Raw genomic sequence first — 57,671 nt, 5'->3', positions numbered from 1 at the left:
TGCACCTCGTCGAACGCGAAGCGGGCGCTGGAGTGGGCGTACGAGCAGGGGTCGAAGGTCTTCTTCTTCCCCGACCAGCACCTGGGTCGCAACACGGCGGTGCTGGAGATGGGCTTCTCGCTGGACGACTGTGTCCTCTACGACCCGCACAAGCCCAACGGCGGGCTCACCCCGCAGCAGCTGCGTGACGCGCGGATGATCCTGTGGCGCGGGCACTGCTCGGTGCACGGCCGCTTCACGCTGGACAGCGTCGACGACGTGCGGGAGCGGGTGCCGGGGGTGAACGTGCTGGTCCACCCGGAGTGCCGGCACGAGGTGGTCACCGCCGCCGACTTCGTCGGTTCGACGGAATACATCATCAAGGCCATCGAGGCGGCCCCGGCCGGCTCGGCCTGGGCGGTCGGCACCGAGCTGAACCTGGTCCGCCGGCTCGCGCTGGCCCACCCGGACAAGCAGGTCATGTTCCTGGACAAGGCCGTCTGCTACTGCTCGACCATGAACCGGATCGACCTGCCCCACCTGGTCTGGGCGCTGGAGGAGCTGGTGGCCGGCCGGCTGGTCAACCAGATCACCGTCGACCCGGACACCGCGCACCACGCCCGGGTGGCGCTGGAGAAGATGCTGGCCCTGCCCGCGGCCGACACCCCGCCGCCCGCAGCGGGCTGATCACCCTCCGTAGCCGTATTGGCACGGAAAAGGGTCCGATCACCGATAAGTACCCTCAGGGACGATGTGACCGGGTCCATGATCGTCACCGAGGGCTATGCTGCCGGTGCGACGACTCACGCGGGCCGTTTCGACATGGCCGCATTCCGGGTAGCGATGACAATCGTGTGCCCCACCATCAACACGGCAGCACCGACGCGCTGGAGGTTGCGTTGACCGACGACGTCCTGGTCGTACACGGAGGTACCCCGCTCGAAGGGCGGATCCGCGTGCGCGGCGCGAAGAACCTGGTCTCGAAGGCAATGGTCGCCGCCCTGCTGGGTGACAGCCCGAGCCGGCTGTACGACGTACCGAAGATCCGCGACGTCGAGGTGGTCCGGGGCCTGCTCGGCCTGCACGGGGTCAAGGTCACCGACGGCGGGGAGGACGGCGAGCTCGTCTTCGACCCGGCGAACGTGGAGAGCGCCAGCACGGACCAGATCAACGTGCACGCGGGCTCCAGCCGGATCCCGATCCTCTTCTGCGGGCCGCTGCTGCACCGCCTCGGCCACGCCTTCATCCCCGACCTGGGGGGCTGCCACATCGGGCCGCGCCCGATCGACTTCCACCTTCAGGCGCTGCGGGAGTTCGGTGCGACGGTCGAGAAGACCCCCGAGGGGCTGCACCTGTCGGCGCCGAACGGGCTGCACGGCACCAAGTTCGCCCTGCCGTACCCGAGCGTCGGTGCGACCGAGCAGGTGCTGCTGACGGCCGTGATGGCCGAGGGCGTCACCGAGCTGCGCAACGCCGCGGTGGAGCCGGAGATCATCGACCTGATCTGCATCCTGCAGAAGATGGGCGCGATCATCAAGGTGCACACCGACCGGGTCATCGAGATCCAGGGTGTGCCGAAGCTGCACGGCTACACGCACCGGCCGATCCCGGACCGGATCGAGGCGGCGAGCTGGGCGGCAGCGGCGCTGGCCACCCGCGGCCACGTCGAGGTGCTCGGCGCGCAGCAGGCCGACATGATGACCTTCCTGAACATCTTCCGCTCCGTCGGCGGCGAGTACGAGGTCACCGACGCCCGGCCGCCGAAGCTGGGCGACCCGGGCCAGGAGGGCGGGATCCGGTTCTGGCACCCTGGCGGCGAGCTGCACGCCGTGGCGCTGGAGACCGACGTGCACCCGGGCTTCATGACCGACTGGCAGCAGCCGCTGGTGGTGGCGCTCACCCAGGCCCGGGGCCTGTCCATCGTCCACGAGACGGTCTACGAGCAGCGGCTGGGCTACACCGAGGCGCTCAACTCGATGGGCGCCAACATCCAGGTCTACCGGGACTGCCTGGGCGGCACGCCGTGCCGCTTCGGCCGGCGCAACTTCAAGCACTCGGCGGTGATCGCGGGGCCGAGCAAGCTGCACGCCGCCGACCTGGTCATCCCCGACCTGCGGGCCGGTTTCAGCCACCTGATCGCCGCGCTGGCCGCCGAGGGCACCTCCCGGGTCTACGGCGTGGACCTGATCAACCGGGGCTACGAGGACTTCGAGGCGAAGCTGGCCGACCTGGGCGCGCACGTCGAGCGCCCGTAACGTCGACCACTCCCGTACGCGCCCGGTGCACCGCGATGTGCACCGGGCGCCGTCGTTTGGCTACCCTTTCCGCGTGCCCTCGCTGTTTCGCCGCAAGTCCTCCGACCTCGTCGACGAGGCCGTCACCCCGGTGACCCCCGACGAGGAGTCCACGCTTGCCCAGCCCCGGGGCTACACCCCGAGCAAGAAGGAGCTGGGCAAGGCCACCCCGAAGCGGCCCACCGCCGGCCGTCGGCCGGCCGCGGCCACCAAGCCGTTGACCAAGGAGGAGCAGCGGGAGCGCAAGCGCCAGCTGCGCGCCGAGGCGGCGGAGGAGTTCCGTCGTGAGGGCGGTCCCCGCGACCGCGGCCCGGAGCGGCTGCTGGCCCGCAACGTGGTCGACTCCCGGCGTACGGTCGGCACCTGGTTCTTCGGTGGGGCGCTGATCGTGCTGATCGGCTCGAACGCCGCGATGCCGCCGGTCGTCCGCCTGGTCTCCAACATCCTCTGGGGCGCGCTCGCCCTGGGTGTGGTGGTCGACTCGCTCCTGATCTCGCGCAAGATCCGCAAGCTGGTCGGGGAGCGTTTCCCGAACACCGGGCAGCGGATGGGCTCGCTCTACCTCTACGCCATCATGCGGTCGATCACGTTCCGCCGGATGCGCGCCCCCGCGCCCCGGGTAAACATCGGCGACCCGGTCTGAGCCTGCCGCACCGACGGCCCCTACCGCAGCGCGGTACGGGGCCGTCGCCGTCACTGGCCCTGCGGGGGCGTCAGCGGCTCCGGTAGAGCCTGGCCACCACGTCCTCGATGTCCGGCTCGACGATCGAGACGTCCCGCAGCGCGCCCAGCCCGGCCAGGGCCGCCACCACCTCGGCCACCCCCGCCGACTCCAACGCGAAGACCAGCCGGTGCCCGTCGGCCTCCTGCCGTTGCAGCGGCGCGCCGGGCAGCACCGGCGGCTCGGCCAGCGGTGCGTCCAGGTCGGCGACGAGCAGCCGGCGCGACCCGTACCGCTCGTGCAGCGCGGCGATCGACCCGTCGTGCACCACCCGCCCGTGGTCGACCACCACCAGGCGCCGGCAGAGCCGCTCGATGTCGGCCAGGTCGTGCGTGGTGAGCACCAGCGTCGTGTCCCCGGTGCGGCCCAGCTCGCCGAGGAAGCCGCGGACCGCCTGCTTGCTGACCACGTCGAGGCCGATGGTGGGCTCGTCGAGGAAGAGCACCTCCGGGCCGTGCAGCAGCGCGGCGGTCAGCTCGCCGCGCATGCGCTGCCCGAGGGAGAGCTGCCTTACCGGGGTGTCCAGGAACGGATCCAGGTCGAGCAGGCTCCGGCAGCGGCGCAGCCGGGCGGCGTGCGCGGCGGCCGGCACCCGGTAGACGTGCCGCAGCAGCGCGAACGAGTCGCCCAGCGGCAGGTCCCACCAGAGCTGCGAGCGCTGGCCGAAGACCACGCCGACGCGCAGCGCGAGCCGGGTCCGCTCGGCCACCGGGCGCAGGCCGCACACGCGTACCTCGCCGGCGGAAGGCGTCAGCACGCCCGTGAACATCTTGAGCGTCGTCGACTTGCCGGCGCCGTTGGGCCCGATGTAGCCGAGCATCTCGCCCCGGGCCACCCGCAGGTCGATCCCGTCCACGGCGGTGACCCGCCGCTTCTCCCGCCGCAGCCGGCCGGTGCGCACCCGGACGGTGAACTCCTTGCGCAGCCCGTCGACCACGATCACGTCGTCGCTCACGACCCCGTACTCCGGTAGTGGCGGACCCCGGTGCGCCAGGCCGCCGCCGCCCCGGCGGCCGCGACCAGCGCGACGGCCGGCGCGGTGAAGCCCACCCACGCCGGCAGGCCGAGCGGGTCGGCGCGGCCGAGCAGCGCCAGCGCCGGGTGGTAGCTGACGAAGGCGAAGCCCAGGCCGTACGCGAACACCGCGCGGAACCAGCCCTCGAAGACGGTGACCGGGTACGAGGCGAAGTCCCGCCCGCCGTAGGTGACCGAGTTGGCCAGCTCACCCGAGTCGACCCACCAGAACGAGACGGTGGCGGTGGCCACGAAGACCGACCCGAAGAAGACCACCCCGGCCAGCGGGGCGAGGACCACCAGCAGCGCCCGCGCCGGGGTCCACTCGACGCCGGCGGAGCCGACCGCGACGACCAGCACGGCGATCCCGAAGACCGCCCGGGACACCTTGCGCAGCGGCAGGTCCATCAGCAGCAGCTGGGGCAGGGCGCCGAGCGGGCGGACCAGCACGGCGTCGAAGAGCCCGGTGCGCACGTACCGGGGCAGCCGCTCGATGTTGCCCACCAGCAGGTCGGCGACGGCGAACGCGCACGTCGAGAGGCCGACGACCACCAGCGTCTCGCGCAGCGTGAAGCCGCCCAGCTCCCGGGTGACCCCGAAGATCACCAGCACGGTCAGCACGTCGAAGACGGTGGACCCGACGTTGCCGACCACGTCGATGACGAACGAGGTCCGGTACGCCGTCTGCGCGCGTGCCTGCGCGCCGAGCAGCGCCCGGTACGCGGCCAGCGCCCCGCCCGACGCCTCAGCCACCCTGCACCACCAGGCGGCGTTCCGCGCGCCGCTGCACCAGCCGGCAGGCGGCCAGGATCAGCACCGCCCAGGCGAGCTGGAGGCCGACCAGCCCGACCTGCGTGCCGGTCGGATCCCGCTCGACCAGCACGTCGAGTGGGGTCTGGAGCAGGCTCGGGAAGGGGGTGCCCAGCCACAGCACGAGCTGGAGCCACTCCGGCAGGAAGCGCAGCGGGAAGTAGAGCCCGGCGAGCACGCCCGACGCGAGGGTCCAGAGGATCACCGGCCCCCGGACGTCCTGCAACCAGTACGCGGTCGCGTTGACCAGGAACCGGCAGCCGAAGCAGAGGACCACGGCGACGACGGCGGAGAACGCGAAGATCGGCAGGGTGGCCCAGCGGCGGGGCACGTGGACCTCGAAGAAGAGCGGCCCGACCAGCACCGGCGGCAGGAACCGGACCAGGGCGGCGTGGCCGGCGCGGCCCAGGTCGGCGGCGAGATGGCTGGTCACGGGGTGCACCGGCCGCAGCAGGTCGCTGGCGACGTCGCCGGTGCGGATCCGGTCGGCCAGCTCGGTCCAGCCCCAGAGCAGGACGACCGCCAGCAGGCCCTGGCCCACCCAGACGAAGGTGGCGAGCTGCCTCCGGTCGTACCCGGCCACCGTGCCGGCCGCGCCGACCGCCGCGAGCAGGACGTAGCACCGCAGGAAGCCGAAGACCGTGTTGGTCACGACGCCCGCCACCGATGCCTGCCGGTACGTGGCGTAACGTCGGAAGCCTGATCCGGTTATAGCCTTAAATGTCCGGAACCATAGGATAACGTTTGGGGTGGTGGGCGGTGCCACAGTGGCGGTGAGCGAGCCCACGCCGCTACCCTCCTTCCGCAGCCACGCCGTACCGGAGGGGCGACTCTACCGGCACGTGGAGCGCCCAGCGCGACAATTTCCAACGAGGTGACATCGCCGTGAGCGAGCGGACGCGGGCCGGCCACCGGGGCGCCGCCGTGAGCGGACGGACGCCAGCCGGGCACCCGGGCGCGCCCGCTCCCCGGCGGCTGGCACCGGGCGTTCCGCCTACCCTCCGTGGCGACAGGGCAACCGGATGAGCCGCTACTACGACCACTGGCACGACTCCGCCGAACCGGCCTGGATGATCGAGCCCACCACCGAGTGGCATCCGCAGTTCCCCGGCCAGCGCTACGCGGGCGACATCGGCGTCGAACACGCGCCGGCCGCGCCTCGGGGCCGCTCCGCCGTGGGCCGGGCCGAGGTGCCCCCGCTCGCACCCACCCGGCCGGACGGGACCTACATCGGCCGGTCGTGGGACGACCTGCCCGACGGGCGGCCCGGTCGGCAGGACGCGTGGCACGGCCAGCCGGACGGCCCCGACGCGCGTCGGTACGGCGACGAGTCGTACCGCCGCCCGCCCGCCGAGCCGCGCCGGCCGGACGACCGGCAGTGGCCGCCCCGACAGGAGCCGCCACACCGCAACGACCGGGGTCAGTTCGACGCCCCCGGCCGGCCCGTCGACTCCCCCCGGCAGCGCGACCACGCCGGTCCCGACCGCTACGACAGCCGCACCCCCCGGTACGAGCCGGCCGGGCGGGACCGTCCCGTCTCCCCCGCCGGCCGGCCCGATCCGGGCTGGCTCCCGGAGCCCGACGAGGACGCGCCGCCCCGCCGCCCCGCGGCGTACGAGCGCCCGGACGCCAGCTACGACCGCCGGCCGGACCCCGGCCACGACCACCGCCCCGGGCGCGTTCACGACCGTCCCGCCGCGTCCGGCCACGACCGCCGAGCGGAGACCGTCCACGACCGCCAGGCGGACGCTGACGGGCGCCGCTACCAGTGGGCGGCCCCGGCCCCGGAGCCCCGCCCCTCCGACGGCCAGCGGGAGCGTCCGGTCGACGGCCAGCGGGAGCGTCCGGTCGACGGCCAGCGGGAGCGTCCTTCCGACGGCCAGCATGACCGTCTTTCCGACGGCCAGCGTGAGCGTCCTTTCGATGGGCAGCGGGAGCGTCCTTCCGATGGGCAGCGGGAGCGTCCTTCCGATGGGCAGCGGGAGCGTCCTTTCGATGGGCAATGGGGGCGTTCGGCTGCCCCGCAGCCGGAGCGCTCGGCCGACTCGCAGTGGGACCGCGGCCCCGGCGGGCGGGGCCGCGAGGCCGGCGTACCCGCCGACGGGTGGCCACGCCCCGACCGGGCTCCCGCCGGCCAGCAGGCGCCTCCGGACAGCCAGCGGCGGCAGCAGGAGCCGGACGAGCGATGGCGGGCGCACGAGGCGGCGCGCGCCGAGACGTACCCGGAGCGGGGGCCGCGCGGGGTCGCCCGGCCCGACGCCCCTCGGGAGGCCGAGGCGTACCGGGGACACCCGCGGCAGGACGGCGGCCTGCCCTGGCCACCACCCGGCCCCCTGCGGCCCGGCTCCGACCGGGACGCGGCGCGGCGCGCCGAACCCCGCCCCGAGCACCGGCGACCGGCCGACCGCCCCCAGGACGCCGCGACCCCGCCGCTCCCGCCCGGGTACGACCAACGGCCGCAATCCCCCACCTACGGTGCCCCGACGACGTCCGGGGCGCCGGCCCCCGGGCCGGCGGCCTTCCGGGCCCCGGCCGGGGACGTTCCGCCGCCGGGCCGCCCCGTCTCCCCCGCGCCGGCCCGCGACCTGCCACGCTCCGACCGGCCCGACCCGACCGCACCGGTCCACGGTCGGCCGGTGTCGCCCGCCGGCCCCCTGTCCGGGCCTGTCTCGCCTGCCGGCCCGGTCTCACCCGCCGGGCCCCTGTCCGGCCGGACGTCGCCAGCGGGTCCCGCCCCGGCCCCGGTCTCGCCGGCGGATCCCGCCTCGGCCCCGGTCTCGCCGGCAGGCCCGAGCGTCAACCGCCCGGTATCGCCGGCGGGCCCGGATGTCCGCCACCCGGTGTCGCCGGCAGGCCCGGACGTCCGCCAACCGGTATCGCCGGCAGGCCCGGACGTCCGCCACCCGGTATCGCCGGCAGGCCCGGACGTCCGCCAACCGGTATCGCCGGCGGGCCCAACCGTCGGCCGCCCGGTATCGCCGGCGGGCCCGGTGGACCAGGTGGTCGGGCGGCCGGTGCCGCCAGCGGGTCCGGCCACCGGCCACACGCCCCGCCCGGCCCCGGAGGACGACGCCACGCCGATCTCGGCGCCTCCCGCCGCCCGACTGCGCCTGGAGTTCCTGCCGGCACCGGAGGCGACCGCCAGCAGGGTGTCCGGTCCGGCCCCGGAGACGACCGCCGACGCGACCCGGCAGGCGACAGCCAGCGCGGTGCCCGGTCCGACCCCGGAGACGACCGCCGACGCGGCCGGTCCGGCCCGCCAGTCGACCGCCAGCACGGTCCCCGGTCCGGCCCCGGCACACCCAGGACCGGCCCGGCCGGACGCACCGACGCCGCACCCGGGCACCGGGCACGGCGAAGCCCGGTCCGTGGCCCAGCCCCCGGCCCCCACGCCGTCGGGGCAGCCGTCCGCCACCCGTCCGAGCGCACCGCACCGCTCGCCGGAAGCCCCGGCAGCCGCAGGCACGGCCAGGCAGGACGTCCCGGCACCGCAGGCGCCCATCGCGCCCGACAGGCCCAGGCGGTACGTCCCGCCACCGCCGAGCGACCCGCCCACACCGGCCGCCCCGCCGCCTCCCCAGGCGCCCACCTCGAGCGGACCGGACGCCTGGTTCCGACCGTCCCGGCCCGCGGCACCTGCCCCGGTCACGCCGGACGGGTCTCGGCCCGCCGGCCAGGCTGTCTCTCCCCCGACCACCACGCCTCCCCCGACCACCACGCCGCCCCTGGGCGGCACGGCGACTACGAGTGGCACGCCGGCGCAGAGCGGCACGGCGACTACGAGTGGCACGGCGGCGCAGAGCGGCGCGGCCGCATCGAGTGGCGCGGCGGCACCCAGCCAGGCGCCGGACCCGAGTGGTACGACGGCTGCAAACGGCACGGCGGCCCCGAGGGATACGGCGGCTGCAAACGGCACGGCGGCTGCAAGCGGCGTGTCGACTCCCCACCGCACGCCGGGCGTAGACGCCGTGCCGAACCGTGGCCTCGACGGGTCGGTACCGAATCCGCCCGACGGCGGTGCCGCCTCGCCCGAACCTGCCACCTCGTCGTCGGCGAGATCCACGTCACCGTCTCACGACCACCCCGAACCGCCGACCGAGGTCGCCCCGGCGGAATCGGCCCCGGTCCCGCCGGCCATCCCAACGGTGTCCGGCCCACGGGTCGTACCGGCCACAGCGCCGGCACCGCCCGCGTCCTCCCTTTCCGAGCAGGCGTCTGGTCCGCCCGCTGGGCTGGCACCGCCCGCGCCCACCCTTGCCGAGCCGGTACACGTTTCGCCCGCTGTGCCGGCGCCTTCCGCACCCGACCCGGTGTCCGCTCCGCCCGCCGCCCCGGCCCCAACGCCTGCCCCGACGTCCCCTGCGCCTGCCGTCCCGGCGCCGCCGACCGTCCAGGAACCGACGCTGGCGGACCTGCCGCCGGTCGCCGTCCCGCCGGAGCAGCCAGTCACCGCAGCGCCCGCGCCGCCCGCGCCCGCACCGCCCATCCCCGCACCGTCCGCACCGCCCATCCCCGCACCGCCCGCGCCCGCACCACCCGTGCCTGCACCGTCCACGTCGCCCGTCACCGCACCGTCCACGCCGCTGGCGCAGAGCAACTCCGCAGCGCCCGTCTCCGCGCCTCCCGGGCAGGCCAACTCCGCGTCGCCCACGCCACGCCCGGTCTTCGCAACTCCTACCCGGCCCGTGTCGGCACCACCGTCCGGCCCGCAGGTTGCGGCGCCGGTCGTACGGCCGATGCCGGAAGCACCGACGGCGGCAGCAGCCCAGGCACAGCCGGCCGGGCCCGATGCCGTCACGGCGAATGGCACCGCCCCGAAGACAGCGGCACAGTACGAAGCAGCGTCGCCGCCCTACCCGAACGCGGCGGACACAGCGGCCCCGCGCATGGACCGGCACGCCACCACTCCCACGCTCGAACCGGTCGAGCGGGTGCCGAACGAACCGGCTGCGCCCACCGGTGGAACACCATGGTTGTCACCGAAGGCTTTTGACACCCGTGGTGTTCCACCCACCGCGGCCGATCCGCGTCCCGTGTCCGCTCCGCCCGTCGGCGCTGCGACATCGGTGTCCACACTGCCGGTCTCCCCCGTCGCCGGCCCTCCGGCCGAGCCGGCGGAGGTGTCCCGGGCCGGTTCTGTCGTCGGGCCGACGGCCGAGACGAACGAGTCGGTCCCGGCCGCACCGGCCCCGCGCCCTGTCTCCGCGCCACCGGCCCAGCAGGTTTCCGCGCCACCGGCCCAGCCCATCGACGCGCCAGCGGCCCAGCAGGTCTTCCCGTCGCCGGCCCGGCTCATCGACTCGCCAGCGGCCGAGCAGGTCTCCGCGCCACCGGCCCCGCGTCCTGTCTCCGCTCCGCCGGCCCAGCCCATCGCCGCGCCGCCGGTACCGCCTGTTTCCGGGCCGCCCGTCGCGTCGGATGCGTACGTGCCTGCGCGGGACGCGTCCGCCACTGCCGCGCCACACGCCGACGCGGTGTCGGCCCCGCCGGGCGAGCCTGTCTCCGCTCCGCCCGCCGCGTCGGCGCCGCCCCCGCCCATCGTCCCTGGCGCGTTGTCGCAGGCACCGCAACCTGTCTCCGCACCCGCCGCAGACCTCGTGCCGGCCCGGCCCGTTTCCGCGCCGCCGACGGCCTCGGCACCGCCCACGGACGCCTCGCCGGTACCGCCCCCCTCCGAGCCGTCGGCGCAGCCGGTGTCCGCGCCGCCTGCCGCCACGCCGCCCGCCGCCACGCCCCCCATCGCCACCCCGCCCGCCGCCACGCCGCCCGGCGGGCAGGTGCCATCGACGAGCGCGGAACGGACCTCCGCGTCCCGCACCGCCGAGCCAGCCATCGCCGCAACGAACACCACCGAACCCCACGCCGTCGGAGCCAGCGCCGCCGAACCACGGACCACCGAACCGGGCACCACCGAACCACGGACCACCCAACCGAGCGCCACCGAACCACGGACCACCCAACCGAGCGCCACCGAACCACGGACCACCCAACCGAGCGCCACCGAGCCACAGACCACCGGACCAAACACGGCCGGACCACGGGCCGACGGACCACGGGACGCCGGAGTGGGCAGCAGCGGACCGCGGGCCGCCGGGATGCCCGTCGGGTCGCGGGACGCCGGGCACCAGAGCGCGGCGCAGGGCGATCCGGAGCAGGTGCTGGCGAGCTACCGGTGGCGGCTCGATCCGGCCACCCTGCGGGAGGTCGTGGAGGAGCCGGACGAGTTCCGGACGATCCGGCGGCGGCTGACCGAGAAGCTGGGCGCGGCCGTGGACAACAAGTCGCGCGCCCGGCTGCTCAGTCTGCGGGCGGTGGTGTCCCGGATTCTCGGCGAACTGGACGATGCCCTGGCGGACGGTCGGCTCGCGCTCACCTACGCCGAGGCCACCGGGGAGTTGCGGCGTACGGCGGTGGCTCAGGCTCGGCTGGCGCACGTGTTGCGCTGGCGCGGCGAGTTCGTCGAGGCCGACCGGCTCTTCGCCGAGGCGAACTCCACGGAGTTGCCACAGCGGCTGCGCGCGGTGCTGCACGAGCACGCCGGGCGGTCCTGCTACGACCAGGGTCGGCTGATGGAGGCCTGTCACCACTTCGAGCGGGCCCTGGACCTGCGTGGCACCGAGGACCCCGAGTTGCAGGCCCGGATCCGGCTGAGCCTGGACGCGGTGGCGGAGCGGGTCGCGGAGACGGGCTTCGGGCCGTACCCGCGCAGCCGCGAGGAGGTGTTGGAGCGTGACCGGCCCCCGATGCCGGCCCGCGACGGCGACCTGTGGGGTTTCTCCGACCCGGACGGCGACCTGGTCATCGCGGCCGGGTACGCGGAGGCGCAGCCGTTCCGCGACGGGCTGGCCTGGGTGCGGCGCCCCGAGACCGAGCGGTGGTCGCTCATCGACCGTACCGGCGCCACGGTGCTCGAACCGTCGTACCCGGTGGTCCGCTCGTTCTCCGACGGGCTGGCCTGGGTGTCCGACGGCGGCGACGCCGGCTGGGTGGCGATCGACGCCACCGGCGAGGTGGTCGTGCCGCACGGCTTCGCGGACGTACGCCCGTTCCAACGCGGCGTGGCCGTGGTCCGCCGCGACGGCTGGGGCGCGGTCGACCGCAACGGCCGGATCGTGGTGCCCACCCGGCACCACGGGTTCGCCACCGTCCTGGCCGACGGCCGGTACGTCGACGGCTTCACCGAGGAGGGGCTGGCCGTGGTGGAGGTGGCCGGCCGGCGCGGCGTGGTGAACCGGGCCGGGAAGGTGCTGGTGGCGCCCAGCTATCCGGCGCTGGTCGTCCACCCGGTCGCGTTCCTGGTCGGCGACGGCACGGGCCGCTGGGGCGCGCTCGACCGGCGGGGCGAGCTGCTCATCGAGCCGGTGCACCGCGACCGCGACGAGGTCGTCGCCGAGATCGAGCGGCTGCTCGTCGACACCAGCCCCGTGCTCTGAGCGACAGGGAGGCCCGCCACGAGGGGTGGGCATGATCGGAACGGGCTAGGGTCGACTCATGGAATTCCGTCACCTGGGCCGTTCCGGCCTGATGGTCAGCGAGATCTCGTACGGCAACTGGATCACCCACGGCTCGCAGGTCGAGGAGGACGCGGCGTTCGCCTGCGTCCGGGCCGCCCTGGACGCCGGCATCACCACCTTCGACACGGCCGACGTGTACGCGGGCACCCGCGCCGAGGACGTGCTGGGCCGCGCGCTGGAGGGCGAGCGGCGCGAGGGGCTGGAGATCTTCACCAAGGTGTACTGGCCCACGGGGCCGGGCCGCAACGACCGGGGCCTGTCCCGCAAGCACATCATGGAGTCGATCAACGGCTCGCTGCGCCGGCTGCGCACCGACTACGTGGACCTCTACCAGGCCCACCGGTACGACCACAGCACGCCGCTGGAGGAGACGATGGAGGCGTTCGCCGACGTCGTGCACTCCGGCAAGGCGCTCTACATCGGCGTCTCCGAGTGGAAGGCGTCGGAGATCCGCGCGGCCCACCAGCTCGCCCGTGAGCTGCACATCCCGCTGGTCTCCAACCAGCCGCAGTACTCGATGCTCTGGCGGGTCATCGAGTCCGAGGTCGTTCCCACCAGCGAGGAGCTGGGCATCGGGCAGATCGTCTGGTCGCCGATCGCGCAGGGCGTGCTCTCGGGCAAGTACCTGCCGGGCCAGCCGCCGCCGGCCGGCTCCCGGGCCACCGACGAGAAGTCGGGCGCGGGCTTCATCTCCCGGTTCATGACCGACGAGGTCCTGAACCGGGTGCAGCGACTCAAGCCGCTGGCCGAGCAGGCCGGACTGAGCATGGCGCAGCTCGCCGTCGCCTGGGTGTTGCAGAACCCGAACGTCTCCTCGGCGATCGTCGGCGCCTCCCGCCCGGAGCAGGTGCACGACAACGTCAAGGCGGCCGGCGTGAAGCTCGACGCCGAGCTGCTCAAGGCGATCGACGAGATCGTCGACCCGATCGTCGAGCGCGACCCGGCCCGCACGGAGTCTCCCGCCGAGCGCCCGTGACGCGTCCCGGCCCGGGCCGGCCCGCACCACGGGCCGCCCGGGCCGGACCGTGCCGGCGGGGGCGCGGGTCAGCCCTGCCAGAAGCGGATCAGGTCCAGGCCGAGGGCGTAGAGCCACGGGGGCAGGCCGAGGAAGTCGCCGACGGCGAAGACCGCGTCGAAGAACCAGCCGCCGATCCGCGGGTTCCACAGCAGCGCGAACAGCAGGATGAAGCCGAACGGGGCGAACAGGTCGTACATCCTGCGCCACTGCGGGTTCAGCCACGGCTGGATCATGTTGCCGCCGTCCAGGCCGGGCACCGGGAGCAGGTTGAGCACGCTCGCGGTGAGCTGGAGGAACGCCAGCAGCGCCACGGCCGCCCAGAACTCGACCGGCCCGCCGCCGGCCGCCCCGAGGCGTACGGCGAGCACCAGCAACAGCGTGAACAGCACGTTGGTGGCCGGGCCCGCCAGGCTGACCAGGGTGTGCCGCAGCCGTCCCGGGATGGCGTGCCGGTCCACCCACACCGCCCCGCCGGGCAGGCCGATGCCGCCGAGCAGCACGACCACCACGGGCAGCCCGATCGACAGCAGCGGGTGGCTGTACTTCAGCGGGTTGAGCGTCAGGTAGCCCCGGTGGGCGACGCTGCGGTCGCCGGCCCGGTAGGCGACGACAGCGTGGGCGTACTCGTGCAGGCAGAGCGAGACCAGCCAGCCGGACACGACGAAGAGGAACACGTCGAGCCGGACGTTGCCGAACCCGTTCCAGGTGAGCACCCCGCTGGTCACGAAGAGCGCGACCAGGGCGAGGAAGACGGGGCTGGGCCGGAACGCCGCCCGGGGCACGCCGAGCACCAACGGCTCGCCCCCCGGGCGGTCGCCGGCCATCACTCCGCCGGAGGCAGCAGGCTCATGCGGTAGTCCACCCGGTCGTCCTCCACGAGCGTGACCGAGGTGACGCCGGACGCCGCGAGCTCCCGCCAGGCCTGACCGATCCAGGACTCGGCGTCCGCCTGGCTGCTGAACGACTCCGCCGGCCCCTCGACCGACTCACCGTTCGCGCCCTCGTACCGCCAACTCCACGCCATGCCGCGTCTCCCCTCGCCGCTGATGTCCCGTGGGACGAACCCCCGCCAGCGTAGTCGGCCGGGCGCGGGGCGGCCCGACATCCGTACGCCGGGCGGGCGGCGCAGGGTTCCCCGGCCCCTGTCCGGGTATGGGCCTCCTGACGCGCGACGGGGCGGTCGCCGACCGCCGACGGGCCTGGAGGAGGCGACGATGGACGAACCGCTGCACGACAAGGACACCGAGGCGCTGCGGGCGATGGCGGTGCGCGGCGGCATCGTGGGGGCCGCGCACATGGAACGGGAGGACCTGCTGGACGCCCTCGTCGCCCGCCCCGGGGAGGGCGCCTGGCAGGAGGACCCGAAGCCGGCAGCGGTCAACCCCAACGACTTCCAGTACCAGACACCCCGGTAGTCCGTCGCCGCCCCGCCGGGCGGCCAGCCCCGCTCCGCCGCCCCGCCGGGCGGCCAGCCCCGCTCCGCCGGGCCGGTACGGTGTCGCGGTGCTTACTCGGGGAGTGGTGCTCAGCGACCGGTACCGGCTGGACGACCGAGTGGCGATCGGCGGCATGGGCGCGGTCTGGCGCTGCACCGACCTCATGCTGGAACGTACGGTGGCGGTGAAGGCGCTGCTGCCGGCGTTGAGCGCGGATCCCGAGTTCACGGCCCGGTTCCGGGCGGAGGCGCGGATGCTGGCGGCGCTGCGCCACCCGGGCGTGGTCGCCGTGCACGACGTCGGCCGGTCCGTCCTCGACGACGGCAGCCAGGTCGACTACCTGGTGATGGAGTACGTCGACGGCCAGCCGCTGAGTTCCTGGCTGCGGCGCGGGGGGCGGCTCGACCCGGCGTCGACCATGTCGGTGGTGGCGCAGGCCGCCGAGGCGCTGCACACCGCCCACCTCGCCGGCATCGTGCACCGGGACGTCAAGCCGGGCAACCTGCTGGTGAAGGGCGACGGCCGGGTGGTGCTGGTCGACTTCGGCATCGCCCGCTCCGGCTCCATGGCGGGCATCACCGCCGCCAACGTGATGCTCGGTACCGCCTCGTACATGTCGCCCGAGCAGGCCGCGAACCAGCCGGTCTCCCCGGCGACGGACGTCTACGCGCTCGGCGCGGTGGCGTACTTCTGCCTGACCGGCCAGCCGCCGTTCGACGGGGACAACCCGCTCCAGGTGGCGTTGCGGCACCTCCAGGAGGAGCCGCCGCCGCTGCCGCCCGACATCCCGGCGGCGGTGGCCGCGCTGGTGCAGCGGGCGATGGCGAAGCGCCCCGGCGACCGGTTCGGCGACGCGGCGGCGATGGCCGACGCCGCGGCCGAGGCCCGCGACGCGACCCTGGCCGTGGTGCCGACGTCCGCCCGCCCGCCGTGGGCCGTCGCCGGCCCGACCTCGGCGGTGCCCGCCGCCGCGCAACCGGACCAGGGCGGTACCCCGGCGGCCGGTGACGCCGTTGCGCCGGCCCCCGCCGGGCCGGTCGCCCCGCCGGATCCGTGGGCGCCGCTGCCGCCCGTCGCCGCCCGGCCGCACCCGGGACCGGCGACGGGAAGCGACGCCTTGGGACCGGTCCCGCCCACCCGGGAGGACCCGGTCGTGCCGCAGCCGGCACGGCGGCGTCGGGCCGCGCTGCTCGGCGCGGCGGCCACCGGGCTCGTGGTGCTGGTCGGGGTGGCCGCGCTCGCCCTGGCCCCCGACGACGGCCCGGCCGGCGGAGACGTCCCGGCGGCGCTGACCGGCGAGTCCGCGGCGGCGGGCCCGTCCGGCGCGGCGGCCGACGACGGTACGGGCCGGTTGCGCGTCGAGCCCACGCCGGGTGCCACCCGCGCGACGGCGTCGTCCCGCAGTCCGTCGGCGTCGCCGCCCGGGCGCTCCCCGGTCCCGACGGCGGGCAGCGGCGAGCCGACCGCGACCGCTCCCGGCGGACCCGGCCCCGGACCGACGGCCGGACAGCCGGCGAAGCCGAACCCGTACACGCCGGTCGAGGCGTGCGGCAGCGGGTACAGGGTGATCGACTCGGCCCCGCTGACCGCCTCGGGCAGCCGGAAGGGCAGGGTCTACCTGCTCTACCACGCCGGCAGCGGCAACAACTGCGTGGTCACGATGAAGGCGACCGCGGTGGGCACGGCCACGGCCGCCTCGGCGTGGCTGGAGGTGCGGGGCCGGGCCCGCAGCACCGACAGCGGGTCGTTCTCGTACTACGCGGGGCCGGTGCGGGCCAGGGCCGCCGGGGTGTGCGTGAAGTGGGGCGGGTCCACCGGCGGGGCCAGCTACGCCAGCGGTTTCGAGCACTGCGACTGAGCGCCGCCCGGGGGTGCCCCTGCCCGCGGCGGCGACCGGCCGCCTCCCTGCGGGGCCGGGCCGGCCGTACCCCGCACCTCCGGGGGGCCGCACCCGGGCGCTGGCTCTAAAGTACGGGCATGTCCGTTGACGGGTGGAACACGGTCCTGGTGCTCGGCGGTATCCGGTCCGGAAAGTCCGAGTTCGCCGAGGCCCTGGTCGCCGACGCGCCGACGGTCCGCTACGTGGCCACGGCCGCCGACGCGCCGGCCGACGACGCGGAGTGGGCGGCCCGGCTGGCGGCGCACCGCGAGCGCCGACCGGAGACCTGGACCACCGAGGAGACCGCGGCCGACCCGCGCCGCCTCGCGGACGTGCTGGCCTCCGCCGGGCCCAACGAGACGCTGCTCGTCGACGACCTCGGCGGCTGGGTGACCGTGCTGCTCGACCCGGCGCACCAGCCGGCGGACGACACCGCCACCATCGCCGAGCTGGCGGCGGCGGTGCGCTCCTGCGCGGCCCGGCTGGTGCTGGTCAGCCCCGAGGTCGGGCTCTCCCTGGTGCCCACCACCCCGCTCGGGCGGGCCTTCACCGACGCGCTGGGCGCGGCCAACCGGGCGGTCGCCGACGCCTGCGACGCGGTCGTCCTCGTGGTCGCCGGCCAGGCCGCCTGGCTCAAGCCCGGCGCCCCGCACCCGGCCACCGTGCCCACACAGGCCGGCCCCGCACAGGCCGGCGCCCCGGGCGTTCCCGGCGGCGCTGGCGGGTCGGTGGCCGCGTCGGAGCCCTCCCCGGACGTGTTCACCCCCACGCCGCCGACCGCACCGGACGCGGTGCCCGGCGCCGAGCCGACCGGCACCGCCTGGGCCGCCCCGACCATGGCGCTGCCGATGGTCGCCACGGGCCTGGTCATCCAGCCCGGCATGGAACTGCCCATGCCCGACGAGTACGCCGGCCCGCAGGCGATCGAGCGGCTCGCCACCCTGGACGTGCCCGGGTCGGGGCTGGGCGTGCTGGAGCGGGCCGTCGGGTTCGCCGCCGCCACCCAGGGCACCGTCACCCCGGCCCCGTGGGGCCGGGTGCGGGTGCTGCTGCTGCACGGCGACCACCTCGGCGACGCCGCCGCCGGCACCGTGGAGGGCGAGTCGACGCGCCGCGCCCGGCAGGCCCGCGCCGGGCAGGGGGCGCTGGCCCGGCTGGCCGCCGAGAGTGGCGCCGAGCTCCAGGTGGTGGAGGTCCCGGCGTCCGCGCCGATGGAGACCGAACCCACGCTGACCGGCGAGCAGGTCGAGGTCGCCCTGCGCTACGGCTGGCGGCTTGCCGAGGAGGCCGCCGACGCGGGCGTACGACTGCTGGTGCTCGGGGCGTGCGGCGCCGGCACCGAGGCCGCCGCGGCGGCGGTGCTGGTGGCGACGGCGGGCGCCGAGGCGCCGGCGGTGCTCCGGCGGGTCGTCACCGACTCGGGCGAGATCGACGACGCGGCCTGGATGCGGCGGTGCGCGGCGGTACGGGACGCGCTGCACCGCACCCGGAACTCGCCGCGCAGCGCCAAGGACGTGCTGGCCGAACTGGGCGGCGGGGACGTCGCCGTGGCCACCGGCGTGCTGCTCGGCGCCACCGCCCGCCGGCTGCCGGTGATGCTCGACGGTCCGGTCGGGGTGGCCGCCGCCATGGTCACCCGCGACCTGGCCGGGCAGGCCCGGCACTGGTGCCTGCTGGCCGACCACGGCGGGCACCCCGCCGTCCAGCTCGGCGCCGACGTGCTCGGCCTGACCCCGCTGCTCGACCTGCGGCTCGACCTGGGCGAGGGCGCGAACGCGCTGGCCGCGCTGCCGCTGCTGCGCTCGGTGCTGGCGCTGGCCGCCGCGCTGCCGGCCCACCCGTCGCTCGGCGGCGGCGAGGACGACGAGCCGGAGACCGCGCCGGACACCGACGAGCCCGACTTCCGCGAGCCGGAGCCCGCCGGCCCCGGACCGACCAGCACCGAACCCGACTTCCGCGAGCCGGAGCCCGCCGGCCCCGGGCCGACCAGCACCGAGGCCGACCTCCGCGAGCCCGGCAGCGCCGGGCCGGACACGGAAGCGGTGGACCCGTCCGGCCGGCGTGCCGGCTGAGTCGCGGTTCGCCGACGGGGCGCGGCTGGCGCTGACCACCTTCACCACCCTGCCGGTACCCGCCGGCCGCATCGACCGGTCGGTGGCGGGCACGGCGATGGCGCTCGCCCCGGCGGTCGGCGCGCTGCTCGGCGTCGTCCTCGCCGGCGTCCTGCTGCTTCCCGGTGCGCTCGCGCCCCCGCTGGTCGCGGCGGCGGTGACCGTCGGCGTCGGGGCGCTGCTCACCCGGGGGCTGCACCTCGACGGGCTGGCCGACACCGTGGACGCGCTGGGGTCGTACCGGCGGGGGGACGCCGCGCTGGAGATCATGAAGAAGCCGGACGTGGGCCCGTTCGGGGTGGTCGCGCTGGTGGTCGTACTCCTGGTGCAGGCGGCGGCCCTCGCGGAGCTGGCGGGACGGTCGTGGCCGGCGGCGCTCGCGGCGGTGGTCACGGCGACCGCCGCCGGCCGGCTCGGGGTGGCGGTGGCCTGCCGGCGCGGGGTGCCGGCCGCCCGCCCGGAGGGGCTCGGCGCGCTGGTCGCGGGCACCGTCGGGCCGGTCGCCCTGGCCGCCGGGGCGGTCGCCGTCGCGCTGCCGGCGCTCGCGGCCGTGCCGGGCCGCCCGTGGCAGGGGCCACTCGCCGTCACCGTGGCACTCGCCGTCGCGGTGGGGCTGCTGCGACACGTGGTACGCCGGCTCGGCGGCGTCACCGGCGACGTGCTCGGCGCGACCGTGGAGGTGGTCACCACGCTGGTCTACCTGGGAGTGGTGCTGTCCGGCTGAACGGGGCGCACCGCGCCGGGTAGCGTTCTCCCACGACAGCACCGGCGCGGCCAACCGGGGGACGACATGCTCATCACGGACGACTTCCTGCCCGTACCGGTTCCGGAGTCGCTGAGCGCGACCTACCTGGTGCCCATGACGGGGCTGCCGAAGGTGAGCGCGAAGACGGCGGTGGCGCGGCTCACCGGCCGGCTGGCGGAGCCGGTGCACGGGCTCGCGCGGCACATGCTCGACAGCCCGCTGATGAGCGTCGACACCCGGCCGATCGGCGAGTTCCCCGAGCTGCCGCCGGACCTGCTCACCGCGTTCGGCGCCACCGAGGCGCAGCTGGCCCGGCTGGCCGCCGCGAGCCACCTGGTCGTGGTGCAGGCCGAGTACCGGCCCGGCTGGCCGCCGGCCCACGAGTGGGCGGCCCGGGCGGTGGCCGCCGCCGTCGCCGAGTCCGTCGACGGCGACGTGGTGGACGTGTTCGGCCTCCAGTTCCTCGACCCGGCGACGGCGCTGCGCTCGCTCCCCGACGACCAGGGGCGGATCCGGCTGGTCGACTGGGTGCTGGTGCCCTACTCCTCCGACGCCGAGGGGCTCTGGTTCACCACGAAGGGGCTGCGCCGCTTCGGGCTGCTGGAGTTGCAGACCCAGGGCGTGCCGGACCACCTGACCCGGGCCTGGGGCGCGGTGATGACCGGGGCCGCCCGGCGGCTGCTGCGGGACTGGACCGACGGGCTCTCCGGGGAGGAGGTGCCGGCGTTCGTGCAGCTGCCGGTGCTGGCCACGGTGACCGGGCACGACATCGCGGTGGCGTACGGCAATCCGGAACAGCACGGCGCGACGGCGCCGGTGCTGCTGCGCCTGGAGCTGGACCCGGCCACCGACCCCGACGCCGACTCGTTCCTCAGCCTGCGCCCGCCCGCCGGGCATCCGGGGCCGGACGGCCGCTACTACGCCGCCGCCTGCGCCACCCTCTTCGCCGGCATCCAGCCGGACGTGCGCTACGCCCGGGCGGGCGACGCGATGAGCAGGGCGGTCGCCACCGCCCGGGCCGGGCTGGGCGACATCCGGGCCCGGTTCCTCGCCGGCCAGCTCCCGCCGGAGACGCAGCTCGTGGTCAAGTACGGCCTGCCCGGCGACGACGGCCCGGAGCTGGTCTGGGCCGGGGTGACCTCGTGGGACACCCCGGAGCGGATCGTGGCCGCCAGCGCCAGCGACGCCAACACCGACCCGACCGTGCGCATCGGCTCACCGGTCATCGTGGAGGCCACCGACGTCGTCGACTGGGCCGTCCTCGACGGCACCGGCGTCATCGAGGGCGGCTGGACCCAGGCCGTCCTGGACGCCGGCGAACGCCCCCACCCCCCACTCTGACCCCCGCTCTCCCCCCCACCCTCCCACTCCCACTCCCCCGTTGATCATGAAGTTGTTGCCGGGACACGCCGGTCCGGGTGACAACAACTTCATGATCAACGGGGGGAAGGGGGCCGGGGCCGGGGGTGAGAGGGGTCAGCGCACCGAGGGGGTTACGAACGGGGGGCGGGTGACGCGCATCTGGGCGCGGCGGCCGCGGATGTCCACCTCTACCAGGTCGCCGTCGATCAGCTTCGCGGCGGTGTCGAGGAGGGCGAGGGCGACGCCCTGCTTCTTCGTCGGCGAGAACGTGCCGCTGGTGATCGTGCCGACCTCCGCGTCGCCGACGTGCACCGTCATGCCGGGGCGCGGGATCGCCCGGTCGACCGCCTCCAGGCCGCGCAGCGTACGCCTCGGGCCGGCGGCCTTCTCCGCGAGCAGCGCGTCGCGGCCCCAGAAGGCCGGCTTGTCCCAGCCGACCGCCCAGCCGGAGCGGCCCTGCACCGGGGTGATCTCCGGCGACAGGTCCTGACCGTGCAGCGGGTAGCCCATCTCGGTGCGCAGGGTGTCCCGGGCGGCCAGCCCGCAGGCGCGCAGGTCGGCGTCCGCCGCGAAGAGCGCGTCCCAGACCGCGACCGCGTCGGCCGCCGGCACCACCAGCTCGTAGCCCAGCTCCCCGGTGTAGCCGGTGCGGCACACGGTCAGCTCGACCCCGTCGAGCGTCGCCGTGGAGAAGCTCATGTAGTCGTGCCCGGTCGGCAGGCCCAGCGCGCCGAGCAGCTCCGCCGAGCGCGGGCCCTGCACGGCGAGGACGGCGTACGCCTCGTGCTCGTCGGTGACCGTGACCGACGCCGGGGCGGCGGCGCGCAGCCGGCGCACCACCTCGACGGTGTTCGCGGCGTTCGGGATGAGGAAGACGTGGTCGTCGGCGTGCAGGTAGGCGATGATGTCGTCCACCACGCCGCCGGTGGCGTCGTCGCAGCAGAGGGTGTACTGCGCCCGGCCCGGCCCGATCCGGCCCAGGTCGTTGCTGAGGCAGGCGTTGACGAACTCCGCCGCGCCCGGCCCGGTCACCCGCGCCTTGCCCAGGTGGGAGACGTCGAACACGCCCACCCCGGTCCGCACCGAGGTGTGTTCCTTCAGCACCCCGCCCCCGGCGTACTCCAGCGGCATCTCCCAGCCACCGAACGGGGCGAACTTGGCGCCGCGAGCGGTGTGCCGCTCGTGCAGCGGGGAACGGCGCAGCCGGGTCGCGGCGGCGTCGGAGGTCACGTCGGTCATGGGTGGGAACTTACCGGGAGCTGGGCGGCTGGTTAGCATCGGCGGGACCCGTCGGAGCCGTCGACGGGACAGCCCCGACCTCCGACGGGTACGTTCCGCCGGAGACCTCCATCGCCGGTACGCGACGACGCGACCGGCCCGGCCCGCCCGGAGTAGCTTCAGTGACATCGCCCAGCACCACCCTGAGCCTGGTCGACACCGACCCCGCCGAGCTCGCCGTCGACGCGATCGTGATCGGCCTGCACAGCCAGACCGGCGAGCAGGACGCCACCACCGGCCTGGCCGGAACCCTGCTGCTGGCCAGCGGCGCGGAGAGCATCGCCGCCGCCTTCGACGGCAAGCTGACCGAGACGCTGGCCCTGCTCGGCGCGACCGGCGCCCCCGGCGAGGTGATCAAGCTGGCCACGCTGGGCACCGTGACCGCCCCGGTGGTCGCCGCCGTCGGGCTCGGCCCGGAGCCGACCGGCGCCGCCCCTGCCCCGGAGACCCTGCGCCGGGCCGCCGGCGGGGCCGTACGGGCGCTCGCGGGCGCGCCGCGGGTGGCGCTCGCGCTGCCGCTGCCGGACGACGCCGACGCGCCTGCGGCGCTGCGCGCGGTGGCGGAGGGCGCGCTGCTCGGCGGCTACCGCTTCGCCGGCTACAAGACCCGGCCGCAGCCGTCCCGGCGGGAGCCGGTGGCCGAGGTGCTGGTCGCCGTGCCGGACGCCGGTGACGCCGGCGCCCAGGCCGAGATCGCCCGCGCCCAAGTGGTGTGCGGCGCGGTCCGGCGCAGCCGGGACTGGGTCAACACCGCCCCGAATGAGCTGCGCCCGCCGTCCTTCGCCGACTCGGTGGCGGACTCCGCCCGGGAGGCCGGCCTGACGGTCGAGGTGCTCGACGAGGCGGCCCTGGCCGCCGGCGGGTACGGCGGCATCATCGCCGTCGGGCAGGGCTCGGAGGCCCCGCCGCGGCTGGTGAAGCTGACCTACACCCCGGCCGGCGGTGGCAACGGCAAGCGGGTGGCGCTCGTCGGCAAGGGCATCACCTTCGACACCGGCGGCATCTCGATCAAGCCGGCGCAGGGCATGTGGGAGATGAAGTCCGACATGGGAGGCGCCGCGGCGGTGGCCGCGACCATGCTGGCGGTCGCCGCGCTCAAGCCGTCGGTGGCCGTGACGGCGTACCTGCCGATGGCGGAGAACATGCCGTCCGGGCGGTCGTACCGGCCGGGTGACGTGATCAGCATGTACAACGGCAAGAAGGTGGAGGTGCTCAACACCGACGCCGAGGGCCGGATGATCCTGGCCGACGCGATGGCGCGGGCCTGCGAGGACGGCTGCGACTACCTCTTCGAGACCTCCACCCTCACGGGCGGGCAGGTGGTCGCGCTGGGCAAGCGGATCGCCGGCGTGATGGGCAGCCCCGAGCTGTGCGAGCGGGTCCGCACCGCCGGCGACGCGGTCGGCGAGCCGGCCTGGCCGATGCCGCTGCCGGACGACGTACGCAAGGGCATGGACTCCGACGTCGCCGACATCTCCCAGGTCAACGCCGGCATGGACCGGGCGGGGCACATGCTCCAGGGCGGGGTGTTCCTGCGGGAGTTCGTCAGCGCCGACGTCGACTGGGCGCACATCGACATCGCGGGCCCGAGCTACCACTCGGGCGAGGCGACCGGCTACTGGACCAAGGGCGGCACGGGCGTGCCGGTCCGCACGCTCGTCCAGCTGGTGGAGGACGTCGCCGCCAACGGCTGACGTACGCGAAGGAGGGCCCCTCGTCGAACGAGGGGCCCTCCTTGCGTTCTCACCCGGCCGGGCGCCGGCTCAATACAGCTCGGGGCGGCGCTTGCGGCGCTCGTTGTAGTCGCGCATCCGCTGCGGGTAGCCCATCAGCCGCACGTCGTAGACCGGGATGCCCATCCGGTACGCGAAGCGGCGGGCGCCGTCGGGGCCGTCGATGCGGCGGCGGGTCCACTCCCCGTCGTCGGCGATCAGCATGACCGTGGTCTCGGTGACGGTGGTCCGCGGCTCGATGTAGGCCTCGACCCCGCGCCGGCTGCGGACGAAGCCCTCCAGGTGCTCCAGATCGGCGCGGTCGGCGGCCCGGTCGAGGCTGACCGCCCGCGTCTTCTTGCGTCGCCGGAACAGTCCCACCGAGCGTCTCCCCATCAGTCCGTCATCGAAGCCAGGGCCAAGCGTACGTGTCACGGACGTGTCGTTGGGCACCTCACTACGCGGGCGGCGGGCGGTGGTGACAAGATGACCGAGGTGGGGTGTGCCCGTTGTTGCCCCGCCGTGACCCCCGAAGCAGTGACGCGACCTGGGAGTTGAACGTGAGCGAGCCGAACGACGCAACCTTCGACATCGTCATCCTCGGAGGTGGCAGCGGCGGCTACGCGACCGCCCTGCGCGCCGTCCAGCTGGGCCTGAAGGTCGCGCTGGTCGAGAAGGGCAAGCTCGGCGGCACCTGCCTGCACAACGGTTGCATCCCGACCAAGGCGCTGCTGCACGCGGCCGAGATCGCCGACCAGACCCGCGAGTCGGAGCAGTTCGGCGTGAAGGCCGAGCTGGTCGGCATCGACATGGCGGGGGTCAACGCCTACAAGGACGGCGTGATCTCCCGGCTCTACAAGGGCCTGCAGGGCATGCTCAAGGGCAACAAGTCGATCACCATCGTCGAGGGCCACGGCAAGCTGGTCGGCAAGAACGTCGTCGAGGTCGACGGCAAGCGCTACACCGGCCGCAACATCGTGCTGGCCTCCGGTTCGTACGCCAAGAGCCTGCCCGGCCTGGAGGTCGACGGCGAGCGGGTCATCACCAGCGACCACGCGCTCACCCTCGACCGGGTCCCGGCCTCGGCGATCGTGCTCGGTGGTGGCGTGATCGGCGTCGAGTTCGCCAGCGTGTGGAAGTCCTTCGGGGTGGACGTCACGATCGTCGAGGCGCTCCCCCGGCTGGTCGCGGCCGAGGACGAGGAGTCCTCGAAGGCGCTGGAGCGGGCGTTCCGCAAGCGGAAGATCAACTTCAAGGTCGGCAAGCCGTTCGAGAAGGTCGAGAAGACCGACAAGGGCGTCAAGGTCAGCATCGCCGGCGGTGACACCGTCGAGGCGGAGCTGCTGCTGGTCGCCGTCGGCCGCGGCCCGAACACCGCCGACCTCGGCTACGAGGAGCAGGGCGTCAAGATGGACCGCGGCTACGTGCTGACCGACGAGCGGCTGCGCACCAGCGTGCCGAACGTCTACGCCGTCGGCGACATCGTGCCCGGCCTTCAGCTCGCCCACCGGGGCTTCCAGCAGGGCATCTTCGTCGCCGAGGAGATCGCCGGGCAGAACCCGGCCGTCATCGACGAGGTCGGCATCCCCCGCGTCACCTACTCCGACCCGGAGCTGGCGTCGGTCGGCCTGACCGAGGCGAAGGCCAAGGAGCAGTACGGCGCCGACAAGGTCAAGACCTACAACTACAACCTGGGCGGCAACGGCAAGAGCCAGATCCTCAAGACGGCCGGCTTCGTCAAGCTCGTCCGGGTGGAGGACGGCCCCGTCGTCGGCGTGCACATGGTCGGCGCCCGGGTCGGCGAGATGGTCGGCGAGGCGCAGCTCATCTACAACTGGGAGGCGTACCCGGCCGAGGTGGCGCAGCTCGTGCACGCCCACCCGACGCAGAACGAGGCCCTGGGCGAGGCGCACCTGGCGCTCGCCGGCAAGCCGCTGCACGCACACGCCTGATCACGACAACCGCGGCGTCCGGCGACGGGCGATGATCCCACCAGGGGAATGAAGGAGTCTTTGAAGATGCCGGTATCGGTCACCATGCCCCGGCTCGGTGAGAGCGTCACCGAGGGCACCGTCACGCGCTGGCTCAAGCAGGAGGGCGACACCGTCGAGGTCGACGAGCCCCTGCTCGAGGTGTCGACCGACAAGGTCGACACCGAGATCCCGTCCCCGGCGGCGGGCGTGCTGAGCCGGATCGTGGTCGGCGAGGACGAGACCGCCGAGGTCGGCAGCGAGCTGGCCGTGATCGCGGGCGAGGGCGAGTCCACCGGCGGCGGCGAGACCGCCCCGCAGCAGGAGGAGCCGGCCGAGGAGGCCGCCGAGGCCGCCGAGGAGCCGCAGGCCGAGGCGGAGCAGCCGGCCGTCGAGGAGCCGGAGACCCAGGCGCAGGCCGCGCCGGCGCCGTCGGGCGAGGGCACCCCGGTCAAGATGCCGGCCCTGGGCGAGAGCGTCACCGAGGGCACTGTCACCCGCTGGCTCAAGCAGGTCGGCGACACCGTCGAGGTGGACGAGCCCCTGCTGGAGGTCTCCACCGACAAGGTCGACACCGAGATCCCGTCGCCGGTGGCCGGCACGGTCCTGGAGATCAAGGTTCCCGAGGACGAGACCGCCGCGGTCGGCGCCGACCTGGCCGTGATCGGCGCCGCCGGCGCCGCCCCGGCCGAGGCGAAGCCGGAGCCGAAGCCCGAGCCCAAGGCGGAGGCCAAGCCCGAGCCGAAGCCCGAGCCGAAGGCCGAGGCCAAGCCGGAGCCCAAGGCTGAGGAGCCGACCCCGGGCATGTCGTACAACGAGCCGTCGGCGGAGGCCGAGACCTCGGCGCAGCCCGCGCAGGCCGAGCAGAAGGCCGTGCCGTCGGCCCCGGCCCAGCAGCGCCCGTCGGCGCCCGCCCAGGGCGGCGAGGAGGCCGCCGGCTACGTGACCCCGCTGGTGCGCAAGCTGGCCAGCGAGCACGGCGTCGACCTCTCCTCGGTCAACGGCACCGGCGTCGGTGGCCGGATCCGCAAGCAGGACGTGCTGGAGGCGGCGGAGAAGGCGAAGGCCGCCAAGGCCGCGCCGGCCCCGGCGCAGCAGCCCGCCGCGGCTGCCCCGGCCAAGCCGGCCGCCAAGCCGCAGCCGAGCGCCAAGCGCGGCAGCACCGAGAAGCTCCCCCGGATCCGCGCGACGATCGCCAAGCGGATGCAGCAGTCGCTGCACGAGATGGCGCAGTTGACCACCGTGGTCGAGGTGGACGTCACCAAGGTCGCCAAGCTGCGGGCGCAGGCCAAGGAGTCGTTCCAGCAGCGGCACGGCGTCAAGCTGTCGTTCCTGCCGTTCTTCGCCCTCGCGGCGGTCGAGGCGCTGCAGGCGTACCCGATCGTCAACGCCAGCATGGACCTCGACGCCGGCACGATCACCTACCCGGACTCGGAGAACCTCGGCATCGCCGTGGACACCGAGCGGGGCCTGATGGTGCCGGTGATCCACGGCGCGGGCGACCTGAACCTGGGTGGCATCGCCAAGCGGATCGCCGACCTGGCCGAGCGCACCCGGACCAACAAGATCAGCCCGGACGAGATCGCCGGGGCGACCTTCACGCTGACCAACACCGGCAGCCGGGGCGCCCTCTTCGACACCCCGATCGTGCCGTCGCCGCAGTCGGCGATGCTCGGCACGGGTGCCGTGGTCAAGCGTCCGGTCGTCGTCAACGACCCGGAGCTGGGCGAGGTCATCGCCGTCCGGTCGATGGTCTACCTGGCCCTGTCGTACGACCACCGGCTGATCGACGGCGCGGACGCCGCCCGCTTCCTGGTCGCGGTCAAGGAGCGGCTGGAGTCGGGCAACTTCGAGGCCGAGCTCGGCCTGTAGTTCCCGCCCGACGGCACGAAGGGCGCCCCGGTCACCGACCGGGGCGCCCTTTCGCCGTCCGGCCGCCCGGCCTGCGCGCCGTCTGGTTCCCCGCCGCCCGACCGGCCCGCCGTCCGGCCGCCCGTCGCCTGGTTCGCCCGCCGCCCGGCCCGCGCGCCGCCGGGCTGGCGCGATTCCGGCCCGGCCGGGACAGGGCGCTGCCAGAGTGGTTGGGTGGGTGTCATCCGGTGGCGCGAGCGGCTGGGACCGGCCGTCTCGATCGCCCCCGGCGCCCGGGTCGACCGGTTCGAGGTCTTCTTCGACCTGGTCTTCGTCTTCTCGTTCTTCATCATCACCCGGACCACCGCCGCCAACATCTCCGGTTGGTCGCTCGTGCACGCCATGCTCGTGCTGGCCGTGCTCTGGTGGTGCTGGGTGGTGCACTGCGTGGTCGCCACCCGGGTCCGGCTCGGTGAGGGCTTCGTCCCCGTGCTGATGGTCATCGGCATGGCCGCGCTGTTCTGCTTCGCGCTCTCCCTCCCCCAGGCGTTCAGCGACGCGACCGACGTGGCCGCCGGGCCGATGGTCGTAGCGCTCAGCTACGTGGTGATCAGGGGTGTGCACCTGGCGCTGTACTGGCACGTCGCGCAGGAGAGACCCGGGGAGCGGCGGCTGCTGCTGAAGTACTCCCCGGAGGTCACGATCAGCACCATGCTGCTCACGGCCGCCGCGCTGATCCCGCCCCAGATCGAGGACCCGGACCGGGCGGCGATGCTGCGCGACGGCCTGTGGGTCAGCGTCGTCCTGCTCCAGTACGGCATGGGCCTGGTCGCCGGCGCCTGGGGCTGGATGGTGACCTCCGCCGAGCACTGGACGGAGCGGTACGACCTCATCCTGATCATCGCCCTGGGCGAGTCGGTCATCTCCGTCGGCGTCGGCAGCAACCTGCTCGGCCAGCCGCCCACGTGGCCGGCGGTCGCCGCGGCGGTGCTCGGCATCTTCTTCACGGCCGCGCTCTGGTGGGCGCACTACGACGTGATCGCACCGGCCGCCCGGATAGCCCTGCACGCGGCCGAGGGCCGGCCCCGGGTCTCGATGGCCCGCGACGCGTACGCCTACATGTACCTGCCGATGATCGCCGGAATCATCCTGTTCGCCCTCGGCGCCGAGGAGATCGTGCACCAGGTCGCCGATCCGGACACGCCCGTCGGGGACCCCACGATCGGCCCCGGTGTCCTGCTGCTGTTCGGCGGGGTCGCCTGCTACCTGTGCGCGAACATGCTGTTCCAGTGGCGCACCCTGCGTACCGTCTCGTGGACCAGGGTCGGTGCCGTGCTCCTCCTGGCCGCCACCGTTCCCGTCGGCCAACGGCTGCCGGGGCTGGCCGCCCTCGCCCTGCTCACCACGATCTGCGTCGGGCTGGTGGCCGTCGAGGCGGTGGTCATGGCGGACTCCCGGCGCGCCCTGCGCGAGATGGTCTTCGAGGAGAAGACCACCCACGAGGCGCACGAGGCCGCCTGGCGCGCCCGCTGGCGCGAGCCCACCCCGGACGAGCCGTCGACCTGACACCTGGGCACCGGAGCACCCGGATGTCATCCCTCGGCCCACGGCGCCGGGTAGCACCTCGTAGCACGCTCGTCAGGATTACGCCGTGGTCACCATCCGGCCCGTCCGTCGGCCCTGACGGGGCACGTGGCCTCGCGCCTGCTGTCGTAGGCTGGCCACAGCGTCGCGGTGCACCCGGCAAGGAGACCGCCGAGGGCATGGAGGCGCGGGACCGCATGGGAAACACATGCCTCCGTTCACGCCCGACGAGCGCCTGCGGGCCTTCGGCAACCAACTGATCGAGATCCACCTCTGGCTCCGCGAGGAGCTCGCCCGCCTGCGCGACGGCGTGGGCGACCCCGGCGTACGGCCGAGGGACCTGCGGACCCACTGCCTGGCCTTCTGCGCGGCGCTGACCCGGCACCACACCGGCGAGGACGCCGGGGCGTTCCGGGTGCTGGCCGAGCAGGTGCCCGAACTGGTCCCCGTGCTGCGCGAGCTTGAGGCCGACCATCACATCGTGGCCGAGGCCCTGCACCGGGTCGAGGAGCTGGCCGACGCCACCGCGCCGCCGCACGAGGTGCGGGCCGAGCTGGACACCCTCGCCGCGCTGCTCGAGACGCACTTCGTCTACGAGGAGAAGAAGCTCGTCGGCGCGCTCAACGCGCTGACAGCCGGCAGCACCAAGGGGCTCCTCGGGGTGCCCCTCCCGCCGCTCGACCGTGACCCTGGACCGGTCCACTGACCCGTACCCGGGCGAGCGCGCCGGCGGCACCACGGGGTCCACGCGACGTTCGGCCCGGCCCGGGTCTGCCGGTAGCAGAATCGCCGCGGTCGGGCTTTGTCGGCGGGCCCGGGCCCGGCAGGGTGGGCGCATGGCGATCTTCTCTCTCCAGGCGGTCCCGTCCGACGGCCCGGGCTGGCTGGACCTGGCCCGGCGGGCCGAGGCAGCCGGCTTCGACACCCTGTTCACCGCCGACCATCCGGGTTCGGCGGCGTCCCCCTTCGTCTCGCTGGCCGCCGCGGCGGCGGTGACCTCGACGATCGGCCTGGGCTCGTACGTCTCCAACGCCGGCGTCCGCGAGCCGATGCTGCTCGCCTCGGACGTGGCCTCCCTCGACCTGTTGTCGGGCGGGCGGGCCCGGTTCGGCCTCGGCGCCGGCCACACCCCCGCCGAGTGGCGCGCGGTCGGCCGGGAGCGCCCCGACGTCGCCGGGCGGGTACGCCGCTGCCTGGCCGTGGCCGAGGCCGTCCGCGCCCTGCTCGACGGCGAGGAGGTCACCGTCGACTCCCCCGACCTGGTCCTGCGGGGCGCGCGGCTGGAGGCCCCGCGCCCGGTGCAGCGGCGGATCCCGTTCACCCTCGGCACGGCGAACTCGGCGATGCTGCGCTGGGCCGGCGCGCACGCCGACGTGGTCGGGCTGTCCGGCCTGGGGCGCACGCTGCCTGACGGTCACCGGCACGACGTGCGCTGGCGCGAGGCGGACATCGAGGCGCAACTGGCCTGCGTCGCCGCCGGGGCGGAAGGGCGGGCCGAGCCACCGGTGCTGGAATCGCTCGTGCAGCACGTCGCCGTCACCGACGACGCCGAGGCCGCCGCCGCGCCGACCGCCGAACGGATCGGGCTGAGCGTCGCCGAGCTGCTCGCGACGCCGTTCGTGCTCATCGGCACCGAGGACGAGATCGTCGCGGCAGTCGCCGCACACCGGCGTCGCTGGGGCGTCACCCGCTTCGTCGTACGCGAGGACGCACTCGACCCGCTCACGCCGGTGCTGGCCCGCCTCGCCGCCTGAGCGACGCATCGACGGCAATCGGGGCGGGGACGCTTCCGGTCATCGAAACTTTCTGACATCATCCGGCAGATAGATCGAAGGTTATGACCATGGAGGTTCGGATGCGTACCCGCCTGACGAGTTCCCTCAGCGTCGCCCTGCTGGCGACCGCCGCCTTCCTGGTGCCGGCGTCGCCCGCCGCCGCCGCGCCGTCGTTCCGCACACCCTTCCCGTGCAACCAGACGTGGTCCGGCCAGACCCGCACCGCCCACAGCCCGCAGTACGCGATCGACTTCAACCGGACCGACGACCACGGCGATCCGGTCAAGGCCAGCGCCCCGGGCACGGTGGACGTCGTCGCCAACCTCGGCGACACCAGCTACGGGCGGTACGTGCGGATCAACCACGGCAACGGGTACACCACCTACTACGCCCACCTCAGCGGATTCAACGTCTCGGTCGGCCAGTCCGTCGGCTACAGCACCACCATCGGGTACGTGGGCAACAGCGGCGGCTCCTCCGGCTCGCACCTGCACTACGAGCAGCGCCTGAACGGCAGCGACATCAAGGTGCGCTTCAGCGGCAACCTGGCGCTCTACTTCGGGACGCAGAACTACACGCGTACCGCCGGCTGCTGATCCGGCGCGACGCCGCCGGCCGGCCGGTCGGCGGCGTCGCCCCGGTACGGTGCGCGCCCGCCACAGCGCATCCGATCCGCCGTCCGTACCCGAAGATGGGAGCATGCGGATCCTCATGGCCGGCGCGTCCGGCTTCCTCGGCACCCGGCTGGTCGACCGGCTCACGGCGGAAGGCCACCAGGTCACCCGGCTGGTCCGCCGGCCGCCGCGCACCGCCGACGAGCGGCAGTGGAACCCGTCCGCCGCGCAGCTCGACCCGGCGGTGGTGGCGGAGGCGGACGCGGTCGTCAACCTGGCCGGCGCGGGCGTGGGCGACAAGCGGTGGAACGACGGGTACCGGCAGCTGATCCGGTCCAGCCGGGTCGACACCACCACCACGCTGGCGATCACCATCGCCGGCCTGCCCGAAGCCGACCGGCCGAGGACACTGCTGAACTCCTCGGCGGTCGGCTGGTACGGCAACACCGGCGACCGGGCGGTCGAGGAGGACGCCCCGGCGGGCGAGGGCTTCCTGGCCGACGTCTGCCGGGTCTGGGAGGCCGCGACCCGGCCGGCCGAGGACGCGGGCGTACGCGTCGTGCGGCTGCGCATCGGGCTGCCGCTGCACCGCGACGGCGGGCTGCTCAAGCCGCAACTGCTGCCCTTCCGGCTGGGCATCGCCGGGCGGCTCGGCAGCGGCCGGCAGTGGCTGCCATGGATCTCCATGGCGGACTGGCTGGACGCCGCGCGGTTCGTGCTGGACCGCGACGACCTGGTGGGGCCGGTCAACCTGGTCGGGCCGGCCCCGGTGACCAACGCCGAGTTCACCCGGGAGCTGGCCCGGCAGCTGCGCCGGCCGGCGATCGTCCCGATCCCGGCGCTGGCGTTGAAGGTGGTGCTGGGCGGCTTCGCCCACGAGGCGCTGACCAGCACCCGCGTCCTCCCGGGCGTGCTCACCGGGGCCGGCTTCACCTACCGCCACCCCACTTTGGCCGCCGCCCTGCACGCGGCCCTCACCGCCCCCTGAGCCGGTCGACCATGAAGTTGTCGTCACGCCGCGCGGGGCGGGGTGACGACAACTTCGTGATCGGCGCGTCGGGAGCGGGATCAGCAGCCGATCACCCAGTGGTTGGGGCCGGTCTGCTTGAGGGTGCTGGTGTAAAAGGTGTTGTAGAGGCCCATCCGCTGGTTCGAGCCGTTGGCGTAGGCGTAGCCGCCGGACTGGTAGGCGCGACCGGCGGCGACGTGCGCGTAGTTGCTGGCCGTGACGCAGGTCGGCGCTGCGGTCGGGCTGGCGGTCGGGGAGGCGGTGGGGCTCGCGGTCGGGGACGCGGTGGGGCTCGCCGTCGGCGTCGGGGTGGGGTTCGTCCCGCCGTTCAGGCCGAAGAAGACCGCGTCGTGGTACGCCGAGCAGATGGTGTCGAGCATGTACGCGGCGGCGGTGCCGCACTGCTCGGCACCCGGGCCCGGGTCGACCGGGGTGCCGTGACCCATGCCGGAGACCCGGTAGACGCGCACGTCGTTGTTGCCGTACACCTCCAGGCTGGTGTTGGCGGGCAGCGACGCGGTGCTGGTGGGGGTCTGCGAGACGCCCCGGACGTTGGTCCACTGGTCGCGCAGCTCGGTGGCGTTGGCCGGCACGACGGTGGAGTCCGACGTGCCGTGCCAGATGGCGACCCGGGGGCGCGGGCCGGTGTGCCCGGGGTACGCGGCCCGGACCACGTTGCCCCACTCCTGCGGGGTCTTGTTCACCCCGCTGTACTGGCAGGTGCTGGTGGAGGCGGGCGGCGAGCAGCGGTACGGCAGGCCGGCGACGACCGAGCCGGCGGCGAAGACGTCCGGGTAGGTGGCCAGCATGACCGCGCTCATTCCCCCGCCGGCGGAGAGGCCGCTGACGAACACCCGGCGGGCGTCGGTGCCGTAGTTGTTCCGCGCGTGGTCGACCATCTGCCTGATCGACAGGGCCTCGCCGGAGCCTCGGGTGATGTCCTGCTCGACGAACCAGTTGAAGCAGCTCAGCGGCTGGTTGGCGCTGGACTGCTGCGGCACGATCAGGGTGAACTTCCACTGGTCGGCGAACTTCTGCCAGCCGGAGTTGGCGAAGTAGCCGGCCGCGTTCTGGGTGCAGCCGTGCAGCAGCACGACGGCCGGGGCGCCCGCCGGCAGGTTGTCCGGCCGGTACGCGTACATGGCGAGGTTGCCCGGGTTGGAGCCGAAGTTGGTGACCTGGGTGAGGGTGGCGGCCTGGGCGGGGGCGGCGACGGTCGCCACCGCGGCGGCGGCGAGGACCATCCCGGCGACCGCGCCGGTCAGCCGGGAGAGCAGGGACGGGGAGCGGCGCACGGGGCCTCCTGGGGACGGGGTGTGAACTGGGTCACCCGCGAATTGCCGCGACGTTACGTCGATACGTCGATGTTGTGACATGGGGCACGGTCACACATTCCGTGCCCGAAGGATGTGCGTCCTGACCGGCGTGCCCCGGTGCGGTTGGTAACGTCCGCTGCGTGCCGACCTCCCCGTCCCTGGCGCCTTCGCCGGCCTCGCCGCCCCGCGTCGTCCGCCACCGGCGGGCCGACCTGATCGTGGCGCTGGTCGCGCTGGCGCTCGCCGTCTGGGTGACCAGCGGGCTGTGGCAGGACCCGAACGCCCGCGCCATCACGGTCAACTCCAGCGACCAGGCGCTCTTCGAGTGGCTGCTGGCCTTCGGCGGCCACGCGGTGACCCACGGCGACGACCCGCTCTTCACCTACCTGGTCAACGTCCCCGACGGGGTGAACCTCGCGGTCAACACCTCGATCACCGTGTACGCGGTGGTCTTCGCGCCGCTGACGTACCTGATCGGGCCGCCGGCCACGTTCCTGGTGATCCTCACCCTCAACCTGGCCGCCACCGCGTTCGCCTGGTACTGGCTGCTCTCCCGGCACCTGGTCCGCAGCCCGCTCGCCGCCGCCGTCGGTGGGCTGTTCATCGGCTTCTCCCCCGGCATGGTCTCGCACGCCAACGCGCACCTGAACTGGACGGCGGGCTGGCTGGTGCCGCTGCTGATCTGGCGGACCTTCGCGCTGCGCGGCTCCCGGCACCCGCTGCGCGACGGCGCGATCCTCGGCCTGCTCGTCGCCGTCGCCTTCTCCATCGCCGCCGAGGGGCTCTTCTTCACGGCGCTGGCCCTCGGCGTCTTCGTCGCCGTCTGGGCACTGCACCCGGCCCGCCGCGCCGAGGCCCGCGCGGCGCTGCCGACCTTCCTGCGCGGCCTCGGCGTGACCGCCGTCGTCGCGGGCGTGCTGCTGGCGTACCCGCTGTGGCTGCACTTCGCCGGCCCGCAGCGCTTCCACGGCACCGGCTTCGACGCGGTCATCCACTCCGAGGACGTCGTCGCCTACGGGGCGTACCCGCGCCGCTCGCTGGCCGGGGAGGTGGGCCTGGGTACCCGGCTGGCGCCGAACCCGACCGAGGAGAACTCGTTCTTCGGCATCGGGCTGCTGCTGCTCACCGTCGCCTGCTTCGTGGCGCTGTGGCGCCGGGCCGACGCGGCCCGCCGGGCGACGCTCTGGGCGCTGGGCGTGACCGCCGTCGTGTTCACCGTGCTCTCCTTCGGCCCCGAGGCCAAGATCGACGGCCGCCGTACGGACCTGCCGATGCCGTTCGACCTGCTCGGGCACCTGCCGGTGGTGAACGCCGCCCTGCCCGCCCGGCTGGCGCTGGTCGTGGCACCGGTGATCGGGGTGCTGCTCGCGTACGCCGTCGACCAGCTCCGCGCCGATCCGCCCCGGCGCCGCCGGACGCGGCTGGCCTGGTGGGCGGGGTTCGCGCTGGCGCTGCTGCCGCTGGTGCCGACGCCGCTGCTGACCATCGAACGCGAGCCGATCCCGCGCTTCATCACCGCCGGGACGTGGCGGGAGTACGTCTCCCCCGGCGGGGTGCTGACCCCGGTGCCGCTGACCCTCGACGTCTACCCCGACGGCCAGCGCTGGCAGGCGTACGCGCTGGCGCACCGGCAGGGCGAGTTCGCCATCCCCTCCGGTTTCTTCCTCGGCCCCGGCGGCCCGGACGGGCGGGGACGGATCGGCCCGCCGCCGCGCCCGTTCAGCGCGCTGGTGGACCAGGCCGGCCGGACCGGGCTGGTGCCGATCATCACGGAGGGCAGCCTCCAGGAGGTCCGCGCCGACCTGCGGCACTGGCGGGTCGAGACGATCGTGCTGCCCGACGAGGTGCACGGGGCGAAGTGGCCGGTCGACGAGGAGGCCGTCCGGCGTACGGTGACCTCGCTGCTCGGCCCGCCCGAGCGGGTGGACGACGTGTGGCTGTGGCGGGTCCCGCAGGGCTGAGCCGTCGCCCCGGCCGATCGCGGGCAGCCGGCCCCGCCGCCGGGTCCCGCCGTGAGCCGCGTCACCGCTGGTGACCGGCCGGTACGGGTCTAGGCTTGGCAGCGTGACCACGACGACCTCCGGCCTCACGGCCGTCCGCGCCGGTGTCCTCGACTACCAGGCCGCCTGGGACGAGCAGCGCCGGCTGCACGAGTCGGTGGTGGCCGGCGAGCGCGGCGACACCGTGCTGCTGCTGGAGCACCCGAGCGTCTACACCGCCGGCAAGCGCACGGAGCCGTGGGACCGCCCCATGGACGGCACCCCCGTCGTCGACGTGGACCGGGGCGGCAAGATCACCTGGCACGGCCCGGGGCAGCTGGTCGGCTACCCCATCGTGCGGCTGCCCGACCCGGTCGACGTGGTCGCCTACGTCCGCCGCACCGAGCAGCTGCTGATCGACGTCTGCGCCGAGTTCGGGCTGACCGCCGGCCGGGTCGAGGGGCGCAGCGGGGTCTGGGTGCCCGAGGACGACCGGGGCCCGGCGCGCAAGGTCGCGGCCATCGGCATCCGGGTCGCCCGCGGGGTGACCCTGCACGGCTTCTCCATCAACTGCGACTGCGACCTGGGCCACTTCGACCGGATCGTGCCCTGCGGCATCCGCGACGCCGGGGTCACCTCGCTCACCGCCGAGCTGGGCCGCCCGGTGTCCGTGGTTGACGTACTGCCGGTGGTGGAGCGCCACCTCCCCACCCTCGTCACGGCCTGACCGGTGCGGATCGACCTGGTCACGATCGTCGTGGCCGAGTACGACCCGGCCATCGAGTTCTTCACCGGGGTGCTCGGCTTCGAGCTGGTGGAGGACTCCCCGTCGCTCACCAACGACGGCCGGCCGAAGCGCTGGGTCGTCGTCCGCCCGCCCGGCGCGCAGACCGGGCTGCTGCTGGCCCGCGCCGACGGCGACCGGCAGGCTCGATCGGTCGGGGACCAGGTCGCCGGCCGGGTCGGCTTCTTCCTCCAGGTCGACGACTTCGACGCCGTCCACCGGCGGATGGTCGAGGCGGGCGTCGAGTTCGTGAAGCCCCCGCGCACGGAACCGTACGGCCGGGTCGCCGTCTTCCGCGACATAGCCGGCAACCCCTGGGACCTCCTCGGCCCACCCTGAACACCCCCGCCCCCGCCCCCGCCCCCGTCCCGCCCCCGCCCCCGCCCCGCCCCGCCCCGCCCCGCCCCGCCCCGTTGATCATGAAGTTGTTGTCACGACACGCCGATGCCGACGACAACAACTTCATGATCAACGCGGGCCAGGGGGAGGGAGGGGGCGGCGGCCGGGGGGGGCTATGGGGTTAGGCGGTGGAGGTCGCGGGGGAAGGCGGTGACCTCTCGGACGTTGGTTGCGCCCGTCAGGCGGGCCACGAAGCGTTCCAGGCCGATGGCGAAGCCGCCGTGCGGGGGCATGCCGTGCCGGAACGCGTCCACGTAGCCGGCGTACGGCTCGACCGGCTCGCCCCGGGCGGCGAGCGCCGCCAGGTAGTCGGCGTGCCGGTGCAGCCGCTGCCCGCCCGTCACCAGCTCCAGTCCCCGGAAGAGCAGGTCGAACCCGTTGGAGTACGCGGGCCGCGCCGGGTCCGGGTGGGTGTAGAAGGGCCGCTTCGCCATCGGGTAGCCGGTGACGAAGAGGAACTCCGAGCCGTGCTCCCGCCGCGCCCACTCGCCCAGCGCCCGCTCGTGCGCCGGGGCCAGGTCCGGCTCGTCGGCCGGCGCGCCCGCGATCCTGAGCGCCTCGGTGAAGTGCACGGCGGGGATCTCGGCCGGCACGTCCGGGGCCGACACCCCGAGAGTGGCGAGCGCGCCCCCGGCCCGCTCCCGTACCGCGTCGAGCATGCCGGCCACGGTGTGCCGCAGCACGGCCATGACGTCCCGGTGGTCGGCGACGAAGCCCAGCTCGGCGTCGAGCGACGTGTACTGCGCCAGGTGCCGGACCGTGTCGTGCGGCTCGGCCCGGAACACCGGCCCCACCTCGTAGACGCGCTCGAAGACGCCGACCATGAGCTGCTTGTAGAACTGCGGCGACTGCGCCAGGTACGCGGGCCGGCCGAACCAGTCGAGCGCGAAGACGTTCGCCCCGCTCTCGGTGGACGAGCCGACGACCTTCGGCGTGTGGATCTCCACGAAGTCGCGGGCGTCGAGCGTGGCCCGGAACCCGGCCACCGCCGCCGCCGAGACGCGCAGCGCCGCCGCCCGGGTCGGGTGGCGCAGCGCGACGGGCGCGTGGTCGAGCTGGGTGGGCAGGCTCGCGGTGAGCGCCGGCCGGTACAGGTCGAACGGCGGCGGCACGGCGGGCGGGCCGAGCGGTCGTACCGTCGGCGCGGTCAGCTCGACCCCGGCGGGCGCGGTCGGGTTCGCGACCACCGTGCCGGTGACCTCGACGACCGTCTCCTCGGTGAGTGCCTCCACCTCGGCGCGCACGGCCGGGTCGGTGACCACCACCTGGGTCAGGCCGGCGGCGTCCCGGACGATCAGGAAGGCCACCGACTTGAGCAGCCGGCGGCGGTGCACCCAGCCGGCGATCCGGACGGGTACGCCGACGTGGGCGGAGAGTTGGCGGGACAGGACACGTTGCATGGCAGGGCTGCCTCTCGGTCGATCGCGACGCCTGCCAGCGGGGTGGCGGGCGTCGCCCCAACCCCGTCAGGTGTGGGCGAGCGGGAAACCTCGCGGTGCCACCACACCTTCGCCCCCGCGGACGGGGGCCTCGTTCGTCGCCTTTTCACCGGGGCCAGCCGGGCGGGCTCTACTGGGCTCTGCGTGCGGAAGGGGCCCTTCGTCCACCGGAGGCGTTGAGAAGGTGCCCTTCCTTGCATGCCGTTCTTCCCGCAGCTCGGGAGGGTCTTCGCGGGCCCGGTGCCAGACCGCCTCGCAGCAACCGGCGGCTCTCTTCAACTGGCGGGTCGGGGCGCTACTCGGCTCCGTCACAGCTCTGGCGGGCACGCTAGCACCCCCGCCGAGCCTTCTGTGACTGGTTTTTCCCGGCCCCGGTGTCCGGCGTCACAAGACTCCCGGGGTGACGCCGGTCGCCCGAACTACATCGACGGCGGCCGTCGGGCGTAGGCTCGGTTTTGTGACGATCGAGCACTCCGCGCCGACGACCGGCCAGGCAGCGCGCACGACGACGCCCGCCCCCGAGGGGCGGCGCCTCCTGCGGATCGAGGCGCGCAACGCCGAGACGCCGATCGAGCGCAAACCGCCGTGGATCAAGGTCAAGGCCAAGATGGGGCCGGAGTACACCCAGCTGCGCGGGCTCGTCTCGCGCGAAGGGCTGCACACCGTCTGCCAGGAGGCCGGCTGCCCCAACATCTACGAGTGCTGGGAGGACCGGGAGGCCACCTTCCTCATCGGTGGCGACCAGTGCACCCGGCGCTGCGACTTCTGCCAGATCGACACCGGCAAGCCGGCCGAGTTCGACGCCGACGAGCCGCGCCGCGTCGCCGAGTCGGTGGTCTCGATGGGCCTGCGCTACGCGACCATCACCGGGGTGGCCCGCGACGACCTGCCCGACGGCGGCGCCTGGCTCTACGCCGAGACCGTCCGGCAGATCCACGCCCTCCAGCCGGGCTGCGGCGTCGAGCTGCTGATCCCCGACTTCAACGCGGTCCCCGAGCAGCTCGCCGAGGTCTTCGGCGCCCGGCCGGAGGTGCTCGCCCACAACGTGGAGACCGTGCCGCGGATCTTCAAGCGGATCCGGCCGGCCTTCCGCTACGAGCGGTCGCTGGACGTGATCCGGCAGGCCCGCGCCGACGGGCTGGTCACCAAGTCCAACCTGATCCTGGGCATGGGCGAGGAGCGCGCCGAGGTCTCCCAGGCGCTGCGCGACCTGCACGAGGCCGGCTGCGAGCTGATCACCATCACGCAGTACCTGCGCCCCACCCCCCGGCACCACCCCGTCACCCGCTGGGTCAAGCCGGAGGAGTTCGTCGAGCTGCGCGAGGAGGCCGAAGAGATCGGCTTCGCGGGCGTGATGAGCGGGCCGCTGGTGCGCTCGTCGTACCGCGCCGGGCGGCTCTACCGGCAGGCGCTCGAGGCCCGCGAGGGCCTTCCGGTCACCGCCGGCTGACCACCCCGGCGACGCGCCGGCACCGTTCGACCACGGGCCGGCGGCAAACTGCCATGATCGGCTCATGACGGTCGGCGTACGCCAGCGGTGGCGTGACTCGCGTCCCGCGCTCCCGCCCGACCGGCGGCGCGTGCTGCCGACCGTCCTCGCCGTGCTCGCCGTCGTGGCCGGGACCGGCTACCGCCTCGGTCTCCTGCTGCACGACGCCCCGCCGACCAACAGCGACGAGGCCACCATGGGCCTGGCCGCACTGCACATCTCCCGCGGGCAGGAGTTCCCCGTCTGGTTCTACGGCCAGGCGTACATGGGCACGCTGGAGGCCTACCTGGCCGCGCCGGTGTTCGCGCTGGTCGGCCCGTCGACGCTCGGGCTGCGCCTGCCCACCCTCGCCCTGTACGCGGTCTTCGTCGTGCTCGCCTGGCGGCTGACGCTGCGGCTGACCGGGGACCACTGGTTCGCCCTGCTCGTCGTGGTGCTGCTGGCGCTCGGCTCGGACCGGGTGGTGAAGAACCAGCTCATCGCCGGGGGCGGCTACCCGGAGATGAACGCGGCCGGGGTGGCGCTCGCCGTGCTGGCGTACGACCTGGCGGCCGGCCGCCCCGGACGCCGACTGCCGCGCTGGGCGGGGTGGGGATTCCTGGCCGGGCTGATGCTCTGGGTGGACCCGCTGGTGCTGCCGTACGTGGCCGCGACCGGCGCGGTGCTCCTCGCGTACGGCCGGCGGGAGCTGCGCGGCCGGGCCGGGGTGCTGCTCGGTGCCGCCGCGCTCGTCGGGGCCGGGCCGCTGCTGGTGCACAGCCTGGCGGCGGGGCGCAATCCGATCGCGGCGGTGCTCGCCGCCGGTGGCTCCGGGCAGCCCGCCGGCTGGGCGGACCGGCTGCACGGCGGGCTGGTGCTCGGCCCGCCGCTGGGCATGGGCTTCTGCTCCCCGAGCCGCTGCACGCCCGGCCAGTCGTGGTGGGCGGTCGCCCTCCCGCTGCTGCTCCTCGCGGCCGCCCTTTCGGCCTGGCGCACGCTGCGCCCACCCGTCGCAGATCTTGGACAGTTGCCGTCAGCTCTGAACGGCAACTGTCCAAGATCCATCGTGGCGGCGGGCGGGGCGGTCCGGCTCGCCCTGGTGGTCGCGGCCGTCGGGACGCTCGCCCTGTACACGGCCAGCAGCGCTGCGGGCCGCACGCCGGTGGAAAGCTCCCGGTACCTGTCCTGCCTGCTCATCTCCGTTCCGGCCCTGCTCTGGCCGCTCTGGTCGGCCGCCCGCCGCGCACTCCGACCGGTCACGGCCGGCACGGTCACGGCCGGCACGGACACGGCGGGGCCAGGCCTGGCCGGAACGGTCACGGCCGGGGCAGGCATTGCCGGAGCGGACGGTGTCCGGACACGCGGTGGCGCGGGGGCCGGGGCGCGGTGGCGGGGCATGACGGGCATCGCGGCGGCCATGGTGCTCGCGGCCACGCTGGGCACCGCCGCCGTGGCCACCGGCGGCGCGGTCGACGCCGCGCCGGCCGCCCGCGCCGCCGAGGCGCGGCACGCCGGACTGGTCGCCGCGCTGCGCCAGCGGGGCGTCCGGCACGTGTACGGCGGCTACTGGACCTGCAACCGGCTCACCTTCGCCACCCGCGAGGACGTGCTCTGCGCGGTCGTCGACGACGACCTGCGCCCGGGGCACGACCGGTACCTGCCGTACCGCCGGGCGGTGCGGCAGGCGGCGGCACCGGCCTGGGTCGCGCCGGCCGGCTCACCGCTGGCGGCCCGCCTGGACGAGCGCCGGCACGCCGATCCGGCCGCGCTCGACCTGGTCACCGTCCCCGGCTGGCGGATCTACCTGCCCCGCCCCTGACCGGCTCCTTCGCTCCTGGTCCCACGCCCACCGGCCGGTCGCCCGACCGGTCGCCCTCGACTGGCGCCCGCCGGGCGACAGGATCAGCGGGGCGCGGTGGGAGCGCCGAGCAGGCCGAGGCGGTGGGCCAACGCGGCGGCCTCGACGCGGTTGCTCACGTCGAGCTTGGCGATGATCCGGGAGACGTGCACGCTGGCCGTCTTCGGCGAGATGAAGAGCCGCTCGGCGATCCGGCTGTTGCTGTGGCCCTCGGCGACCAGCCGCAGCACCTCCCGCTCGCGCTGGGTGAGCAGGTCCGCGCCGGGACGCCCCCGGGTCGCCCCGCGCAGGCCGACCCGGCGGGCCAGGGTGGCGGCCTGCGCCGCGAGCGGTACCGCGCCCAGCCCGTCGGCGATCGCGGCGGCCTCGGCGACCGCCGCCGCCACCTCGTCCCGCTCCCCCGCCGCGGCCGCCACCTCGGCGAGCGACAGCAGCGCCCGCCCGAGGGGGTACGGCTGCCCGTCGGTGCGCCACGCGGCGACCGCCGTACGCCATGCGGCAAGTGTCTCGCCGCCGACGGCCAGGAGCGCCGCCACCTGGGCGGCGTGCGCCCGCTCGGCCGGATGACGGGCCGGCAGCCCGGCGGCGAGGGCGGACACCGCGCCGGCCAGTTCGGCGTCCCCGGTCCGCTCGGCGGTCCGGGCGACGGCGCTGAGCACCGGCCAGCCCTCCCGGGGAAGCTGCGGCAGGCGCTCGTCGGCCAGCGCGGCGTGTGCCGCGCGTACCGCGCCGGCCGGGTCGTCGGCCGCCAGCGCCGCCTCGATCCGCAGCTCCCGCAGCGGCAGCCGGTGGTTCGGCCACAGGTAGGGCCGGGCCAGGAAGGCCAGGGCGCGGTCCACCAGTTCCTCGGCGGTGGGGTGGGCCCGGGCCAGCCGCAGCCCGGCGCGGAGCTGTAGCCAGTGCAGGCCGGACACGCCCGGCAGGTCGATCCGGGCCGCCTCCGCGCAGGCGGCGTCGGCCTCGTCCCAGCGCCCCAGGGCGATCAGCGCCTCGGCCTGGTTCGACAGCAGGTACGCGCCGGTGGAGCGGCTGACGCCGACCCGGCGCGCCTCGGTCGCCCCGGCGGCGGCCGCGTCGGCCGACTCGGCGTACCGGCCCAGCTCGAACAGCACGTCGGAGAGGTGGACCAACGCGCTCACCAGCGCCGGCGCCGAGCCGGCGGCGCGGGCCCGGTCCTCGGCCAGGCGCAGCCCGGCCAGGCGGCGCTCGGGTGACGGCTCGGTACGGCAGAGGATGGCGATCCGGGTCGGCAGCAGCTCCAGGTCGTCGCCGAGCGCCTCCACCGCCTCCGCCGCCTCGGCCGCGAGCGTCCCGGCCTGCTCGGGGTCGAGCCGGAACAGCTGCGCCGCGACGTCGGCGAGCAGCCGGACCTGTTCCGGCCCGTCCGGCGCCCCGCAGGACAGCCGGTACGCCTCCCGCAGCTCGGCCGCGCCGTCGCTCTTGCCGAGCATGGCGAGCATCCGGCCGCGCCGGTCCAGCAGCCGCGCCGCGCGCAGCGGCTCCGCCTCGACGTCCACCTCGGCCAGGGCGGCCCGGGTGAGGGTGAGCGCGCGCTGGTAGTCGCCGGCGGTGGTGGCGGCGGCGATGGTCTCCTCCAGCACCGCGAGGTGGTCCATGTCGAGCCGGTCGGCCGCGTCGGGCACCAGCTCCCACAGCTCCAGCACCCGTTCCAGCAGCCGGCTCTGCTCCGCGTACGCGTACCGGTCGGCGGCGGCGCGCGCCGCGGTGCGGGCGGTCACCAGGGCCCGGGGGTGGTCGTGTGCGGCGTACCAGTGGTGGGCCGTCTCGGCGGGGGCACGGCCGGCGGCGACCAGGTGCGGCTGGGCCTCGATGGCCGCCGCCCAGCGGGCGTGCAGCCGGGCGTGCTCGCCGGGCAGCAGCTCGTCGTGGACGGCCTCGCGGACCAGCGCGTGCCGGAACTCGTAGTCGCCCTCCGGGTCGGCCACCACGAGCTGGGCGGCGACGGCGGCGCGCAGCGCGTCCTCCAGCTCCGGCTCGGGCAGCCCGGCGACCTCGGCGAGCAGTTGGTGGGCGAACCGGGTGCCCCCGGCGGCGGCCATCCGCAGCACCCGCTGGGCGGCGTCGGGCAGCCGGTCCACCCGGGCCAGCAGCAGGTCGCGCAGCGTCTCGGGCAGCGTGCCGCAGCCGACCGGGCCGCCGGCCGCGGCCAGCTCCTCGATGAAGAACGGGTTGCCCTGGGTGCGCTGGTGGATGTCGTCGACCGCGCGGGCGAGCGGCTCGGCGCCGAGCAGGTCCGCCAGGACCGCCCCGGTGCCGTCCCGGTCGAGGCGGCCCAGCTCGATCCGCTCGACACCACGGGCCCGGTCCAGCTCGGCGAGGAAGGGCCGCAGCGGGTGACCACGGTGCAGCTCGTCGGTGCGGTAGGTGCAGACCAGCAGCAGCCGGGCGGTGCGGGCGGCGCGCACGAGGAAGGCGATCAGGTCGCGGGTGGACCGGTCGGCCCAGTGCAGGTCCTCGATCACCAGCACCAGGGGCTGCCCGGCGGCGAGCCGCTGAAACAGCTCGGCGACCAGGTCGAACAGGTAACCGCGCGGGGCGTCCGGGACGAGTGCGACGGCGGGCGCGGCGACGCCGGCCGGTCCCCGGGCGAGCTCCGGCAGGAGGCGGGCGAACTCGGCCTCGTACCCGTCGAAGACGCCGGGACCGTCGCGGCGCAGCACCGCCCGCAGCGCGGCGGCGAACGGCGCGAAGGGCAGCCCGGCCTCGCCGAGTTCAAGGCACTGGCCGACCAGCAGCCGCGCGCCGGCCTCGGTGGCCGACCGGCCGAACTCCTCCAGCAGCCGGGTCTTGCCCACCCCGGCCTCGCCGCCGACCAGGACCGTGGTCGGTTCCCCGGCGCGGGCCCGGCCCAGGGCGTCGTGCAGGGCCACGATCTCCCGCTGACGGCCCACGAGGACGGTGCTGGCGGCGCGTACGGTCACGGCTCCGAGCATGCCACGGCCCTCGCCGCCGCCGGCTCCGCTGACCGGCCGGTCAGCGGAAGGCACCCGGCGCGGGTCGCGGGCCGGCCGATCGGCACGCTCGGCCTGTCGCTGGCCGGCCCGCGCGCCGTCGTCCCGTCGACGGTCGGCCCGGGCGGCGTCGGCCCCCGGCGGTTCGGTGGCGACCGCCGGGGGCGCGGGGCCGCTCACCGACGCACGTCGCCGGCGCGTCCCGGGTGATGCCGTCGACTGAGCCAGGCGCGCGTGGTGCGGCGCGGCAGGGCCCGGGCGAGCCGGTCGACCGCGGCCTCGGCGTGCAGCTCGGCGGCGTGCGTACGGTGGATCGAGAGGATGAAGTCTGCGTCGTTGCCGAACATGTGGGGCTCCCTGGGTCGTCTTCGGCTGTCGACTCCGACTCTGCGCGCGAAGGTGCCCCCGGGGCATGGGTCCGCCGCCCGATCTTCGCCCGCCTGCCCTCCTTACTCCCGCCCCTCGGCGGCGCTACGGCGGCGTAAGGTACTCAGCCCGGCCGCGGACAACGCGACGTGCGGCGACCACTAGACTCTGCGGCATGGCAAAGCCCCAGGAGAAGGTCTCGTTCGGCCAGCGGCTGAAGCAGATCGGGATGGTGTTCAAGTTCACCGCCAAGCAGGACCGGTGGTTCGCGCCGTTGGCCGCCGGCGCGGTGCTGATCCCGCTCGCGCTCACCGTGGTCGCGGTCCTGCTCTGGGGCTGGATCTGGCTGCCGCTGGGCATCCTGTTCGCCCTGCTCTGCCTGCTGATCGTGCTCAACCTGCGGTCCAACCGGGCGATGATGAACGCCGCCGAGGGGCAGCCCGGCGCGGCGGCCCAGATCATGGAGAGCATGCGGGGCGACTGGCGGGTCACCCCGGCGGTCAGCTCCACCACGCAGATGGACATGGTCCACCTGGTCATCGGCCGGCCCGGGGTGATCCTGCTGGCGGAGGGCAACCCGCAGCGGGTACGCGGGCTGCTCGGCCAGGAGAAGCGGCGGCTGGCGAAGGTGATCGGCTCCGCCCCGCTCTTCGACTACGTGATCGGGCAGGAGGAGGGCGAGCTGCCGATCCGCAAGCTGCGCATGACGCTGATGCGGCTGCCGCGCAACCTCAGCGGCAAGGACGTCAACTCGCTGGACAAGCGGCTCAAGGCGCTCACCGCCCGCCCGCAGATGCCCAAGGGCGCGATCCCGAAGAACATGCGGCCCGCGCGGGGCGCGTTCCGCCAGACGCGCGGTCGCTGACTTCCGACGCGTACGCGAAAGAGCCGGGCCTGTTCGCAGGGCCCGGCTCTTCGTGCGTCTCAGGGGCGGGGGGCGTCGGTGACGACGGAGCCCGCCAGGCGGTCGTGCAGGCCGCGACGGTGGCCGTCCATCAGCAGGGCCGGGACGACCAGGGCGAGCAGCAGGCCGCGCAGCAGGGCCCGGGCCACCCCGATGCGACCGCCGTCGGCCCAGGCGACGCAACGGATCTTCGTGATGAACATGCCCGGCGTCTGCGCGAAGAGCCCGAGGAAGAAGCCGTACTCGACGATCAGCACCAGCACGGGTGCCCACCCGTCACGCACCGGGTCGGCGAAGCCCCCGGCGATGAGCAGGCAGAGCACCCAGTCGATCACCAGCGCGCCGAACCGGCGCCCCAGGCTGGGCGGCGTGAAGGCGGGATCCGACGCGGGCGGTACGGGGCGATCATGCGGCTTGGTCACAACGGTCAAGGGTATCCAGGGGGTGTGGACGGATCGGGGACGGTCGCCCGCACCCGGGCAGCAAAAAGGGGCGAAAGCGAGCAAGTGTCAATAGAATGGCACAGTCGGTGGTGTCCCGTCGCACGGTCCGGCCCCGCCCGAGCGGCGCGGATGACGCTCCGCGAGGGACGTAACACGGCAGAAACACTCAAGACATGGCCGGGCAACCGCGCGGCCATAGCGTCGCCAAGAGCCTAGCCACCCGTGGACGTGCCAGGAGGACGTGTGTTCGCCAATCCCGAGGAACTCCTGCGATACCTCAAGAACGAGGACGTGAGGTTCGTCGACGTACGGTTCTGTGACCTGCCCGGCGTGATGCAGCACTTCAACCTGCCGGTCGAGTCCGTCGACGATGCCTTCTTCACCGAGGGCCTGGCCTTCGACGGGTCGTCGATCCGCGGTTTCCAGGCGATCCACGAGTCGGACATGCTCCTGCTCCCGGACGTCGCCACCGCCTTCATCGACCCCTTCCGGGCGCAGAAGACCCTCGCGCTCAACTTCTTCATCCACGACCCGTTCACCCGCGAGGCCTACAGCCGCGACCCGCGCAACGTGGCGAAGAAGGCCGAGGCCTACCTGGCCGCCAGCGGCATCGCCGACACCGCGTACTTCGGCGCGGAGGCGGAGTTCTACATCTTCGACTCCATCCGCCACGAGACCTCGGCGCACCAGTCGTTCTACTACATCGACTCGATCGAAGGCGCCTGGAACACCGGCCGCGAGGAGCCGGGCGGCAACCGCGGCTACAAGACCGCGTACAAGGGCGGCTACTTCCCGGTGCCGCCGGTCGACCACCTCGCCGACCTGCGCGACAGCATCGTGCGCCGGCTGGTCGACAGCGGGTTCACCGTGGAGCGCTCGCACCACGAGGTGGGCACCGCCGGCCAGTCCGAGATCAACTACCGGTTCTCGACGCTGCTGCACGCGGCCGACCAGCTCCAGCTCTTCAAGTACATCGTGAAGAACGAGACCTGGGCCAACGGCAAGACCGCGACGTTCATGCCGAAGCCGCTCTTCGGCGACAACGGCTCCGGCATGCACACCCACCAGAGCCTGTGGCTCAACGGCGAGCCGCTGTTCTACGACGAGACCGGCTACGCCGGCCTGTCCGACATGGCCCGCTGGTACATCGGCGGCCTGCTGCACCACGCCCCGTCGCTGCTGGCCTTCACCAACCCGACGGTCAACTCGTACCGCCGGCTGGTTCCGGGCTTCGAGGCGCCGGTCAACCTGGTCTACTCGCAGCGCAACCGCTCCGCCTGCACCCGCATCCCGGTGACGGGCAGCAACCCGAAGGCCAAGCGCGTCGAGTTCCGCGTGCCGGACCCGTCGGCCAACGTCTACCTGGCCTTCTCGGCGATGATGATGGCCGGCCTCGACGGCATCAAGAGCAAGATCGAGCCGCCGGCACCGATCGACAAGGACCTCTACGACCTGCCGCCGGAGGAGTGGGGCGACGTCAAGCAGGTGCCAGGCTCGCTGTCGGCGGTGCTCGACTCCCTCGAAGCCGACCACGACTACCTGCTCGACGGCGGGGTGTTCACCCCCGACCTGATCTCGACCTGGATCGAGTGGAAGCGCACCAACGAGGTCGACCCGGTGCGCCTGCGCCCGACCCCGCACGAGTTCGCCATGTACTTCGACTGCTGACGCAGCAGGACACCCCCAGGAAGGCCCCGGGTCCCCCGGGGCCTTCCTGCGTTCACCGGCACCCCTGCCGCGCGCCGCACCTTCCCCGCCCGGCCCATCCGCCCCGGCCCGACCGCCCCGGCCCGACCAGCTCTGGCGGCAGGGGCGAATGCGCCAAGGTGCGCCCCATGCGCCCATGCGCCGCATGCGCCCCCGTGCGCTGCGCCGCGTGCGCCAGGTGCGCCCCGCGCGCCAGGTGCGCCCCGCGCGCCAGGTGCGCCCCGCGCGCCAGGTGCGCCCCGCGCGCCAGGTGCGCCCCGCGCGCCAGGTGCGCCCCGCGCGCCGGGAGCGCCGCGTGCGCCGGGTGCGCCGGGTGCGGTCGGGCCGGTGGGGTTAACCGGGAGCGGGTGGGCCGGGGCGGGTGGGGCCGGGGCGGGTGGGGCCGGGGCGGGTGGGGCCGACCAGCTCCGCGATCGCGGTCGGTGGAACACCACGGGTGTCACCGGAGCGCTTTGACACCCGTGGTGTTCCACTCGACGTGCGATCGGCGTCCATACCTCGCCCGTCGCGGCGCCGATTGGCGGCCCTGGCTGTACTGCCCAGGGACGTTGTTTGAGGTGTGACGACACGACGTAGAGAGGCGTGATGACGAAGACCTCCGGTTGTGGAGTGGAGCTGTCCAGGAACCGCTCCGCCGACCAGGAGGCTTCGTGTCCCGCGCTGACGCTGCTTTGCCGCCTCGTGCACGTCTCCGTCTGGCGCGCCTGACCGTGGACGAGGGCTGGCCGGCCGCTCGGGCGGCCGAGCGCTATGACGTGTCCTGGCCGACCGCGAAGCGGTGGGCCGTGCGGTATGCCGAGCAGGGTGCGGCCGCCGGACGGCGCGGCTGGAGCAGGTTCAGCACGTAACGGGCCACTGCATACCTTCGCGTCCGTTATATTGCTGGCGTGGACACACCGCTGCGCGAACCCACCTTCCTGATCCTCACCGCACTGGCCGGCGAGCCGATGCACGGCTACGGCCTGATCGGCGAGGTCGCCGCCCTCTCCGACGGGCGCGTGTCGCTGCGGCCCGGCACCCTCTACGGCGCGCTCGACCGGCTGACCGACGCCGGCCTGGTCGAGGTCGACCGCGAGGAGGTGGTGGACGGCCGGCTGCGCCGCTACTACCGCCTCTCCCCCGCTGGCGACGCCACGCTGAGCGCCGAGACCGAGCGCCTGCGCCGCAACGTCGAGGCGGCCACCGCCCGCCTGCGCGCCCGCGCGGCCCGACCGCTCGCCCCGCGTACCGCCGGGGGGTTGGCATGAGCGGCCTGGAGCGGCGCTACCACCGCCTGCTGCGCGCCTACCCGGCCGAGTACCGGCGGGCGCGCGGCGCGGAGATCGTCGGCACGTACCTCGACCTGGCCGGGCCGGGGCGACGCTGGCCCTCGCCCGCGGACGCCGCGGACCTGGTGCGCGGCGGCCTGCGCCAGCGGCTGCGGGCCGCCGGGGCCGCCGGCCTGATCCCGGGCGTACGCCTCGCCGCCGTCCTCGCCTTCCTCACCGCGACGGCGTTGGCGGGGACCTGGTCGGTGCTGGAACTGCGGCCACCGCCCGCCGAGTGGGGCACGCCGACCGCGGGGCCATTCGTCTCGATCGGCGTCGCGGTGTGGCTTGGCTGGCTGTTGGCCGCAGTGGCGCACGCCGCCGCGCCGGCCCGCTGGGCACGGCGTGTCATCGCCGTCGCGGTGCTGCTGACCCTCGCGGTCATGCCCGCCGCCGCCCTCGCCGATCTGCCCCGCCCGCCGCTGCTGGTGCTGGTGCCGCAACTCGGGCTGGGCCTGGTGGCGCTCGCCCTTCCCGACCGGCTGCCGGCGCCGGTGCGGAGCCTGCCGCTGCTCGCCGCCGGGGCCGCAGCGCTCGCACAGACCAATCTTCAACCCCCGGTCGACTTCGTCGCGACCTCCTACCAGTGGGTCGGAAGCCAGGTTCTGCCCTGGACCGCCGCGGCGATGCTCGCCGTGGTGTCGTTGCTCGGCACCTGGTGGGCGGCGCGCGCGGACCCCCGGGGCGGGTGGGCGTTGCTCGTCCTGCTCACCCCGCTGGGCCTGCTCTCGCTGCACATTCTGGCCGGTGCGGCGGATGGCCTGCTGCATGGCGCACCCAGACCGGGCTGGGCCGCGCTCGCCGCGACGGCCGTCGTGGTCGCGTTGGTCGGCCCGGCGCTGCTCCCGCTGGCGATCGCCCTGCGCGGGCGGGCGCGCGGGGCCGGCCCGCTCGGAGCGGACGCCCGCTGCCCCACCTGTGGGCACACCGCCGAGCGGGTCCTGTAGAGCAGCGGCCGCAACATCCGTGCGGTCGGGTGGAACGCCACGGCTGTCTCACCCGTGGCGAGAGGGAGGGCGGTCAACGCAGGGCCGCCTCCCATTCCCGCGTGTGGGCGGCGAGGTGGTCGGCGGTGGCCAGCCAGTACGGACCGTCCTCGGTCCAGATCCGGGCCCACGGCTCGCGCCGCTGCTCCGCGCCCTCGCGCAGCAGTTCGTACATCGCCCGGGCGCGGCGGCCGAGCATTCCGGCCAGGGCCGGGCGGGACGCCTCGTCGAGGCGGTAGCCGTCGGCGAAGGCGCGCAGCCGGGCCGCCGACTCGGCCACCGGTCGGTCCGGACGCAGGCCGGCCATGCTCTGCGCGGCGTACGCGACGTCCCACAGCCGGGAGCCCGGCGCGGCGGCGTCCCAGTCGATGAGCACCCAGCCCCGGTCCGCCCTGATCAGGTTCCAGGGGGCCACGTCGTTGTGGCAGACGAGTTCCTCCCGGTCGGGCGGGATGAGCCGCTGCCACGCCGCGCCGGCCGGCGGGGTGAAGCCGGCCAGCGCCTCGTGCAGCTCGGCCAGCATCCGGCCGATCGCGAACAGGTCCGCCACCGGGTACGTGCCCGACGCCGCGCCGACCTCGCCGGGGACGTACTCCAGCACCTGCCGGCCCTGCGCGTCCCGGCCCAGGGGTCGGGGCACACCGGAGAATCCCACCGCGTGCAGGTGTTCCAGCAGGGCGTCCACCGCGTCGGTCCAGGGGCCGACCGGACGGCGCACGGTGTCGCCGACGCGCACCACGCCGGCGGTGGCGTTGCTCGGCAACGGTTCCTCGGCTGCGCTCATCCCACGATCATGGACCCGCCAGCCGCAGCGCGCGTCACGGACCTCAGCCGGGCGCGCGGCACGGGCGCGACGCCCCGAGGACGCGGCGAGAACCCCGCCGGCCGGAACGCGCGGCGTGGCCCCTCAGTCCGGGCGCGCGGCACCGGTCCGGCGGAGCCGGCGCAGGCCCCACGCCGCCAGCCCGGCCGTCAGCGCGGTCATCGCCAGCGCGCCCGGGGCCTTGCTGAACCGGGCCAGGTTGGTGCCGTCGGGCAGGGCGAGGAAGGCCGCCGCCGCGCAGGGCGCCACGAACCAGGTCGTACGCGCCGCGGCGACCGCGAGCAGCGCCAGTGGCCAGGTGGCGTACCAGGGGTGGAAGACCGGGGCCAGCGCGACCGTGGCGGCCAGCGCCAGCCCGGCGCCGAGCAGCGCGGCCGGGGGGCGGGCGGCGTCCGGGCGGGCCACCCGCTGCCCGACGCCGCTCGCCCGGCGCAGCCCCGACCAGGCCCGCCACCACAGCGCCGCCACCAGCACGGCGAGCAGCAGCAGGGCCGCCGCGCGGGTGACCGGCACCGCGCCCGGCTCCCGGCCGGCGAGGCCGCCCGCGTAGTCGACGACGAAGCCGACCGCCGTGGGCGGGGACGTCCACTGCTCCGAGTCGCCGCTGCGGGTCAGCCCGCCCACCCAGCCGAGGCCAAGACCGGAGAGCAGCGAGGTGACGGCCACCGCGCCGAGCGCCCCGCCGGCCAGCCAGCCGCCGTCGCGCAGCAGCGCCCGTACGGTGTGACGGCCGTGCACGGCGGCCAGCGCCGCGAACGGGAGCACCACCACGGCGGTCGCCTTCACGGTCACCGCCAGCCCGAGCAGCGCCCCGGCCAGCAGCAGCGGCCCCGGCCTGCCGGGACGGCGGACCAGCACGAGCAGGCCCAGCGTCAGCAGCCCGAGCATCACCGCGTCGTTGTGCGCGCCGGCGATCAGGTGCACCCCGACCAGCGGGCTGGCCAGCGCCAGCCAGGCCGCCCGGCGGGTGGGCACGCCGGCGGCCCGGGCCAGCCCGACCAGGCTGAAGGCGGTCAGCAGCACCCCGGCGACCGCGAGCAGCCGGAACGCCACGATCGCGCCCACCAGACCGCCGCCGAGGGTCACCGCGAGCGCGGCGAGCGGCACGAAGAACGGACCGTACGGCGCCGGCGTGTCCCGCCAGATCGGTGCCACCGCGTCCACCCAGGGGCAGCCGGCCCCGGCCACGCCGACGGCGTACGGGTCGACGCCGTGCGCGTACGCCCAGCCCTGGCAGGCGTACGAGTAGACGTCCCGGCTGCCCAGCGGCGGCGCGGCCAGCAGCGGCAGCGCCCACAGCCCGGCGGTCCGGTACGCCCACCGCGTCGACGGCGCGCCCCGGCGCAGCGCCCACCAGGCGCCGACCAGCAGCCCGGTGCCGACCAGCCACAGCGCGACGGTCCACGGCTCGTCGGCAGGGCTCGGAGCAGGGGTGGCCCGGGGCAGCGCGCCGCCGAGCCAGCCGGCGACGGTCAGCAGCACCGCCCCGGCCAGGCCGGCCCACCGGGCGAGCCCGGCGGAACCGGGCGACGGCGGGGCAGGTCCGGGCGACGGGGATCCGGGCGACGGCGGCGGCCCGGATGGCGGGCCGGGCGGGGGCGGGATGCCAGGCGGTCGCGGGGTGCCGGGCGGGACCGGCGGAGCGCCGGGAGCGGTCACCGGCGTCCCTCTCCTCAGTCCACGGCGGCCGGTCGACGGGCCGCTCGGGCCGACCGTACCAAGCGGACCACCACCACGATCACGAACAGCGTCATCAGCGGCGCCCCGACGGTCTTGGTGTACCGGGCCAGCCCCGTGCCGTCGGCGAGCACCAGGAACGACGAGACGATCGCGACGACCGCGAACCATCCGGTGCGCCGGGCCGTGGCCGCGAGCACCGCCAGCGGCCACGTCCAGTACCAGGGGTGGAAGAGCGGGGCGAGCGCGACGGTGGCGGCCAGCGCCAGGCCGGCGTGCCAGATCGGCTCCCGGGTGCGCGCCCGCCACCACAGCCAGAGCAGCACCAGCGCCAGCGCCGCCATGCCGATCCCCCGGGTGGCCGGCAGCGGGTCGCCGTGCCAGCCGAACGGCGCGGCGAGGTAGGCGACGGTCTGCCCCACCGCCGTCGGCGGCGAGGTCCAGGCGATCACCAGGCCGCCCTGTTCGAGCCCGGTCACCCAGCCGAAGCCCAGGCCGGTGGCGAGGGTCGCGCCGACCACGGCGGCGACCGCCCCGCCGACCACCCACCCGCCGTCGCGCACCAGCGCCCTGATCGAGTACGCCCCGACGATCGCGGCCAGCGCCGCGAACGGCACCACGACCAGCGCGGTCACCTTGATCGCGACGGCGAGGCCGAGCAGCACTCCCCCGCCGAGCAGCGGGCCGGGGCGACCCGGCCGGGACACGACCACCGCCAGCCCCGCGACGAGCAGCCCCACCATCAGCGCGTCGTTGTGCGCCCCGGAGACCAGGTGCACCCCGACCAGCGGCGAGCCCAGCGCCAGCCAGACCGCCCGGCCGCCCGGTACGCCGCAGCGGCGGGCCAGCGCCGGCAGGCAGGCCGCCGTCAGCCCCACCCCGACGACGGCGAGCAGCCGGAACAGCACGATGCTGCCGTACAGGGATCCGGTGGCCTTCACCACCGCCCCGGCGAGCAGCACGAACAGCGGCCCGTACGGGGCCGAGGTGTCCCGCCAGATGTAGGAGATGGTGTCCAGCCACGGGCACGGCAGCGCCGAGACGCCCTGCTCGTACGGGTTCAGGCCGGCGGAGAAGCTGGCCCCCTGGCAGGCGTACGCGTAGACGTCCCGGCTGCCCAGCGGCGGCGTGAGAAGCAGCGGCAGCAGCCAGAGCCCGACGGTGACCAGCGCCCAGCGGGTCGACGGCACCCGGTCGCGCAGCGTCCACCAGGCGTACGCCATCGCGCCGGTGCCGACCGCCCAGCTCGCGATGATCAGCGGGCCGTACGGGCCCTGCCAGATGCTGACCGGGGTGGGGCGCAGGTCGCCGTCGGGGAACGCTCCGCCGAGGAACGCGGCCACGGCGAGCAGCGTCGAGCCGGCGAGGCCGATCCAGCGCGCGAGGTGGTGAGGCACGCCGGACATGCTGCCAGTACGGTGGTCGCGGTACGGAGGTGGGCATGCGGCGCAGTCGGGTGGTGGCGGTGGCCGCCGTCTCCGCCGTGCTCCTCGCAGTGGCGTACGTCGCCCTCCCGCCGACCGGCTCCGACCTCGCCGCCCAGGTGGCCCGGGCCGACTTCTTCGCCGCGCACGGCCTCGCCCCGGTGGACCTGCGCTGGTACGGCGGCGTGCAGCAGTTCGGCTACAGCCTGGTCTCGCAGCCGGTGATGGCGCTGCTCGGGGTACGGGTCACCGGCGCGCTGGCCCTGGTGGCGGCGGCGACCGCGTTCGCGGCGCTGCTGGTGCGTACCGGGGTGCCCCGCCCGTTGCTCGGCAGCCTCGTCGGGGTGCTCACGATCGCCGCCAACCTGGTCTCGGGCCGGGTGACGTACGGCCTCGGGGTGGCCTTCGGCCTCGGCGCGCTGCTGGCCCTCACCCTCGGCCCGACTGCCCCCACCGGCGGCGCCCGGGGTGGACCGACCGATTCCGGCCCCGAGGGACCGACCGGCACGGGCCCGGGTGGGCCGACCGGCGCGGGCCCCGACAGGCGGGGGCGGCGACGGCGGCTCGTGCGGCTCGGGTTGGCGGCGGCCGGTGCGCTGCTGGCCTCGGCGACGAGCCCGGTCGCGGGTCTCTTCGTCGGCCTGGCCGGGGCGGCGCTCCTGCTGACCCGCCGGTACGCCGACGGCCTGGTGCTCGGTGTCGCCGCCGCGCTGCCGCTCGGGCTGACCGCCCTGCTCTTCGGCGACGGCGGCTGGATGAACATCAGCCGCACCGACACGGTCCGCGCCGTGCTGACCAGCCTGCTCGTGGCCGCGCTCGTGGGGTACCGGCCGGTGCGGGCGGGTGCGTTGCTCTCGGCGGCCGGGGTGCTGGCGGCGGCGCTGGTGCACACCCCGGTGGGGCTGAACGCCACCCGGCTGGCCGTCATGTTCGCCCTGCCCCTGCTGGCCGCCGCCGCCCGCCCCCCGGCCCGGCTGACGAGATGGCTGGGCCGGGGCGGCGCGTCACCCGCCGACGGGCCCGGGGCGGCCGGGCGGACCGGCGTAGGACCCGCCGGAGCCAGCGGCACGCGGGCCTGGGGCGTCGCACTGGCCGGGCTGCTGGCGGTGGTGTGCTGGTGGCAGCCGCCGGTGTCCCCCGCCGACCTGCGCAGCGTCGAGGACCCGACCAGCCGGGCGGCCTACTTCGCGCCGCTGCGGGCGTTCCTCGACGGGCAGCGCCTCACCGGCCGGGTGGAGGTCCCGCCGACCCGCAACTACTGGGAGGCGGCGAGGCTGGGCGAGGTGCCCCTGGCCCGGGGCTGGCTGCGGCAGGCCGACATCGACCGCAACCCGCTCTTCTTCACCACCGTGCCGGGGGCCGCGGGCACCGGGGTGCCACTGACCGCGGCGAGCTACCGGGACTGGCTCACCGACAACGCGGTGCAGTTCGTCGCGGTGCCGGACGCCCCGCTGTCCTGGGTGGGGCGGGCCGAGGCCGAGCTGGTGGCGGGCGGGCTGCCCTACCTGACGCCCGTCTGGTCCGGCCCGCACTGGCGGGTCTGGGCGGTGACCGACCCGAGCCCGATCGTCGAGGCGCCGGCCGAGCTGGTCGCGCACGACGGCGCGTCGGTGACGTTCCGGGCGCCGGGCGCCGGCACGGTGCCGGTCCGGGTGCGGCACAGCCGCTGGCTGACGGCCTCGGGCGGGGCCACGGTCGCCGCGGACGGCGGCTGGACGGCGGTGACGGTGCCGCGCGCCGGGCAGTACCGGCTCGGCAGCTGACCGGTCACCACCTTTTGCCAACCCGGCAACAATCTTTGCTCCCACGCTGCCGCCACGCCACGATCGACGGGCAGGGACGACCTCGTCGCAGTCGGCATGCTCGGCGAGGAGGCAGGCAGCGCACCAGGAGGACGAGACGTGCAGCACGACGCGACGACCGGTGGACACCGGCACGACGACACCAGCGCGGCCTCCGGCCACGACGGGCGGCGGCACCCGGACGTGGACGAGGAGACCGCGCGGTTCTGGGAGGAGCACTACGGGCGGCACGAGCGGGTCTGGAGCGGCCGGGCGAACCCGGTCCTGGTCGACGTCGCCGGCTCGCTGCCGGCCGGCACCGTGCTGGACCTCGGCTGCGGGGAGGGCGGCGACGCGCTCTGGCTGGCCGCGCGGGGCTGGCGGGTGACCGCCGTCGACGTCTCCGAGACCGCCCTGGCCCGGGCGGCCGAGGAGGCGGCCGCTGCCAGGGTCACGTCCCGCATCGAGTTCCGCCGGCACGACCTCACCCGGACCTTCCCGCCGGGCGCGTACGACCTGGTCTCCGCGCAGTTCCTCCAGTCGCCGCTGGAGTTCCCCCGGGCGGAGCTGCTGCGGTCGGCGGCCCGGGCCGTGGCCCCCGGCGGCCGGCTGCTGATCGTCGAGCACGGCGAGGTCCCGCCCTGGGGGCGGCACGACCACGCGCACGCCCGCTTCTCCACCCCGCAGGAGACCCTGGCCGCGCTCGACCTCGACCCCGACCGGTGGGACACCGAGCGGCTCGACGCCCCGCGCCGGCAGGCCACCGGCCCGAACGGCGAGCTCGGCGAGCTGGTCGACCACGTGGTGCTGGTGCACCGCCGCCGCTGAGTTCCGCAGCGACGACCCGGCCGGGCGGCGGGCTCAGGAGTCGAGCACCCGTTCCATCGCCGCCCGGGAGCGGCGGCAGGTGCGCAGGTACTCGTCGAGGAACTCGCCGGGATCGTCGCGGCCGAGCAGCCGGACCACCCCGGCCAGCTCGACGCCGTGCCGCGGCAGCTGGTCGCCCTCCCGGCCCCGGACCAGCATCAGCGCGTTGCGGACCTGCGCGGCCAGCGTCCAGCCGGCCGCCATCTCCGTGGCGTCCGTCGGGTCGACCAGGCCCGCGTCCCGGGCCGCCGCGAGGGCGTCGAGCGTACGCGTGCCGCGCAGCGCCTGGAGTGCCCCCGCGTGCCGGAGCTGGAGCAGCTGCACGGCCCACTCGACGTCGGCGAGGCCACCCCGCCCCAGCTTGGTGTGGGTGGCCGGGTCGGCGCCCCGGGGCAGCCGCTCGTGCTCCACCCGCGCCTTGATCCGGCGGATCTCCACCACCTGCTCGCGGCTCAGCCCGTCGGCGGGGTGGCGCACCGGGTCGATCATCGCCAC

The 57,671-nt window shown here is 75.1% G+C and carries 45 protein-coding genes and 2 pseudogenes (2 of these 47 cut by a window edge); 30 read left to right on the top strand and 17 right to left on the bottom strand.

Annotated features, from left to right (window positions below):
• From nadA to ABZ573_RS07405, 3 genes are all read left to right on the top strand, one after another.
• Positions 1-666, top strand: partial view of a quinolinate synthase NadA gene (nadA, locus tag ABZ573_RS07415; RefSeq protein WP_358116514.1) — the 3' portion only. Its footprint begins 534 nt before the window's first position; 666 of the gene's 1,200 nt are visible here — the last part of the coding sequence; its start codon lies off the left edge, out of view; it ends in the stop codon at positions 664-666.
• Between the two features lie 212 nt (positions 667-878).
• Positions 879-2,234 (top strand): UDP-N-acetylglucosamine 1-carboxyvinyltransferase, encoded by a 1,356-nt coding sequence (gene murA, locus ABZ573_RS07410; protein ID WP_151456661.1) that lies wholly within the window; start codon positions 879-881, stop codon positions 2,232-2,234.
• 73 nt (positions 2,235-2,307) lie between these two features.
• Positions 2,308-2,916, top strand: a complete 609-nt coding sequence (locus tag ABZ573_RS07405; protein WP_151456662.1) for a DUF3043 domain-containing protein — start codon at positions 2,308-2,310, stop codon at positions 2,914-2,916.
• Positions 2,917-2,986: 70 nt separating this feature from the next.
• Here ABZ573_RS07405 and ABZ573_RS07400 read toward each other — a convergent pair whose 3' ends face one another.
• The 4 genes from ABZ573_RS07400 to ABZ573_RS07385 form a co-directional block, all read right to left on the bottom strand.
• A complete protein-coding gene (locus ABZ573_RS07400) occupies positions 2,987-3,949 on the bottom strand; it encodes an ATP-binding cassette domain-containing protein (RefSeq protein ID WP_358116511.1) in 963 nt (320 codons plus the stop codon).
• Complete coding sequence (locus tag ABZ573_RS07395; protein ID WP_327029175.1) at positions 3,946-4,761, bottom strand: ABC-2 family transporter protein; 816 nt, start codon at positions 4,759-4,761, stop codon at positions 3,946-3,948. The genes ABZ573_RS07400 and ABZ573_RS07395 overlap by 4 nt, the downstream gene beginning before the upstream one ends.
• Complete coding sequence (locus ABZ573_RS07390; RefSeq protein ID WP_358116508.1) at positions 4,754-5,605, bottom strand: ABC-2 family transporter protein; 852 nt, start codon at positions 5,603-5,605, stop codon at positions 4,754-4,756. Before ABZ573_RS07390 ends, ABZ573_RS07395 begins: the two co-directional genes overlap by 8 nt.
• A 4,065-nt stretch (positions 5,606-9,670) precedes the next feature.
• The gene (locus ABZ573_RS07385) at positions 9,671-10,846 is read right to left on the bottom strand and encodes a hypothetical protein (RefSeq protein ID WP_358116505.1); all 1,176 of its coding nucleotides are present in this window, start codon (positions 10,844-10,846) and stop codon (positions 9,671-9,673) included.
• A gap of 37 nt (positions 10,847-10,883) precedes the next feature.
• On the opposite strand from ABZ573_RS07385, the gene ABZ573_RS07380 reads away from it, so the two are divergent.
• Entirely contained in the window at positions 10,884-12,251 is a 1,368-nt protein-coding gene (locus ABZ573_RS07380; protein WP_225852423.1) for a WG repeat-containing protein, read from the top strand.
• 58 nt (positions 12,252-12,309) lie between these two features.
• Positions 12,310-13,308: an aldo/keto reductase family protein gene (locus tag ABZ573_RS07375; protein ID WP_151456673.1), complete on the top strand. Its 999-nt coding sequence runs from the start codon at positions 12,310-12,312 to the stop codon at positions 13,306-13,308.
• 68 nt (positions 13,309-13,376) lie between these two features.
• Here the strand turns inward: ABZ573_RS07375 and ABZ573_RS07370 are convergent, their stop codons facing one another.
• The gene (locus tag ABZ573_RS07370; RefSeq protein WP_327029178.1) at positions 13,377-14,174 is read right to left on the bottom strand and encodes a site-2 protease family protein; all 798 of its coding nucleotides are present in this window, start codon (positions 14,172-14,174) and stop codon (positions 13,377-13,379) included.
• Positions 14,174-14,374 (bottom strand): hypothetical protein, encoded by a 201-nt coding sequence (locus tag ABZ573_RS07365; RefSeq protein WP_151456671.1) that lies wholly within the window; start codon positions 14,372-14,374, stop codon positions 14,174-14,176. Before ABZ573_RS07365 ends, ABZ573_RS07370 begins: the two co-directional genes overlap by 1 nt.
• A gap of 190 nt (positions 14,375-14,564) precedes the next feature.
• On the opposite strand from ABZ573_RS07365, the gene ABZ573_RS07360 reads away from it, so the two are divergent.
• The 5 genes from ABZ573_RS07360 (at position 14,565) to ABZ573_RS07340 (ending at position 20,862) form a co-directional block, all read left to right on the top strand.
• Complete coding sequence (locus ABZ573_RS07360) at positions 14,565-14,765, top strand: hypothetical protein (protein ID WP_121400450.1); 201 nt, start codon at positions 14,565-14,567, stop codon at positions 14,763-14,765.
• 88 nt (positions 14,766-14,853) lie between these two features.
• Positions 14,854-16,644 (top strand): serine/threonine-protein kinase, encoded by a 1,791-nt coding sequence (locus ABZ573_RS07355; RefSeq protein WP_358116499.1) that lies wholly within the window; start codon positions 14,854-14,856, stop codon positions 16,642-16,644.
• Positions 16,645-16,763: 119 nt separating this feature from the next.
• Positions 16,764-18,737, top strand: coding sequence for a bifunctional adenosylcobinamide kinase/adenosylcobinamide-phosphate guanylyltransferase (locus tag ABZ573_RS07350; RefSeq protein ID WP_151456669.1), 1,974 nt, complete (start codon positions 16,764-16,766; stop codon positions 18,735-18,737).
• Entirely contained in the window at positions 18,727-19,500 is a 774-nt protein-coding gene (cobS, locus tag ABZ573_RS07345) for an adenosylcobinamide-GDP ribazoletransferase (RefSeq protein ID WP_358116496.1), read from the top strand. The genes ABZ573_RS07350 and cobS overlap by 11 nt, the downstream gene beginning before the upstream one ends.
• Positions 19,501-19,566: 66 nt before the next feature.
• The gene (locus tag ABZ573_RS07340; protein WP_327029181.1) at positions 19,567-20,862 is read left to right on the top strand and encodes a DUF2314 domain-containing protein; all 1,296 of its coding nucleotides are present in this window, start codon (positions 19,567-19,569) and stop codon (positions 20,860-20,862) included.
• A gap of 135 nt (positions 20,863-20,997) precedes the next feature.
• Here ABZ573_RS07340 and gcvT read toward each other — a convergent pair whose 3' ends face one another.
• Positions 20,998-22,122, bottom strand: coding sequence for a glycine cleavage system aminomethyltransferase GcvT (gcvT, locus tag ABZ573_RS07335; RefSeq protein WP_358116492.1), 1,125 nt, complete (start codon positions 22,120-22,122; stop codon positions 20,998-21,000).
• A gap of 161 nt (positions 22,123-22,283) precedes the next feature.
• On the opposite strand from gcvT, the gene ABZ573_RS07330 reads away from it, so the two are divergent.
• Positions 22,284-23,855 (top strand): leucyl aminopeptidase, encoded by a 1,572-nt coding sequence (locus ABZ573_RS07330; protein ID WP_151456449.1) that lies wholly within the window; start codon positions 22,284-22,286, stop codon positions 23,853-23,855.
• 69 nt (positions 23,856-23,924) lie between these two features.
• Here ABZ573_RS07330 and ABZ573_RS07325 read toward each other — a convergent pair whose 3' ends face one another.
• Complete coding sequence (locus ABZ573_RS07325; RefSeq protein ID WP_151456448.1) at positions 23,925-24,254, bottom strand: hypothetical protein; 330 nt, start codon at positions 24,252-24,254, stop codon at positions 23,925-23,927.
• Between the two features lie 179 nt (positions 24,255-24,433).
• Here ABZ573_RS07325 and lpdA point away from each other — a divergent pair, with 179 nt between their 5' ends.
• The 7 genes from lpdA (at position 24,434) to ABZ573_RS07290 (ending at position 32,655) form a co-directional block, all read left to right on the top strand.
• Positions 24,434-25,825, top strand: a complete 1,392-nt coding sequence (lpdA, locus tag ABZ573_RS07320; RefSeq protein ID WP_151456447.1) for a dihydrolipoyl dehydrogenase — start codon at positions 24,434-24,436, stop codon at positions 25,823-25,825.
• Between the two features lie 66 nt (positions 25,826-25,891).
• Entirely contained in the window at positions 25,892-27,715 is a 1,824-nt protein-coding gene (sucB, locus tag ABZ573_RS07315) for a 2-oxoglutarate dehydrogenase, E2 component, dihydrolipoamide succinyltransferase (RefSeq protein ID WP_151456446.1), read from the top strand.
• 213 nt (positions 27,716-27,928) lie between these two features.
• Positions 27,929-29,260 carry a low temperature requirement protein A gene (locus ABZ573_RS07310; RefSeq protein ID WP_151456445.1) on the top strand — a complete coding sequence of 444 codons (1,332 nt, stop codon included), beginning with the start codon at positions 27,929-27,931 and terminating at the stop codon, positions 29,258-29,260.
• A gap of 226 nt (positions 29,261-29,486) precedes the next feature.
• Positions 29,487-29,984, top strand: coding sequence for a hemerythrin domain-containing protein (locus ABZ573_RS07305; protein WP_327029184.1), 498 nt, complete (start codon positions 29,487-29,489; stop codon positions 29,982-29,984).
• A 130-nt stretch (positions 29,985-30,114) separates the two neighbouring features.
• Complete coding sequence (locus ABZ573_RS07300) at positions 30,115-31,032, top strand: LLM class flavin-dependent oxidoreductase (protein ID WP_327029185.1); 918 nt, start codon at positions 30,115-30,117, stop codon at positions 31,030-31,032.
• A gap of 89 nt (positions 31,033-31,121) precedes the next feature.
• The gene (locus ABZ573_RS07295) at positions 31,122-31,649 is read left to right on the top strand and encodes a M23 family metallopeptidase (protein ID WP_358116484.1); all 528 of its coding nucleotides are present in this window, start codon (positions 31,122-31,124) and stop codon (positions 31,647-31,649) included.
• A gap of 103 nt (positions 31,650-31,752) precedes the next feature.
• On the top strand, positions 31,753-32,655 hold the full coding sequence (locus ABZ573_RS07290; protein WP_327029186.1) for a TIGR01777 family oxidoreductase: 903 nt from the start codon (positions 31,753-31,755) through the stop codon (positions 32,653-32,655).
• 80 nt (positions 32,656-32,735) lie between these two features.
• On the opposite strand, the gene ABZ573_RS07285 is transcribed toward ABZ573_RS07290, so the two are convergent.
• On the bottom strand, positions 32,736-33,971 hold the full coding sequence (locus ABZ573_RS07285) for a PHB depolymerase family esterase (RefSeq protein WP_358116481.1): 1,236 nt from the start codon (positions 33,969-33,971) through the stop codon (positions 32,736-32,738).
• 161 nt (positions 33,972-34,132) lie between these two features.
• On the opposite strand from ABZ573_RS07285, the gene ABZ573_RS07280 reads away from it, so the two are divergent.
• From ABZ573_RS07280 to ABZ573_RS07270, 3 genes are all read left to right on the top strand, one after another.
• Positions 34,133-35,953, top strand: a complete 1,821-nt coding sequence (locus ABZ573_RS07280; protein ID WP_327029188.1) for a DUF2079 domain-containing protein — start codon at positions 34,133-34,135, stop codon at positions 35,951-35,953.
• Between the two features lie 103 nt (positions 35,954-36,056).
• Positions 36,057-36,698, top strand: a complete 642-nt coding sequence (gene lipB, locus ABZ573_RS07275; RefSeq protein WP_358116478.1) for a lipoyl(octanoyl) transferase LipB — start codon at positions 36,057-36,059, stop codon at positions 36,696-36,698.
• A gap of 3 nt (positions 36,699-36,701) precedes the next feature.
• On the top strand, positions 36,702-37,094 hold the full coding sequence (locus ABZ573_RS07270) for a VOC family protein (RefSeq protein WP_327029190.1): 393 nt from the start codon (positions 36,702-36,704) through the stop codon (positions 37,092-37,094).
• Between the two features lie 173 nt (positions 37,095-37,267).
• Here ABZ573_RS07270 and aspS read toward each other — a convergent pair whose 3' ends face one another.
• Positions 37,268-38,554, bottom strand: a complete 1,287-nt coding sequence (aspS, locus tag ABZ573_RS07265; protein WP_358116475.1) for an aspartate--tRNA(Asn) ligase — start codon at positions 38,552-38,554, stop codon at positions 37,268-37,270.
• A 439-nt stretch (positions 38,555-38,993) separates the two neighbouring features.
• Between aspS and lipA the strand changes: the two genes are divergently transcribed.
• Both lipA and ABZ573_RS07255 read left to right on the top strand, forming a co-directional pair.
• The gene (gene lipA / locus ABZ573_RS07260) at positions 38,994-40,043 is read left to right on the top strand and encodes a lipoyl synthase (RefSeq protein ID WP_192581533.1); all 1,050 of its coding nucleotides are present in this window, start codon (positions 38,994-38,996) and stop codon (positions 40,041-40,043) included.
• A gap of 130 nt (positions 40,044-40,173) precedes the next feature.
• On the top strand, positions 40,174-41,880 hold the full coding sequence (locus ABZ573_RS07255) for a hypothetical protein (RefSeq protein ID WP_358116768.1): 1,707 nt from the start codon (positions 40,174-40,176) through the stop codon (positions 41,878-41,880).
• An 83-nt stretch (positions 41,881-41,963) separates the two neighbouring features.
• On the opposite strand, the gene ABZ573_RS07250 is transcribed toward ABZ573_RS07255, so the two are convergent.
• Together ABZ573_RS07250 and ABZ573_RS07245 are read right to left on the bottom strand one after the other, a co-directional pair.
• Positions 41,964-44,861: an AAA family ATPase gene (locus tag ABZ573_RS07250; RefSeq protein WP_358116472.1), complete on the bottom strand. Its 2,898-nt coding sequence runs from the start codon at positions 44,859-44,861 to the stop codon at positions 41,964-41,966.
• Positions 44,862-45,067: 206 nt separating this feature from the next.
• Positions 45,068-45,238: a hypothetical protein gene (locus tag ABZ573_RS07245; RefSeq protein ID WP_192581532.1), complete on the bottom strand. Its 171-nt coding sequence runs from the start codon at positions 45,236-45,238 to the stop codon at positions 45,068-45,070.
• A gap of 194 nt (positions 45,239-45,432) precedes the next feature.
• Here ABZ573_RS07245 and ABZ573_RS07240 point away from each other — a divergent pair, with 194 nt between their 5' ends.
• Positions 45,433-46,122 (top strand): DUF4191 domain-containing protein, encoded by a 690-nt coding sequence (locus ABZ573_RS07240; protein WP_132236063.1) that lies wholly within the window; start codon positions 45,433-45,435, stop codon positions 46,120-46,122.
• Positions 46,123-46,181: 59 nt separating this feature from the next.
• Here the strand turns inward: ABZ573_RS07240 and ABZ573_RS07235 are convergent, their stop codons facing one another.
• The gene (locus ABZ573_RS07235) at positions 46,182-46,520 is read right to left on the bottom strand and encodes an RDD family protein (protein WP_225852407.1); all 339 of its coding nucleotides are present in this window, start codon (positions 46,518-46,520) and stop codon (positions 46,182-46,184) included.
• Between the two features lie 327 nt (positions 46,521-46,847).
• On the opposite strand from ABZ573_RS07235, the gene glnA reads away from it, so the two are divergent.
• From glnA to ABZ573_RS07215, 4 genes and pseudogenes are all read left to right on the top strand, one after another.
• The gene (gene glnA, locus ABZ573_RS07230) at positions 46,848-48,272 is read left to right on the top strand and encodes a type I glutamate--ammonia ligase (RefSeq protein WP_132236059.1); all 1,425 of its coding nucleotides are present in this window, start codon (positions 46,848-46,850) and stop codon (positions 48,270-48,272) included.
• Between the two features lie 689 nt (positions 48,273-48,961).
• Positions 48,962-49,123, top strand: a pseudogene (locus ABZ573_RS07225) (helix-turn-helix domain-containing protein); the annotation flags it as partial.
• A gap of 75 nt (positions 49,124-49,198) precedes the next feature.
• Positions 49,199-49,558 (top strand): helix-turn-helix transcriptional regulator, encoded by a 360-nt coding sequence (locus ABZ573_RS07220; RefSeq protein ID WP_132237346.1) that lies wholly within the window; start codon positions 49,199-49,201, stop codon positions 49,556-49,558.
• Positions 49,555-50,565, top strand: coding sequence for a hypothetical protein (locus tag ABZ573_RS07215; protein ID WP_358116467.1), 1,011 nt, complete (start codon positions 49,555-49,557; stop codon positions 50,563-50,565). The genes ABZ573_RS07220 and ABZ573_RS07215 overlap by 4 nt, the downstream gene beginning before the upstream one ends.
• Before the next feature lie 73 nt (positions 50,566-50,638).
• On the opposite strand, the gene ABZ573_RS07210 is transcribed toward ABZ573_RS07215, so the two are convergent.
• The 3 genes and pseudogenes from ABZ573_RS07210 to mptB (ABZ573_RS07200) all read right to left on the bottom strand — a co-directional run bounded on the left by ABZ573_RS07210 (position 50,639) and on the right by mptB (ABZ573_RS07200) (position 54,501).
• Complete coding sequence (locus tag ABZ573_RS07210; protein WP_358116464.1) at positions 50,639-51,388, bottom strand: phosphotransferase; 750 nt, start codon at positions 51,386-51,388, stop codon at positions 50,639-50,641.
• Between the two features lie 123 nt (positions 51,389-51,511).
• Positions 51,512-52,945 (bottom strand): annotated as a pseudogene (gene mptB, locus ABZ573_RS07205) (polyprenol phosphomannose-dependent alpha 1,6 mannosyltransferase MptB); the annotation flags it as partial.
• A 155-nt stretch (positions 52,946-53,100) separates the two neighbouring features.
• Entirely contained in the window at positions 53,101-54,501 is a 1,401-nt protein-coding gene (mptB, locus tag ABZ573_RS07200; RefSeq protein WP_358116461.1) for a polyprenol phosphomannose-dependent alpha 1,6 mannosyltransferase MptB, read from the bottom strand.
• 44 nt (positions 54,502-54,545) lie between these two features.
• Between mptB (ABZ573_RS07200) and ABZ573_RS07195 the strand changes: the two genes are divergently transcribed.
• Entirely contained in the window at positions 54,546-56,291 is a 1,746-nt protein-coding gene (locus tag ABZ573_RS07195; RefSeq protein ID WP_358116458.1) for a hypothetical protein, read from the top strand.
• A gap of 138 nt (positions 56,292-56,429) precedes the next feature.
• Positions 56,430-57,137 (top strand): class I SAM-dependent methyltransferase, encoded by a 708-nt coding sequence (locus tag ABZ573_RS07190; protein ID WP_225852356.1) that lies wholly within the window; start codon positions 56,430-56,432, stop codon positions 57,135-57,137.
• Positions 57,138-57,170: 33 nt separating this feature from the next.
• Here ABZ573_RS07190 and ABZ573_RS07185 read toward each other — a convergent pair whose 3' ends face one another.
• On the bottom strand, positions 57,171-57,671 hold the 3' end of the coding sequence (locus ABZ573_RS07185) for a bifunctional [glutamine synthetase] adenylyltransferase/[glutamine synthetase]-adenylyl-L-tyrosine phosphorylase (protein WP_358116454.1). Its footprint extends 2,601 nt past the window's final position; only the last 501 of its 3,102 coding nucleotides appear in the window; its start codon lies off the right edge, out of view; the stop codon is at positions 57,171-57,173.

This window comes from Micromonospora sp. NPDC007220 (assembly GCF_040634035.1).
Classification (GTDB): domain Bacteria; phylum Actinomycetota; class Actinomycetes; order Mycobacteriales; family Micromonosporaceae; genus Micromonospora; species Micromonospora reichwaldensis.
Note: the sequence above shows the minus strand (reverse complement) of the source record. Positions and strands in the feature narration are given on the sequence as shown.

Coding starts and splice junctions, on each gene's coding strand:
- ABZ573_RS07195 (WP_358116458.1), top strand. CDS start 54,546: ATGCGGCGCAGTCGGGTGGTGGCGGTGGCCGCCGTCTCCGCCGTGCTC.
- ABZ573_RS07360 (WP_121400450.1), top strand. CDS start 14,565: ATGGACGAACCGCTGCACGACAAGGACACCGAGGCGCTGCGGGCGATG.
- sucB (WP_151456446.1), top strand. CDS start 25,892: ATGCCGGTATCGGTCACCATGCCCCGGCTCGGTGAGAGCGTCACCGAG.
- ABZ573_RS07365 (WP_151456671.1), bottom strand. CDS start 14,374: ATGGCGTGGAGTTGGCGGTACGAGGGCGCGAACGGTGAGTCGGTCGAG.
- aspS (WP_358116475.1), bottom strand. CDS start 38,554: ATGCAACGTGTCCTGTCCCGCCAACTCTCCGCCCACGTCGGCGTACCC.
- ABZ573_RS07340 (WP_327029181.1), top strand. CDS start 19,567: ATGCTCATCACGGACGACTTCCTGCCCGTACCGGTTCCGGAGTCGCTG.
- ABZ573_RS07305 (WP_327029184.1), top strand. CDS start 29,487: ATGCCTCCGTTCACGCCCGACGAGCGCCTGCGGGCCTTCGGCAACCAA.
- ABZ573_RS07375 (WP_151456673.1), top strand. CDS start 12,310: ATGGAATTCCGTCACCTGGGCCGTTCCGGCCTGATGGTCAGCGAGATC.
- ABZ573_RS07300 (WP_327029185.1), top strand. CDS start 30,115: ATGGCGATCTTCTCTCTCCAGGCGGTCCCGTCCGACGGCCCGGGCTGG.
- gcvT (WP_358116492.1), bottom strand. CDS start 22,122: ATGACCGACGTGACCTCCGACGCCGCCGCGACCCGGCTGCGCCGTTCC.
- ABZ573_RS07370 (WP_327029178.1), bottom strand. CDS start 14,174: ATGGCCGGCGACCGCCCGGGGGGCGAGCCGTTGGTGCTCGGCGTGCCC.
- ABZ573_RS07215 (WP_358116467.1), top strand. CDS start 49,555: ATGAGCGGCCTGGAGCGGCGCTACCACCGCCTGCTGCGCGCCTACCCG.
- ABZ573_RS07295 (WP_358116484.1), top strand. CDS start 31,122: ATGGAGGTTCGGATGCGTACCCGCCTGACGAGTTCCCTCAGCGTCGCC.
- ABZ573_RS07350 (WP_151456669.1), top strand. CDS start 16,764: ATGTCCGTTGACGGGTGGAACACGGTCCTGGTGCTCGGCGGTATCCGG.
- ABZ573_RS07240 (WP_132236063.1), top strand. CDS start 45,433: ATGGCAAAGCCCCAGGAGAAGGTCTCGTTCGGCCAGCGGCTGAAGCAG.
- ABZ573_RS07245 (WP_192581532.1), bottom strand. CDS start 45,238: ATGTTCGGCAACGACGCAGACTTCATCCTCTCGATCCACCGTACGCAC.
- ABZ573_RS07290 (WP_327029186.1), top strand. CDS start 31,753: ATGCGGATCCTCATGGCCGGCGCGTCCGGCTTCCTCGGCACCCGGCTG.
- ABZ573_RS07210 (WP_358116464.1), bottom strand. CDS start 51,388: ATGAGCGCAGCCGAGGAACCGTTGCCGAGCAACGCCACCGCCGGCGTG.